This is a genomic window from Nostoc sp. GT001, from assembly GCF_030382115.1.
Taxonomy (GTDB): domain Bacteria; phylum Cyanobacteriota; class Cyanobacteriia; order Cyanobacteriales; family Nostocaceae; genus Nostoc.
Map to the genome: position 1 here is coordinate 270,065 of NZ_JAUDRJ010000001.1, position 57,671 is coordinate 327,735.

Genomic DNA, 57,671 nt, shown 5'->3' on the forward strand with positions numbered 1-57,671 from the left:
ATCAGGTCGTCTGCTAGAGCCATGTCTTTGATGATTTGTGCAATCACTTCTTCTGTTGGTTGATGGGATTCAGTAGTCAGCAGTTTGATTACCGATTCAATCAGTTCGCTTTGTGGCAAGTAACAGTGGCCATCTTCAGCAGCTTCACTTAAACAGTGGATAATTCCTGCACGGTAACGAAATTCTGAATCCGGGGCAATTCCTATATTTCTCGCAATCTTGTCAGCAGTCAGAAAGCCAATACCGTAGATGTCGGCTGCCAACTGGTAAGGATTATGGGTTACTGTAGCGATCGCCTCATCCTTATATTGCTTGTAAATCTTCACAGCATAAGTGGTAGAAACGCCATGCCCTTGGAGAAACACCATAACTTCTTTAATAGCTTTTTGGGTTGACCAAGCGTTTTTGATGAGTGTGATCCGTTTTTTGGCAATACCCTGAACTTCAATCAGTCGTTCAATCTGGTTTTCGATGATGTCGAGCGTTTCTAAACCGAAGTGAGCAACGATACGCTTGGCTGTGACTGGTTCCACGCCTTTGATTAAACCACTGCCCAAATATTTCTCAATTCCGGTGAGAGTGGCTGGTTTGGTTTCTCGATAATTAACTACCTGGAACTGGGGGCCAAATTGTGGATGGTCACGCCAAAAACCAGTTAGTTGTAGAGTTTGACCTGGCTGAATATTGGCAAAGCTGCCGACAATTGTTGTCAGTTCGGTGCTACGGGGGCGGGTCAGTCTTGCCACTGTGTAACCCGATTCAGCAGAATAAAAAGTTAAACGTTCTACGACTCCGGTGATTGTTTCGTGTTGAGGAAAGGCACTTACTTGTTGAGGGGAAAGATTAGAAGGAGTGGACATTGCTTATGATTCAGATGCCGCACATCATTATAATACTGGAAATTAGTTAATTGTAGTACATAAATACTAAAGTGATTGAGTTGATATCTTTTAGAAAAATGAACTCTACTGTTAGGTAATATATCTTTTAGCTTTCTTCCGAGATATAACTTGCCTGGTCACTTTTCCTAAAACCTCAACAGTAAGCTGCTTTAATACATGACCCAAAACATTTTGGGTCACTTTTGTTGTAAAAATTCTTCTATTTTAAGTAGTAAACTTTCCGCTTCTTGGAGATGATGTGGATCTTTTTCAATGTTTTTCAGAGATTTTTTAAATTGCTTGTAAGCACTATCAAGTCTAGTTTGGATAGGGTTTTCTGAACTGGGTTTGATGACTTTTACCCGTTTCTTGATTTCAGCAAGTGAAAGATTGTTGGCGATTGCTTCCCATAACAGTTCTTGCCTAATACCAGAGTTGCTAATTTTAGCAATCTCTAGACCTTTGGTATATTCAATTTTTCCTTGGCGAATAGCTTCCAGAATTTCTTGAGGTTTTTTTAACAAGGGAAGTCTAGTTTTGACAAAAGATTCCCATGTAATTCCCCCACAAAATCCAAACACTACTTGAATCGTGTCAAACTTAGGATGCTCTAAAACGTTTTTGAGACCTGAGCGACGTTTGAGATTATCTATTTGGTACAGCAGACTTATAGCTTCTTCAACAGTCCCTTCAATCGCTAAAGAAAGGAGTTTCAAAGTGCCATCTAAATCTTCTAAGGCACTAAAATCTCGGCGATTTTTGTTTTCTGCAAGTGATGCTTTGAAAGCTTCAAGGTTGTTCCAGTTAAAAATTCTGACGGGCAATGGATCGATTTCTGCAAACTCAGAACCATGATAGCGGCGTTTTCCAGCAACAAGTTCATATTCATCAGGCAATTCAAGGCTTAGTGGACGAACCCATAATGGAGAGTGAATCCCATTTGGTTTTAGGTCATTTAGCGCCCAAGCTTTTAGTTCATCTTGGTCATAGTAGTAGCGCACAGGCTGTCCACCTGGCACAAAACTGAAAGTTAGATGAATTTTACTACGGGGTATCCATACTACTCCTGAATCCTTGCTCGATTCATTGGTAATTATCTCGCTCTCGTCCGTATCAGGAGTAAAGCTTAAAATCTGTTTTAGGTTAGCAAGTCTTTGATTGGTTCCAGCTTTGCTAGTTCCTTCCAATCTTCCCATGCTTTTTTCCCTCCTCTTTTAATTTCATAAATTGGCTTCCCCTCGGCAGATGCATGTTCGTAAACTTTCAACCGTTGAATCCCTTGTTCTAACACAGGTAAACCTTGTTCTCTAAGGGTATGAAAAGCGATTTCTCCATCTGGCTCTGACGATGGAGGTACAACAGTTAATAAAACAGAATATTTGGTTTTTGATGGAAAACTTTGAACCATCATGTTCAAAGCACTCATTGAGAGAGCAGAAGGAGTTGTAATAGCTAAAAGTAAATCACATCCGTCAACTAGCTCTTTAATTTCAGCTGAACTTGGTCGCGCAGGGGTGTCAATGACAATAAAATCAAACTTCTCTTTTGCCATTACTCGATTAGCTGTATTTTCTGTAGCCACTTGAAAGGGTAAGTAGCCGCGAGATCCCCAAACGGATGCTGAACGATTAGGATCGTAATCAATGAGCAAAACTTTATATCCTTTCTGTGCGAACAGGCAAGCCAGACACACTGCTGAGGTAGTTTTGCCCACACCCCCTTTAAAAGCAGTCAGTGTTACAAATTTGGTCGCCAAAATTCTGTTTCCGTTACTTGTGAATGAAAAGATTCTACCTTGCTCTAGTGGAGTTGTTTACTTAATTAGAGATTTTATAGATATTTGTGCTGCTGACCCAAAACGTTTTGGGTCAACAGCACAAATACTACACCCAAAATCCAACAACTCAAGCCAAAAGCCTGAACTTGTTGCTTACCGACCAGTAGAGCAACCCTCAGTTACACTTCAGGCAGACCCAACTCCCAGTGATGAGTCGCCATCACTAGAGCAGCAAGCCCAAACGGTGCCTCCTTTCACGTCAAAGAGGAATGTTTCTGAGAAACCGCAACATTTAGAAAAAGGCAAAGCCAAACGTATCTCCCCTGACAAGAAAAAATCTAATTCACTGCAACAGCCCCAATTCACACTTCGAGAAGATGAAAAAGAGTTAGCACCAGAACGCTGTCAATATATCCAATTTATGGACTGCGACAAGCCAGTGGGACGCGTGATATTCGAGTGTTGGCAATGTCAACAGGGAATAATTAACGAGTTTACTGGGGAACTATTAATGGGAGAATATTTTGGCCGTCCTTCACTTATTCAGGTGAAAGTCCAATGCCCCAGCTGTGAGCAAACAGCGATTAGGCTGCAAGCAAGGGAAGTGCTTAAGGGCAACAGCGATACCTTCACCTTGGCAGTGATGATGGCACATAACCTCTTCAAGATTGATTGGTGAAAGATATTTACGATTGATAATGCAAAAGTTGAAAATTTTACCCTCAATAATAACTGCACTAACGGCGCTCACGCTTAATAGTTGTAGCACCGCTAAAACTGAACAGTATGAAGCTACCGCACTCACCAGTTACACCTGGCAAGTCAAGTATGCTAATGATCTAACTAGTCAACCACGACCCCGCATTGAAACCTTTGCTACTACTTCGGTGCTGAATCGAAATGGAGTAAAACCATCGGGAGAAGTAATTGGCCCAGATGACAAAGGGCTATGGTGGCCTACTGTACCGCCACGACCAAGTGTTGATGAAGTTGAACAACGCAAAAAATCTCAATCCGAGGCAGGCAAACCTGAATTGGTGAAGAATGTAAAGTACAAATTGACTTATGGAGTGGGTAATTCTCAGCAGACACTGCCTACTAATTATGATGTTTATCGACAAGTAGTAAAAGCTTACCCCCAAAAAACTCCTTTGGAATTGACTTTGGGTGTGAATGATAATTCAGTTGAGAAAGCTGAACCTGTCAGCAAGTAGTGACCCTAAGTTACGTATTCAGCAAGAAGTTAGAGTGAAAGACTGAATTGCTTTTCAACTGCCAGTGTTGAACTTACAAGTCCTCCCGACAATCTCAAGTCTTACAATCTCTTGAAAAGTGACCAATTTATTGTAAGTAAATTCCAAGTGGATCAGGGTAGAGCTACATCTTGCGGGAAAGTAAATTGGTAATAAAAAGAATAAATCAAAGAGTCAACGANNNTCTAATTTAATTTCTGCTGCNATGATNAAAAAGATTTCAAAAATTCCTATTGGGGGCTATATGGGGGCTATATATACCCCAACAATAGCTTGGGACTTTGGGTACATTTTGACCCCTATATAGGGTATATATAGGTGCTAAGTAGGGTATATTTGACTGATTAGCATTTTGTACCCCATTTAGCCCCCAAGGGGTTATGATAAGCTCTTGAGTTAGGAAAATAAGGATGAAGTTATTTTATTCTTCTTTCTCTTGCTCTTGAAGATCACTGGAACAGATAATTTTCACTTTCTTAAAGTTTATTACTTGGAGCAGATGTCAAACATTCACACCTTGCAAAAAATTTTTCCTGCGGGTTTCGATAACGGTTATGGAAGCCTCAAACTTTTAGTCGAAGGGTTTGAAGTAGTTCGTGTCCCCAGCTATATAACTAATGCCGAGATGGAAGATGTGCCAGGGCGTGTAGTTTTCAACGGTACTGCTTACACAGTTGGAGAGTCAGCTTACCGGACAGGGAATTATTTTGACCGCAACACAGACAATAATGAAAACAAAGTCAACAACGCATTATTAACTTTATTGGGTGCATTGGCACATCTACCACACCGTAAGGCTTGGCACTTAAAATTAGTCGTCAGCTTACATGATGTTGGTCTGGCTGAAGAATTGCAAAAAGTACTAAACGGAGAATATCAGCCAATACTTGCTGGCAAACAATCAGACGTGAAGATCGAAGTGCTGAAAGTTGTACTAGAAGGGATGGGTGCATTGTTTGGGCATCCACTACCGAAAAAATTAACCATTTTAGACTTTGGCAATGGAACAACCCTGTATTCTCGTTACAACCGGGGTCAACGAGAAGTTCACACCGCCTACCCCATCGGTGTGGAAGTTCTCATCGATGATATCTCCCAAAAAATGAAACATCTAAATGGAGGAAAAATTGGGGATGCTTCCAAGATCCGATTTTGTCTGGAAATGGGGCATACCCGATACAGCCGTGATATCGATATCAAAGATATATACAGCGCTTGTTTGAAAGATTGGTATGAAAAATACTTGAAGAAAGCGGTGAATCTCACACTGGATGCCAAGCACCAGGGGGATGAAATCTGGGCGATTGGTGGAGGCTGCCTCTTACCTGGATTTAAGAAGCTGTTGGAGAAAAACGGGTTTAAAATCCTGGACAATCCGGTAGAAGCCAATGTCTCTGGGCTTTTAGAGATGGCAAAAGCCATCAACAGCAAGAATCCTGCAACATCTATTAAGTGAATATAACTATGGCAGATAAAAAAGACTTAGCACCAGAAAAAGTTCGCCTCAAAGATAATTACCGAGAGCGCATATTTGCAGAATCGCAAAAACTAGATAAAAGTTACCTGGACACGCTTTACTTTATAGTTGATTGCTATTTTGTTTTCATCAAGGCTGGATTACCCGCACAACTTTTAGCTTCTACAGCCATTAATATTGAAGATAACCAACTCACCTCTTGGACTCCAACTCCATTTCCAGAGGAGAAAGAAGAAGATTATGGTGGGGAAACATTCAGCCTTGATTTTGATTTGTAACCGTCAAAGGAAGTTGTTAATTACTCCCGGTTCGCCCATTTTTTAATGAGTTAGGAAAAGTAGATAGTCAAAAGTATACCGAAGGACATATTCCCCAAAAGATTAGATTAGGTAAATCTCTCTTATGTTTGAAACAAGCTATTCGTGCCTATAGAGATGAGTATTTAACTGAACGAGGATTTGCTCGACTTAAAGGCTTTCCTTTATCTTTAACTCCAATTTATTTGCAGCGTGAAGATCATATTACAGGATTAATTCGCCTACTTTCAATTGGGTTGCGTGTTTTGACCCTTTTAGAGTTTCAGGTTCGTCGCAATCTGGAGCAAAATAAGGAAAAGCTAACTGGACTTTATATTGGTAATCCTAAACGAGAAACTGCACGTCCTACTGCTGAGATACTTCTTGCTGCATTTAAGGAGATTACCCTCTTCTTAATTGAGGTTAAAAACGAAGTTTATGCTCATTTGACTGCCCTTTCACGCTTACAGCAACGTATTCTTGTTTTACTTGGGTTCCCAACTACTATTTACACTCAACTTGGTGGTCAATCTTTTACTCCTGAGTAGCCTTTCTTCTAACTCCCGAAAAAATGGGCGAACCGGGAGTGAATAAGAAGAATAATTTTTAATTAATTCTGGGTACAAGCCCCCACTGAATTATAGGATGGGCTTGGTACCCTTCTGCTACTGCTTCCGTCGAGAATTTACGGTCATAAACTGATGCCACTGCCCGTCGTCACCCAGCACATAGGATGTCATCACTCGATGATTATCACTCTTGAACTCGATTACATCTCTGTAACTTGCCATCTTCTCGTCGCCCGTCATTGAGGGACCGTCAGAATTAAGCGTTAGCATGTTTTCGGCCGCGTCCAATTCACCGTCGTACAACCATAGATAAGCCATCATTGACCCAACCCAGGTGCCTATATAGCGTTGTTTGTGCGGGTCATATCCCAGTGTTATTATCATTGTTGCTGCACCACCGCAGGGCATTTCGCCCTGTCCTTCACCTACAACCCAGAGTCCACCGATTGATCGCACACTTTCCGTTCCTGTTGCTCTTTCAGGCGGCTGATCTGGACTCATCATTGCCTCTGTTTCATAAGTCCACTCACCGACGAGTTTCTGTAGCCACTGATGTTCTTTTTGTGGCTCAGTATTCATTGTTGGCTCCTGTTGTGTTTTGGCTGTTTCCATTGCTTTAGCTCCTTTTGATGAATCATTGAGGAATGTAATTAGCGCGAAGCCCAACTCTGTAGGCGAAGCTGCCCCAAAGCGCTAGGAACCGCGTGAAGTGATGAAAAATCATGGATTTAGTAGTACATAAATACTATCACGGATCAACTGATTAAGATTTTTAACTGGTAGATTGACGAAAACTTTGGTAATCATGATTTCTCCTTTTGAAGGGCTTTTTCTTCCAGGTAAATTAGCAGCAAATATTTCATGGGGTTGCCTCCTTTATTTCTCGTTGTTGCTTCCTTTTGTTAGTAAGTCGAACGGTGCTGGCTCAAATCGACACCTCGCCAAAAATTTTAATCATTTAGTACGATCAGGGTATACCTCCTTTGTTTCCCTTCTTTGGTAAGTCGAACGGTGCTAACTCAAATCGACACCTTGCCAAAAAATTTTTTGTCCAAGGTGGGTCAAAACAAATAGNGGTGGTTTACCAGCACCCCATTCACCAAAACAAGGAGCCAACACTGCAATTTGTCTGGCTACTGATGCTCCACGCAATATNAAGAAGAAATTTTTGNNNGATCGTAAAGTAATTTCTTTTTAGATGTAAATTGTCGTTATAGTTTTTNNNCTTCAAAAAGCACATCTTCTACGGCTTGAAAAACCCCACCTCCANGAGACGTACNNNATAATGGATTTATTTGATCAGCATCTTGCAAAAATAACTGATGAATCAGCACCTCTGGCGGCTCGGATGCGTCCACGAACACTTGATGAATTTATTGGTCAAGACCATATTATTGGGCAAGGAAGGCTACTGCGGCGTGCTATTAATTTAGATCAACTGTCTTCCTTAATCTTTTCTGAGCCACCAGGGACTGGCAAAACTACTTTAGCCCGTGTTATTGCCAACAGCACCCGCGCTCACTTTATTCCTATCAATGCCGTACTCTCAGGAGTCAAAGAAATTCGAGCGGCAATTGAAATAGCCCAACAACAGCGTAAGTTCCATAATCAACGAACTATTCTTTTTGTCGATGAAGTCCATCGTTTTAACAAGTCTCAGCAAGATGCTCTATTGCCTTGGGTAGAGAATGGTACAATCATTCTCATTGGTGCTACTACCGAAAATCCTTTTTTTGAAGTCAATAAGGCACTTGTCAGCCGTTCGCGGATTTTTCAACTTCAGCAATTAACTGATGAAGATTTATACAAAATTGTTGAGCAAACACTCTTCGATTCGGAACGCGGTTATGGCAACTTAATAGTACAAATTGACACAGATGCCTTAGCTCATCTAGTTAATGTTGCCAATGGTGATGCTCGTTCGTTATTGAATGCTTTGCAACTGGCTGTAGAGACTACACCCCCTGATGCTACAGGTGTTATTCATATTCCCCTAGCAGTAGCGGAAGAATCAATTCAACAACGTGCTGTTTTATACGATAAAGAAGGGGATGTCCATTTTGATACCATCAGTGCTTTTATTAAGAGCTTACGAGGTTCTGACCCAGATGCAGCACTCTATTGGCTGGCCAAAATGGTTTATGCTAGTGAAGACCCGCGCTTCATCTTCCGTCGGATGTTAATTCTTGCCAGTGAAGATGTCGGATTGGCTGATCCACAAGCAATTGTCGTTACAAATGCCTGTGCCGAAGCTTTTGACCGCGTGGGAATGCCAGAAGGACGTTATCATTTAGCACAGGCAGTACTTTATTTAGCGACTGCACCAAAATCCAATAGCATTATGGGCTTTTTTGATGCTTTCGCCGCAGTAGAAAATGAAAATGTTGCAGAAGTCCCTACTCACCTTAAAGATGCCAATCGGGATAAAAAAGGTTTTGGGCATGGGGCTGGTTATCTCTATCCTCACGCTTACCGAGATCATTGGGTAGAACAGCAATATTTACCCAAGAGCTTGCAAGGTCAATTGTTTTATCAACCATCAACCCAAGGTTATGAACATCAAATCGCAACACAAGTGGCACGTCGTCGAGAAGCTCAACTTGCCGCAATAGTCGAAGGTATTGGTGTTGCACCAATGGAAGTCATGACTTATGGAACTGTTGACCGAGCAGATGAGCGCTGGTTGCAACGTACACTTTCTCAAGTCAGTACACAATTAGCATCTGTGCGCGATCGCATTTTCACTTTCGCCCAATTACAACGTTATCACTTAGTATTGGATCTAAATGCCGCCACTGGTTTACTTACTTGGGAAGCAATCCGGCAAGTTCCTGAAGGCGGGGTTTATGCCTGTGTTCGCAATAGCTCTGATGCCAATGCTTTAATAGAACTTGCTGCGGCACTTCCTGAAACAATGCGACCAATAGTTTTTACTGCATCTGTTGCACAGATACCTGCGATGCTGGCATCTCTTGCACCAAATGTACAGTTTGACTCTATTATCGGGCGCAATGTACTAGCCTCAGAATCGGATAAGGGACTTGCTGCTCAAATTTTAACTCAATTGCTCCCGCACTCAGTCAAGCTTATTTTAGCTGAGACAGTACCTCGTCATACCCAAAGGTTTTACCGCTTACTGCCCAGCCAAAATTTAGATGCCCAATTGTATAAGCGATTAGTTTTAGCAGAAGAAGCTATTTATACAGATGTCTCTGACCCCATGCTTAACTGGGACGCTGATGATTTGCGTCACGCTTTTGCCTCAAATGGGCACTGCGTACAAGTAGGTCTTGAGCAGTATTTGACACCTATGCACATCTCTGATAATTTTATCAAGCGTTTATTTACTGCTAATCCTAATCGACCAAGTTATGCAGATCGTCTAGCTGCAAATTTGACAAGTGAGGAAATAAATATTATTAAAAATTTATTTTTTCGTTACTTACTCAACCAATCCGTTAATTGGTCAAGCACTGTGGCATTTTTAAATATTAGCGGATGAACATAATAGGCTATCAAATCACAGTCATTTATAATTATGAGTTTAAGGATGCAATTACTCGGAAGTACGTCTTGATAAAAACGGATCACTGAAGCTAAGGTAACATTTTTCCTTGACTTCGCTTTATTTGTAGATGAGTATGAACTGTTCAAAAGGATTTTACAGAACTATGCCAATTAAAAAACACATTAATCTGAATGTTGGAAGTTTCCTTAATCCCACAGATAAAAAGATAGTTGTCAATTTAGCTAGTGAAGATATTTTAATTTTAATCACCCAAGAGTTAAAAACCCGTTACTCGCCAGAAACTCAAAAACAAGCCCTTGAGGGAAGTTCTGAGCTATTACCTGATTTCGTATTACAAGAATTATTAAAACGCCAAGAGCAGGTAATAAACGTTAACCCAGATACCTTAGTACTCGTTAACTGCAACATTACAGAAACAGAGGTCGATGATTTGGAATTTAATTTGACTGTCGAAGCATATTTTGTAATTGGGGATGCAAATGGTCAAAATCATTTTCGGGCTAATAGGATCGGACTTTGGTCAAATATATGGGGTGATGAAGAAAAACTTTTTGATTTAGAAGATGAACTTGGCGAGCAATTCTGGACTAATTATCAAATCCAGTTGCTCTTTGATGAAAAAAATCAGCAAACAATTGAATTAAAAGTATCACAAACAGATGACTATGAAGCAAGATTACAATTTTACCCATCTTTTCAAAAGTTTTTACCATCCATAGTTCCCTTTACGGATAATGACTTTTAAAATCCGCGATTAAACCAGAATACGCCTAGCAATTATAGCAGTCCAAGATGTGTCTTTTTTCGCATTCCCTAAGTAATGCGACAGTTCTATTTTAAATTTTAAACTTACATACGTGTTTCATGCCTCGAAAAACTACAGTTCCATCGCAATCAATTCAAGTAACTCCGCTAGCTCTGTCTCAATTACATATCCGCTTAGAGTTTCTAGAAAAACAACATCAATCACTACTCAAACAGATTAAGAAAAAGCGCACAGAACTGAAGAACTTTGTCGAACAGATGCGTTCTTTTGGTGCGGAATTTCTTACTAAAGCTACTCCACTATTCCAAAGAATGGCTGAGTTAGATCGGGAAATCCATACTCTGTTTGATGAAATTTTTACTACTAGAAAGCTTGGTAAACAAACCCTCAAAAAGATAGAAGCAGTTTACTGGAATCTACAGGTGGCAGGAGTCATCAGTGTAAACCCCAATAGTAAACATTTAGATACAGAGTTAGACAACCCGTTTGATAATGAAGATGAAAATGCAACTAGAGATTTTTCAGAGGAAACTACTTCAAAACACTACCAAAATTGGCAATCACAACAGCTTATAGAATCTCCCTCCGTAGCTAGAACAGATGAGCAAAGAAAAATTCGTCAAACATTTCTGAAGTTGGCTGAAATCTTTCACCCTGACAAAGCTAGAGACAGCGAAACACAGAAATATCATACAGAAATCATGAAAGAAATCAATAAAGCTTACCAAGATGGGGATTTAGCAAGACTTCTTGAAATTGAGCGAAGTCAACAAGCGGGAGAAATTATTGATCGCAATAGCGAAGATGATTTAACTCGACGATGCCGAACTCTAGAACAACAAAATCAAATTCTCCTCGCTCAATACGAAAAGTTAAAGCAGGAACTGCGTTTGACAAAAAATACTCCCGAAGGAACGATGGTTGCTGATTCTCGAAAAGCTACTAAAAAAGGCATTGACCCTATGACTGATATGGTAGAAACAATTGACAGTCAAATTAGCGTTATTTCTGATATTCGAGATTTTGTTCAAGGCTTTAAAGAAAAGAAAATCACTATTCAAGATTTTCTTGATGGCCCAGTTTCTTTGCGCTCCACAGACGAGTCAATTATGGAAGATATTCTTGAGCAAATGTTGTCAGAGTTAATGAAATAGTAAATTAATTATTATTGAATAATATTTGAAAATCCTAACGTAACAGGATTATTCAAAAACTCCTGCTCTTTCAATAATAAACCATTCATGATATAAAACTGCTAAAAAAATNTCCTCTACCTTCAAGCGATCGCATACCGCCATAAATCCAGAGAAAAAAGGATCATCTTCATAGGTAGTATCAGACAGAAAAACAGTTACAGAGTTGTTATCTATACTCCAGATACACCGAATTATGGTGATATTAGGATGATGTGATTTATCTACAGGTAATAATATCGGGCATCCTTGAACTGACAAAAATTCTGGCTGTTCATCAGATTCCTCGCCCCGTGGAAACCCCTTTCTTTAGATATGGGGGTAGGGGGCAGGCGATTTTAATCGCCGTGTAACTTAACTTATTTCAAAACGCATAACTATACCCGTCCTTTTTGTGAATGGCTAAACAATATTTATGGCTAATGCCTTGAATTAACCCGTTCTTGGTAGAAATATTAAAACTGCCAGTACTTCTAACTGCTACTCTCCCAATATATTCACCAACTTTTTTTCCCGTGGTGACAATAGCTTTGATAATGTCTCCAGTTTGGAAACCTTTGACAAACTTAAATCTAGGTACATAACGAGACGGAAAGCCGTATTTATCAGTACGGCACGATTGTCTAGAACCATGCCCATTAGATGTAATGAATAGTGGCTTAACTCCTTTTATATTTAAAATTGGAGTTGAAACACCCACTGCTGCCGCATCAATCCAGTGTGATTTCTCTAAATTTTGTTGGCTACGATTAAATTTAGTTAAACCTCCTGAGCCTGTTTCTACTGATAAGCCTGTTCCTTTTAAAACCTCCAGTAATGCAAATCTAGTCGTATTAACTGCTGCTGCATCTGCTAATGGTCTTTTAGCTTGTTTCAAGATTTTCTCTAACCTAGCGGGATCTTTCTTGAGGAAGTCTTTAATGTCTTTTGCTAACGTGGCAAAACTAACTAGAGCAAAAACTTAAACGTAGTAAATTCATTATTATTGAAAAGTTTGGTTTACCTATTTACGCGTATTTCAATCATGAAAAATCTACTCTAGCAAGTTTTACCAATCTAGGTTTAATTTTATAGATAAATCACAGATTTATAATCAAAAGCCAAATATTATACATTACTGTATTGCCACAATAATTAAACGCTTCAAAAGGCTATTTTAGGATAAATCTATCTTTGTATGTCTATTTGTTGTGTTTGAGATTTAGCTAGTATTTTATCAATTTGACTATTCGCATCCTCAAAAGTTTGCAATATCTGTGGAGTTACTTTATTAGTCTGCACCTTGCCAGATTGTAAGTTTAAAATTATCTCCCCATTTTTCTGCGAAATAGTTAAATCCCTCTGCTGGGTATTGAAAGCCAAGTCATAAATCTTTCCCAAAACTTGAGTACCATTTTCATTAGACTTACCCCAGACCATGCCAATCCTTTGAGCAATTTGAGTCAGCCGACTGATTCTTTCAAGCTCAAATGTATCTTGATTCATTACTGTCAACGCTTCGGCTGATAATTGCTCACCAGCTTTAAACCCATTAGCCACTTCCACAATGCGTTTTTTGTAATTTTCCGACTTCCCTAACTTATCTGCGGCATTATACCAATTTCTCAAGTTATCAATAGTAACTGATTGAGGTTGGACTTCTTGGTTGGGTATGGCTTTGTTTTGTGGTTGAGGAAACGGGATTATAAAACCCTCCACATAATCCCCCAAGGGTTCAAGATGTAGTCCCCAGACTTGCCCTTTGCTGGTGAATAATTCTGGTAATGCTTTGGGTGAGTGCTTTTCCATGTCAGCCCATTGCTGTTGATAAACAGGGTCAGCAATCATATCAGGTGTGATTTGATACTGCTTACCGACTCGAAAGGCGACTTGTTTATCAATGCCTGTCGCCAGAGCAATATCGCCTTCCTTAAACCCATACTGTTTGTAAGGTTGATAAGCTCTAGTGGTGTGAGTTCGACCATATCCTCTCATCGCATCAATGCAAGTATCCACGGGTAAAAGATTGGTGTCACCATGCATCATTAAAGGGTAGTTCATCGGAATCGGTTTGCCTTTGATGACAGGAGAGGCGACGGCGAGATTTTGAACCTCTTGGTTGGGGTGGAATTGAGCGCTTTGTTGAGGCGGGGACAATGCTGATTGAGATGGAGGTTTCAAAAACTGTGGTCGTGTGGCGAGGGAATTAACTCTTTGTTGATAGTCACTATCCGATTCAATAATTGACCCAAATTTCTTGGTCATGTTCTCCAAAGTTTTGGAGGGAATTGAACTGCTGACTAAGTGAAATACTGCTAGACCTTTTTTAGTTTCCCTGATAACATCTTCTGTTGGTACTTGCTGCCATTCAACTTTTTGAGCAGTTAACCATTTAGTCACAGTATCAGCTTTCTGGTTGTCAACAGCCAAGCCCATGACTCCAAGTTTTTTGTTTGATTCTGTCGAAAATAAAAAAGTAGGACGCTCTTTAATATGATGTAGATTTTTCGCACTACTCTCAATCATCTCTTGTTGTTCAGAATTAACTGATTGAGTCCCAAAAGCCTGAAATTCCTTCGTCCATTTCTGGGGATATTCAACGGTATTACGGTCAATTTGAGCGCAAATAACAGAGAAATTACTTTGAATAATAGCGGGCGCAGGTGTAAGTTGTCCAGTTTTGAGTAGTCCAAGCTGTCTGAGCGCGTCTTTGTCTTTTTTGAAGTGCAATACTCCCAGTGGTTCAGCATTCAAAAATATGGCATCTCTAGTTTTAGAAGCTGAGGTTTCGATAGTCAGTTTTCGGTAATCTTGATCATTGAATGTCTGACCAAAAAAATCATAAAAGTTAATTTTATTAATTTTCAGGAGATTCCCATTAGGAGACTCACCTAGCACAAAAGCTTGATCTCCAGTTTCGGAGATAGAAGTAAGTTTTAACTTTAGAGGATTACCATTTTTAAGATAATTAACTTCTTTCAACTGTTGGACAGAATCGCTGTCTAACTCACCCAAAGTTTTGCCATCAAGTTTGATTTTTACTGTTTTGTCAGCCATCGGCACAGTGCCAAATTCTAAGTTGACCGATTCGGCATTAAAAACAAGTCCTGCATAAGAGAAGTTCTTGAGTTCACGAATAGTAATTTCAATCGGCTCGTTTCCTGGCAGTCCAATAGTTGCTTTGGCAGTAGCAGGTTCTACCCCAACCATACAAGAGAGCGCTTTCGTTCCAATGGGAAGCTGTGCAGTTCTGGTTTCGAGCATGGCGAATTCCTTATATTCGCCGTCACTATCCTGGACAAACATTAGCCTGGAAACGTGGCGTTCATGCCCCGGTGGGTGGTGACTAGCTCTAATTTCTATCGGGTGTTTTTCGGTAGGATTCCAGTCTCGACCCAAAAATTGATTTGCTTCATTATTCAGTGTGACTAACTTCGGTTCGGTAAATTGCAATTTATCTAAGCGAGAGATAATCTCATTGGGGAAAGCAGCGAAAGCAAAATTGGAGACTTTTTTAGCGTAAGCCTGGGGGTTTGCGTTTTCTTTTCTTGCAACTTCGAGTTCATCCTGGCGGGATGCACAGATGTTCCAAGCGGCGGCAGCAGATGCAAATTTTTCTGACTCTGGGATAGAAGCGTAAAATGCGAGAGCCGCCTCCTGTGCCTTGTCGAAAAGTAATTTAGTTTGGCTTCTAGTAAGTTCTGGTTTTAGTTCTAGGAGTTTAGCTCCCTGCATGGCCATCCCCACCTTGAGGTTGTGGTCAGTCACAGATTGTTGGCTAACTGTCCCCAGGTTGCGGTAAGCGGGTTTTCCATCTTTCCCAACCTCGCCATCTATCTGTGCAACTGCTAGTAATTTGTGGGGGCGTTCTTTAGTTCGCCATTTCTCTGGTATTTCGTCTAGGCGAATGTTCAACGTTTGGGCTTTCCAAATCAGAGGATGTTCGTAATGGGTGAGATTGGTAATTTCGAGTTTCACCCCCTGTGGAGTTTGGATGATTGCTGATGGCCCTTTCTCGGTTTCCCGCCGTCGCTCCATACGTACCGCAGCGTTGAATTTCTGATCAAACTCGTATTTGGCGGCGATCGCTGCAAATTTTTGCTGTGGTGTAAATTCTACTCCTTTGAACAAGTCTTTAAACTGAACGATGGGGCGCGATTCTAACTGTGATTCTTGGAAATATTTATTGGTTTGGCTAATCAATAATTCTACTGGTGAGTAGCCCTTTGGTGTTATCCCCGTGTTTAAATAAACTGAACGCGACTTTTTATCTTTAATATAATTAACATCACGATACAAGTAGCGACTATTTTCCCTGATTTTATCCATCTCAGGTTTTTTAGCACTTTTGAATAAATCAACCGCTATTTGGTTTTGATAACATCCTTCTTCAATCATGCTCCGGTACATTTGACGGTTAATGTCCATTGCTTTCTGGATCATTTCGGGAGTTCTTTGAGAATGAGCAATTTCAACAACCCCTTGCATATAAGGCTTGTATTCTTCTCGAATTAACTTTGGATCTTTCTGGCGTTCTTGCTCAAACAGGGTTTCGTAATGGTTAGAAACTTGGTCTAGATAATTTGATTTCTGCTCAAAAGTACCGTAAGTCTTTAGTACCTCAATTTCTGATTCTAATGCCTCCAGTGCTGTCACTTGATTGTTGATTATGCCCACGCTGATGCTATCGCTCATGTGGATAGCGATTTTTTCAAAAGGGGGCTGGGTTCCATCTTCCAAATAAAATGATTGTTTTTTGAGCTTAACGGTGGGGGAATAGGCGTTTTGGGGAAGATTTCTTCGCTCTGCCTCTGCTGTCAGATTAGGATATAAGCTGGCTCTTGCTACACCAATGCAGTCACCATCGTAGTCTCGTGCTTGGCGTTCTGATTCGGTTTCTGCTGGGTCGATAAAATCAACATCAATCCCTTGCGCTTCTAACTCTGTAATTCTGGCTTGTATGCGCTTGTGGTCTTCGTCATTAACTACAATTATGCCTTCTAAGGGTTCACCATCTGGCCCTAACTGATCCTTAACATATTTATTATTAGAAACACACAAACCATTAGAGTTGAGAAAAGGAGAACGGAAGTTAAGAAATTTTTCTTGCTCATCAAGCCAAGAGACACAAATTTCACCATTTTTGAGTTCCTTGGAAGGAATAATCATCCCTCGGTCAAAAGTAAGCGTTTTCCCAACAGCAATATCTCGCCACTCACTTTGTACAAACCGACTTAATTCCTGTTTGACCTTCTCAGTCTCTAATAACTGCTGATGCCCTAGTAAATCGGCTTTAATGAGTTTGTACATGAACAAGTCATCTTTAGCACTCTCATCACCCAACTCCTGATCTACATCTAAGTCATCATTTGTTCCTAAGTTTTTAATATCTGTTTCTTGATTGATAATGTCTGATGTTTTTAATTTATTTTGGTTCAATGATTCTTTACGTTTTTCATATCTTTCACAATAGTAAGCAGCAACAATTCTTGGGTCATCTTCAATAGAGGCTAATCTTTGAGCTTGTACCTCTAGTTCTTCGGCAAAATCTTTAATTCCTTGGGGGAAAGATGCCAGCAGTTGGGAGATAGACATCTGACCTTGTTGAGATTGTGCTTTTTCGGCTAACCAAATATTTTGCTGATATAATCCTGGTTGAATTTGAGGTTTAGTGGGGCCTTCTGGTCTATCCTTATCTGTTCCCTTAAAACTACTTACGGGGAGAATTATATCGATTTTTGGTTCATTGTTCGGGTCTGTATACTTTATATCATCTAGTTTGTATGGTCGGAGTGTTCCTTTGCCAAAACGATATTTAGTAGTATCCTCTCCAACTCCATCCACCCAACCAAATCGATGCTGAATTACACGATAGCTTTTATCTGTTTGGGATTCCCTTAAGGTTAACTTGTCAAAAAGTTGTGTTGAAATCTGCCCATAACAATCGCCAACTAATTTATATGCCAAATCATTCGATAATATCCCTCCATTTTCACCCATGTTATCAGTAGAATCATCTACTACCAAAATATTTAGCTTTTCGTAAATCGCATTTTTACAAGCCCCAAGAAAGATAGAACCATAAGCACCCCGGTCTTTACTATCTGGACAAATTTTTTGAATTGTTTCTAAGCATTCTTTATCTCCATAAAGTAAACGAGTTTTTGAAGACAGTAATAAAATTTGTCCATCTGGATGATTTTTTAATTCTTCGGCAGTGCTGTATTCATCTGAGTGTCCAAATGAAAATTTTTTATCAGGAAAGTAAAATTCTATTAAAGTATTACTGAGCTTTTCAGTTAAAATAGTTTTACGCTCATCTGTATAAATCCATTGATTGAGCCTGGGATCAAAATGTTTAATTTCCAGAGTCATGATTTTAAGAAGTTAGTGAAACTTGGTTAATATCTTGAGAGGTTTGTATGTCAAGAATTAAACGTTGGATAAATATGCATAAGGAAGAATTCAATGCAGATGGAAGTTTAAAAGATGAAGCTCGACAAGAAATGTTATCTCTTGGCGAACATCCAGGAGCAATTGATAGTTATGCTCGTAGGTTAAAAGCAACATACGATGAGTGGAAGCACCTGGATGAGACTGATCCAGAGCCGTGGCCAATCTACACAGCCTACGATTTCTTCACTGAACAAGAAAAAAAAGAATTTAACCCAGATGGTTCTCTCAGACCTGAATATGTAGAATATGCTCGTCAAATTGGCATCAGTGAAAGTGCCCTGGAACAGCTTGAGTGGCGCAAGAAAATCGAGGTTGATGATTACAACAAAGTGTCTGCTAAATACGCAGAAAAGGGTATTAATTTTGGTGCATGGCAGATGAGAGGGAGGATTGAAGATAGCAGAACATACGTCCAACGTCGTCAGCAGATGGAACAAGACCTGCGTAACTTTGAGGATGTTGACAGTTTGCCTTTTGACAAGGACACAGCATATTAAGCGGGAGCTATGCAGAGCGAGTGATAATATAAGCTGAAAGCATTATCAAACAACGCTCTCAGCTTTTTAACGGCATCCTTTTACATCTGCAACTGCTCCCCTTGTACTGAGCGTAGCCTCTCCAAGAGTTGTATTACGACTGGGTGAAAAAGCGGATTGTTTGGTTAATTAGCTTGCCGTTCTATAGCTGGAGGGATTACCCCACGCGATCGCACAACTGATTTGTTGGAAGCGGCGGCAAGGAACGCAAACATTCCTAAAATAGCAAAGGACGTAATAATCACTTGCTGTACGGATGCAAAGACCGACTTTTCTTTCTCTTTTTGGACAGTAATGCGATTGAGATTCTGTTGAAATGACGAGAAATACAAATAATTCAACACTTTCTCACACAAGGCAGGGTCTTCACCTATTTGTACTTTCTGGCACAGGAGAATTTCTAGATGCTCTTGGCGGCGATCGCTTGTAGATAAATCGCGCTCGTCCCACAGTTTTACTTGGGTTGTATCTAAAGGTCTATCAATACCTAATAGAGTCATAAATATGGCCTCATTTAATTGTTGAGTTAGTTGAGGGAACAGGTGTAATTGATAGGTCAATTACACCCTACTGTGTTTTTTGAAAAATGGAACTTATATCTAACTTAAGAAGTTTAAATATGCTTTTTAAAAAGAACTAGCAACTTGAGTACTGAAAAATTCAGAACTCAGGTTGCTAGTAAAGTTTGAGAATGTATGCTATATTTCCCAGTCCAAATCTTCTGTTGGAGATGGAGATAAAACCTGTGCCTTGGGTGATGGTTGGGGTGTATCCGGCTCTAGTGGGTTCGTCCCATCCTGAAATATTTCCTCAGCCAAAGTCCGTCCATCACCATCAATGTCGCTTGTGAGAAAATACTCTAAAACTTGCGGTGTAGCACCATCAATTGCTGCTTGTGCTAGTAGGGATTTAATGAATTGGGGAGATGCTTCACTATCAGCTAGTACCTTCAAAGTTTGCTCGGCATCTTGGATGGTCATTTTGGAGATATCTCTAACTCCAACTTCGTCCCAGACATCCCCGAAATACTGTCTATATTGCTGATTGAAGTCTTGCTCTTGGGCAAATCGTGATAATTCTTGTACTTGCAAATGTGTCGTTTCAGCCATATCAATTTGCTAATGTTAATTGTTCGCGTTTATTGTTTAAGCCAACCATCTTGAGCAATTGTTGATTAAGCAAAGGGAAACACCATTCAAAGCCAAACCCTTGCATTTGTTAGCTTTGGCGATGTTAGACAGAATATCTGTCTAACATCAGACAGCAGTTGTCGTACAAATGCAAACTAATCTAAATCCCAAGACTTGTAGTGATATAACCGTTCCTTTGCCAAATCTCCATGTCTGGTTTAGAACTCTTGAATGGTTGAACATAATAATCAGGAACTAGGGGTTTGTCTTGGCGGTCATAGCTCAATTCATGATCCAAAAACTTGATATGGCTAATATGGGATGCCCAAGCATCGGCTATCCTATCACCTAATCCCATTGTGTCTAAATATTTAGGTAGTTCCATTCCGCCATTCCAACAAATGGGGATGCCTTCACCATCAAAATGTTCGGTTAGCTCTTGGCGTACAAAGGATGCTGTCCCACCACAAACTAAGATTTCATCCATTTGAGCAATATTTCTCAACCAGCGCCATAAAGCACGGCAGTACTCTTTGCGAACTATCGGTAAAATCCGACAAAACAACTCTACATCAGCATTGATTTCTTCGATTCTGGTTTTGCGTGATAGAAACCGCAGTGCATCAAAATTGTTATTCGTGGTTTCGGCTAAAGCTGAAATTAGGCGTAAGTCATCTTTTGATAAACCTACAGCAGTACGTTCTACAAACTGATGCACCACCCAATTCATCCCTAAATCTGTAGATTCAGCTTTTATTGCATTCCCCTTGTGCGACAAAATAAAACTGGCATTACGATAGCCTAACATCAGCATTCCTATACTCTTTTGGAAATAGTTTATGTTGACGTTGCGACTGCGATATGCCATGATACCCGCCCCTTCTGGACTGACATCAAAGCTACGCAGTTTTGCTTTTAACCTCCCTGTTGGCGTGATTATTCCTGTTTTTAAGTTCTGTGCTAGTTTTGCTCTGAGCGTTTGCCCATCCGACGCTTCTCCCACTGGCAACAACAAATGTACATATAGCTCTATATCTGGGTTTTTCACTCCCAGCCGCCGAATTGCCAACCATAACATAGCTGCTACTTTCGGTAAGGCATATTGATACTTTAAATCTCTAATAGCTGATGTCCCCGCGAACATACTTTTGGCTAATGCTCCCAGGACATAGTATTCTGACCCAATTCCTATCCACACCGTCGTATCTTGTACGAGTTGATTTGACAAATATTCTATTGACTCTACCCCTAAATCCGCTATTTCTGGTTCCATTGCTAAAACTATTGGAACCCCATCTGGATAAATCTGTGCTATCCCCTTCTGAAAACTTGTCCCTAAATCAATCGTTATCGCAACTTTTGTGTAGTCTTTAGAATTATTCTTTTTATTCATCTTCAGCCCCCCTCAAGGTTTGTCCCAGCCAAACATCCGCTTAATGTCGGTCATCTCTTGATAGTTTTGCGAGTCAAGAAATTCATCGTCATCGTCATCTTCATGGTCTTCATCTTCCTCATCAGTAGAACTTATTTGTCCATTTCCCGAAGTAATCCCTAAGACAGATAGACTATCTGATGCCACTATGTTTGATGCTTGCATTGATATATTTGATGTCACCACTAGTAGGTCTGGTGCTATCCCGCAAGTTCTCCGAATCATACTAATTTGTGCTTCTAGTTGACTAATTGCCCAAATGCCAATCTGTCTTAATTCTTCTCCCCTCAGCCCCGAAGAAAACAAGGCTAGAGGTAGCCAGTGTTTTTTTAGTGTCGATGTAATTGTTTCCGAATAATCTTCCTTCAAATTTAAAGGCTTTGACCTCAAGTAATCAATTACTTCTGCATCTGCACTGTCACTCGGTCTTCTAAATGACACTACTCTATATCTAGAATCATTCATTTTTTTTGACTAAAATTCTGATTAGCGTAACGCGCTTTCTTAAAATTATTACACTAATTTTTATCGCCCAGTTTTTTTCTTTTTATTTTGATACTGCATAACTTAACTAAATTTAATATTTTTGCTTCTGAAATTTATATTGTCTGCCTAAATAAAGTATTTACTTAATAATGAATGCACATACAACAACGCATCTTTTCTTCTAATCCTTCACTTAGACCCTCAAATTTTTTTATCCCTACTAATTTACCGGGGTTTTATTTGCTTTTACGTGGTCAAAATGTATTACTAATCACAGTTATAAATAGCAGACATTTTGCACCTAAAATCCCTATTTATATACAAAATGTCTGCTATTTTGCACCGCTTATACACGCATTTAACTGCTATAGCTGTCATCAAATGTTCATAATTAGGTACAAAATGTCTGCTATTTTGCACATCGCTTTTTTAAAAAATTGCCCTCTAGCACTTACTCCAAAAAGCTTTGAGGCGATTTGTCCAGTTTTTTGTATTCTCAATAGGCTTGAAATTATTGAGAATATGTACTACAAAAGTATTGTTTTTGTACTTCAAAAAACAGTTTTTTTTCTGTTTGTGCTACGAAAAACTACTAAAAATTACAATTTAGCGCTGATTAACTTCGAGGGACTGCTAAAAAATTCCGTTGTCAACCATTTTATTCTTGAGTAATTCTCGAAAAATTCTGTGAGCAGTCCATTAATTCTCATTAATCAAGCCTTATTGATAGTTAAACAGCCCGAAAGCCTTGCTATTGCGTAGTTTTTTAGTCCAAATCACAGAAAGCCGGATGTTACCTACTTAGGCTGAAATTGTGTCAAGAGTGACTAAGCTACTAAGGGAATCTTGGGGATAGCGGGAGAATTGCCTGTGGAATGCCTCAGAACTGCTGTAGGTGGCTTAAGATAGTCGTACTTACTACGGTTTTTTACCCATTTTCGTATTTGAGCGATTTGGCTGGAAAAGTGACGTAAAATCGAGAAAAAACAGCAATAATTTGAGTAATATTTGTTTCTCAGTCAGTCAGCCCAAAAACTTGTATTTCCAAATTTTAGCGTAAAGAAAAAATGGCATACGCGATCGCGCGATTAAAAAAATTAAAGCGGGGTAACATATCAGGGAGTGCATCTCACACTGCACGAGAAAGAGAAACCCCTAATGCAGATCCCACTCAAAAAAATATTCGGTTCATCGGTAGCCTCGCCCCAGAAGAACGACTAGAGGATTTAGTCTTAGCTAAGATAGGGGACTCGGAGCAGAAGCGGAAGATTCGCACTGATGCGGTGTACTGCGTGGAGTTACTGTTGAGTGCATCGCCCAGTTATTTCCGTCCCGACTGCCCCACCCAAGCTGGTTACTATGAACCCCAAAAGTTGGATAACTGGCTAGAAGCGACTCACCAGTGGTTAGCGGATGAATATGGCAATCGCATTGTCCGCGCCGAGTTACACCTGGACGAAGCCACCCCCCATATTCACGCTTACTTTGTCCCCCTTGATGATCAAGGACAGCTACGGTGCAATCATTTCTTTGACGGGCGGCAGAAAATCCAACAATTTCAAGATTCTTACTACCAGACAATGCGGTTAATTGGGTTGGAGCGCGGTATTAAAGGAAGCAGAGCAAAGCACCAGGACATCAAAGATTTTTACCGCATAGTGGAGGAGGGGCGGGATTTAGAAGTTGATGAGCTAAGTGCAGAACATCTTTTAGCCAAAGCTGCCGACCGAGACAGAGCGAATCAACGTAAGGAAGAGATGGAAGCTACAGCCAAAGCTCTCTCACTTGAGAATGACCAATTACGGCGGCGGATAGAGCAATTGGAGCAAGATAATCAATCAATAAAAAAAGTTACCGAATGGTCAACTGATTTAGCTTTGGATGATGTTGCTTGGGAGTTGGGACTGTGGCGTAAAGGGAATGAATGGGTAGGAGGAAACCACATCATTAATATAGATGCCTCTCAATTTACTGACTTTAGCAATGGTTCTTCGTTAGGGGGTAACAGTGCTATTGATTTAGTCAAGCATGTTAATCAATGCAACCAAACAACTGCGATCGCATGGCTGGGGGAAAGATTTGGTGAAGTCGGCGCAAAACGTGCTGCGATCGCTCATGCTCAAAAAGTTACGGCTCTTATTATCCAAACTCAACCAGCACCCCAATTCACCCCACCTGTTGAGGATAAAGCTAATTGGTCAGGTGTTGAACATTACCTAACTCAGAAACGAGGCATACCCTCTGATTGCGTACAAATGTTACATAACCAAGGACTAGTTTATGCCGACTCAAAAGCAAATGTAGTGTTTGTGATGCGGGATCTCAACGGAAAGACCAAAGGGGCTTTCTTAGAAGGGACAGCTAATAAATTCTCTGGTTATGAGTTAGGTACTGTTCGCCGTGATAGCTGGTTTTACTTTACTTTGGGGAAAAAGCCTAGCGAACAAACTAGTACTGTCGTGCTGTCTTTTTCTCCCATTGATGCCATTTCAGTAGCCATGCTGGAATATCAAGTTAAAGGAATACCAGAAACAATACCTCTGCCAATTTACGAGGGTTCAACGCCAGTGGAAACGGGATGAATACGTCCTAAAGAAGTAAGCTTGGCAAAAATCTGGGTTAATAAAATAGGCTCAGGGATTTCGGGAAGCATTTTTAACATTTCACGAACATATCGAAAACCACGATGGTAAGCCTTAAGGTCAATAATGCCAGAACCGGGATTGAGTTGCTGGAAATCAGCGAGAAGATGGTGGGATAAATTGACCATAAAAAATGCTAAATTAGAAGCATTAGTCACGGCAGTTTGGCTCAGGTTCATAAAATCTTCCAATCCCCAAAACTGCTTGGCATCCCTAAAATTAAACTCGATTTGGAAACGGAGTTTGTAATAGTCGATAATTTTTTCAAATGACAGAGTTAGGTCGCTAGAAAAAATAATTACATGGCTGCAAGCATTAGTTTTAAGATTGGTTTTGACCAAAATCACTACATTGAGAGCTTGGGCAAATTCTTTGTGAATAAGAGTGGCTTGATAAATATCAGTTTGAATATCATCCTCAATAGCACTTTTACATAAGTATTTGTCAGGTATATTACGATAGTCTAGCTTATCACCGTATTTACGACGAGAGCGCTTACTGGAGTCAGGATTTTCATAAGGGAAGTATAATGCTGAATCATGGCGCAATTTGGAAATTATCTGCAAGTTGACAAGACGTGCCATCTGCAAAGCATTGTTGTTACCAAAATGACCATCTACTACCAAGTAGGTGAGGGAAATAGAGTTAGCTAATAACTTGAATAGTGAACCAATCATTTTCTGAATTAGTATTAATTCAGATGTTAATATCACTTCCTTTTTATTTTTGTTTTTACTTCCTTTTGGTCGTCCACGCCCACGCTTTTCTTTTTTGTTTGGTTTTTCGATTGTCGAGGTACTTTTTGTTTGAGTATCTTTCTTTATTACCTGTTCTATCTGAATCGGAAACGAGTGCCTCTGTTCAACACTCACTAATGATAATACAAAGAAAGATAATCCTGATATCGGTTTATTGGCTAGGCTAGAAAAGAATCTATCTAATCCATAAGTCTTTTTACCCGATTTACTGACTACAACTTCATCTCCTGCAAGCAAATATACCTCATTCGCACGGAACAAATGCTTGCGGAAAAATAGCCAAAACAATGTAGCCCAAGGTATTACTGTATGAAAAAACCGCAACATCGTCCGATAACTACCACCAATGCCTGCCCAACGGGAAATTCCCAACATCGTGACTCGTCCGCTCATCGCTAACATAGCCAGGATTATCTGGTTCAATTGCCGCATCGTCGTAGCGTTTATCTGCGGTAGCAAGCATTGTAGCAGTGATAAGATATCGGACATGGGCTGATTGTAGTTTTTGAGTTGTCGTTGTGAGAGACAATAACTCTACTACATCGGCCCTCTCTCCTCATCCTCTTATTTTGGCTAAGGTATTGGTATATTGAAGGTCATCTTTTAAAGTAGAGCTGAAAAATCGTACCCAAATCTCATGAAAGTGAGATTGTAATAAGCAAAAAGCTATATTTGATTGGAAAGCAAAAACTACAATTTTTTCGTTATAAACCACACCTTTTGGTAGAAATGTAAATGCGTAGGCATTGCTTATACGAGAAATAACTAATACACGTTCAAGTGGAGCGATCGCTTTAAATAATTCTCCCCTCAGTCGTTCAAATTGCCACCAAGCAGATGTAGAATGCTTACCTCGCTTCCCTTTAACCTTTGCCTTTACAATCTCCATTAAATCAGGATACTGCTGTGCTTCATCTTCGCTCATCTCCCCAAAATTGATCACATAGCGACGATGTTCGTGTGTCGGGCTGCTATTTACCTCTTCACCACCAATATAAGGAAAAATTCTTTCAGCATTTTTTGCATCTTTCTCAATCAAGCGGTGCATTTCTGCAATGGGTGTCGCCTCTAGATTGCTATCATCAAACGTAAAACCCATACCTAAAACATAGCTTCCAATAAAGCTTTTATCAGCATTTGCTAATAACACCGCCGGATTTTCATTTCCCCCTGCATGAAACAGAAATGCAGAAATTAGGGTAACTTCTCGCCCATTAAGAGTTGATTTTAATTTTTGACTCGATTGGAAATCAATCGCGTTTGCATCTACATTTTTCAATTGATTAATCATATCGTTTGCATCCACACCCGCCCGGAAATCAATTTCCGGGCTAACAGCAAAAGTCGGTTGAAACCGACTAGAATTTTCTTCCCCATTTTTCTCAGTCCTCTTCAGAGGACTTTTGCTATGAGACAGGGAATTCCATTCCCTGGCGGACTTGTTAGCTAATTGACAGTATTGTTTCCAAATATTAACTACACTCACAACTACTGCTGCAAGTCCAGGCCACTTCAAGCGCTTTTGAGCATTATAAATTGTGCCTTTATTCTGACAAATCCAACGCAGTCCGGTACTACGAGTATCACCTTGAGCAATAGTATTTGTAGCAATTAGCCCAAACGTTCCACCTTCTCGCAATATCTCAAAAGCACGACGGAAGAAAAACGCCACAATATCAGAATTCCCATGAGACTCTGGGTATACTTCCTTTAACCAATCTTGATAACCGGGTGCATGAGCATTAATTGTTGTATTCTTCCCCGCAAACGGGGGATTCCCAATAATCGCATCAAACCCCGAATTATCCCTATCAAAAACCTCTGGAAACTCAATATCCCAGTTAAACGGAATAATCCCCTTTTCCCCACTCCGCAACCTGCTAGCAATTTCCTCCAAACCCTCAGTATCAGCTTGGTGATATCGCCATCTCTTCACCAATTCTGCAATCTCAGCTTCTCTCTCCTCTCGCTGCTTCTTATTACTTCCCTCAAAAAATGCAGCAATTCTTACATCCCCCGTTAACCTCGCTTGCTGCAATTCTTGCTCTACCTTATATAGATAATCCCGCTTTTGGTCATCATCAGCATCACTGCGGGTATCCAACGCCTGAATTTCCGCCCGATAAGAACGCGCACGGTCAAGTTGCTCTTTCAAATATACAAATAGCGGTAAATCGTCAGTTGCATCCTTCCCAAAAGACCCAATCTGCTCTTTCTTCAACCCTACCAGCGAATCCCCACACTTGAGCGCATGGTCAAGAAATGTAAACGGTAAATCCTTCGCCAGCGTCACCAGCCATAAAGATAACTTCGCCAAATTCACCGCAAACGGGTTTTTATCCACACCATATAAACACCGTTGCGCCACCAAGCGACGCGCAATTAATAAAGGTTCTTCTTTGCCATAATTGCTAATTGTCGCATTCTGGTTGCGATCGCGATTAATTATCGTATTCTGATTGCGATCGTTATTCATTATCGCATTCTGGTTGCGATCGCGATTAATTATCGTATTCTGATTGCGATCGTTATTCATTATCGCATTCTGGTTGCGATCGCGATTAATTGTCGCATTCTGGTTGCGATCGCTATGAATTATCGTATTCTGGTTGCGATCGCTAATTCCCATACGGGTATTGTTTTCCTCGCGTTCCCACGCTTCCACCACCTTCTCAGCCAATTGACGACAGGTTTCTACCAAAAACGCACCAGAACCCATCGCCAAATCACAAACTTTCAGCGATAAAATCTGTTCCGCAGTCGGTTTTTCTCCCAACGCTTCCAACACCGGACGCAGCGTTGTTTCCACAATCGGTTTAGTGAGTGACCTGGGCGTATAATGCGAACCAGAACGCCTGCGTTCTTCCCCTGGCTGCAAGTACAGCGAACCCACAGGCAACAAATTAGGTGTTTGCCGTGATACCTTGCGACCTAGTGCAATCACTACATCTTCTAACGTCTGCGCCGCCTTCAGTTCCTTGAGGACATTTCCTGACACCTCACAATTTGCCCATTCCTTCAGTAACTTCTGACGGTCAGCNNNCTTTGCTGCCAAAATCGCCGTCACATCTACTACCACCGTCGTAGAAACCTTTGACCCCTTGGGCTTGCTGTAAACTCCAATACTCGGACTTTCTGCCCGTTCCACAGCAAAACCCATTATGCCTTCATACACCGAGCCAATTTGCTCCACATCTAATGCCCGATAAGACAGGCGCTCCCCTTCTAAAATTAGTAGCTTTTCTAACAAACGATACACCACACCATCGGGAATTCGCGGAGGCTCGATTGGTTGACCCTTGACAAACTTACTACCGCGTGAGCGACCTTCCAAAAACGCATACTCATCCGGGTCAAAAAGCTGACCATGCCGTGCTGGTAAATACTCTGGTGTTTGTCCGCCGCCGTCATAAACCAAGCGAAACAAACTCAACAGCCACACCCACGCCCCATAACGCTGATCCATCGTATCGGGGTAATTCCCCACGTCTTCTCGTAGCCGTTCATACAATCCAGATACAGAATAGTTACGCTGGTAAACATCGTCTGGTGGCATTAACCCCTCGTCCTCAGCGTAGAGCAAAAACACCAGTCGCATCAGTGTAGTGATTAATCCACCATAAATGTGTTGCGGATTTGTGGCAGCAATTTCACTTAACAGCTTACCATCAACTGCCGCATCCGCCATCTGAAACCCACGCAGCAGTTCCCACAAAGCATCTAGTACTTGGTTAGCCAAGGTTGTAGAAACTTCTGCTTGGTACTTACGGCTATCTTCCAACAAATTTTGTAACCGACGGCCTGTAGTAGCACTAAACACGCGAAATGCCGACAGCAGCATTTCCATCGCCCCCAAAATCAGCCGTCCAGACACCTCACACATCGCCTGTACTGGAAAAGTCAAATGTCCAGAAGACTCGCCCCGTGGCGCATACACTAAACGCAGCAACCCACCATTACACAACAAACCTATGGGTATTTGCGTCTCCCGCAACAACCGCTCAAATTTAGCTTGGGGGCTAGCGTGCCAACCACTGCTAGACTTAGTTAATTCTGGTGCGACTACATCCAAGTCAGTACCAGAAGAAATTATTTGCACCAAAATCTGCGGCTTGTCGCTATCCGGGTCAGGCACAATATAGGTAGGCGCAAGAATTTCGCTGTAATCAGTTAAAGCTATCTCGTATTCTAGTGATGGTTTAACAAGGTCACTATCAGCCCAGCTTAATACATTTACCACAAAAGCCGGAAAATCAGCAATATAGCCATCCTCATCAACCGCAGCCAGCAATGATTGTTGCAAATCTACAATATTGCGGTTGACCACCGCCTGCGCCTTCACCAACGCCGGGGGAGATACTACCAACCCTACAGGCTGGAGAAAACCCAACCACTCTTTATGTCTGGTGATTTCTGGGTCAATCGCCATTGTTTCTCCTTTGCGTTTTCTGAGCCTGGTACGGTTTGTTTACTTTATCTGATAACATCAAAATCTGCTAATGCACACGATATTGGTGCGATGCGAACAAAAGTAAAACTAATTCGCGGTCAAGATAGCATGGCCGTGGAAGCAGATTTAGTCGAATTAGTGCAAAAGCACGTCAATGATTATGCCTCCGCGTGGAAAGAACAATTAAGATTGTACGGACAAGAAGATAAATTTTGGGACTGGGAGTTTAAACTTCAGTTCGTTATTGGCAGACAACCAAACCGCGAAGGCTATGCAATTGAGTACGAAGGCGAAACTCAAGGGTTAATGCTGATTGAAACTAAAATGCACGGTTCGCGTATCAGTGAGGGAAAACGTCTGGTATACCTTGATGGAATTGCTTCTGCGCCTTGGAACCGGGAATTTATTCAACGCCCTCCAAAATTAAAAGGTGTTGGTACTGCACTCTTAGCTTTTGCCAGAAACCGCAGTATAGAACTAGGTTACGAGGGTAGAGTTGGGTTGCATTCGCTACCAGGAGCAGAAGAATTTTATGATAATCAAGGGATGATTGATTTGGGAGAGGATGAAGATTACGAAGACCTAGTTTATTTTGAGTATGGAGTTCGTCGTTCTTCTGAATAGGTAGCGAGGTTAAGTTAATGAGTCAGGAAGAACCTAATTACAATCAAAGCGCCTTTAATCAAGAAAACGCAGTAAATCCGATAGATTTATTGTTTGATGAAGAATGGTTGCGAAAAGCTGTTGAAGCTGAGGATAAAGTCGGTGGTAACATTGGTGCCGGATTAGATTGGGGTTCTGGGTTTGGCGACCTAATGCTTAATCTCGAACTTTTGGGACGTTTAACAACATTACGTATTTCTCTTAATCGAGAAGTGCGCTTGCTGCTGAATAACTGGAATTTAGGAACGGTTACAAAAATTGCCATAAAAACTGCAAGAGAGAAATTACTTCAAAGATTAAGATTAGCTACACCAGAAGTCAAAGAACACATACTCGTTGTTTTGGGAACAGATGAACTTTATGGCGAAGAGTTTATCTCTAATCGAGAGATACTACGCGAATTGCTTGCGGTGTTGTTGAAACAAGAAGATTGGGAAACTATTGCAGCAGTTGCAGCAGATTCGTTAAAAGAGCGAATTATGCATCAAGTTTCTGTTGAAAAAATTTCAGCATAAGTCATAGATTTAAGAATCAATTACTGCAAATTAACAACTAACCGCTAACTGGATACAAATAAACTATACCTACAGGTTCAACCCGTACCGCCTTCACTTCATAAATTGCTTCAATTCGCGCGGGTTCGCGCACCAACTCTTCAGCTAGCATATTTAGTCGCTTATCCCAATGGCGACGGTCTGCTTCTAACTGACGCAACTCTTCTTCAGCGAATAACGAAAGCTGTAGGGGTTGTTCGGTTTCTTGTTTAGTTTTGAGAATGCGATCGCGTTGTTCCTCTAAAATCTTCTTCATTTCCTCAGCTTCCTTTTGTCCCCGTGCTGTCAGCTTTTTCTTGGCGCGTTCAGCTAGCACCTCTGCACGTTTATGCAAATGTGGTGTCAACTCTCCCACATCCTCAGATGTAGCTTGACATAAGCGTTGTCTAACTAATGAAGGAACCTCTCGCAACCGGGGAGAAGCCAAAGAATTTTCCAGTAAAGCTAAAACATCATCCTTTTGTCCTTCTGGTAAAGCTTGTAACTTTTTACGCCCTCTAGTTACTGGGTCTGACCATTCCGCAGCCACAGCAATTACTTCATCATGTAATCTAGTGGCGCGATCGCCATATAAAGATAAGCGTCCTAAAATTAACACTTTAGGTAAAGGTTCATCCGTGAGACAGACGCAAGCACGAGTTAATTCATGGTGTGTAAAACCTTGCGATAAAAAGCGTCCCAATAACCGCTGCACTACCCGGTGTTCCAAATGCAAGTGAACTACATCACCATCCAACGTACCAGGATCACGGAAAATTACCGGACGAATAGGAGCCTCCCGTCGCCATTCCCAAGGTTTTTGACCGTGTTTTCGCGGTATTCTTAAGGTATCAAGAGTAGTAGCCCAGGTGGGATCTGCTCCCAAGCGTTGGTCGAGAGATGGTACTATCCAACGCGCAGTAGTAGGGTCATTAGCCGCCTCATTAGCATCCACAGGTGCGAGCGAACTTACTCCCAAAATTTCCAAAGAAGCGGAAATAGCATCTCGAAAATGGCGATCATCCAGTCCCAACCAGTTCTGCGAACTTTTGAGCATTTCTTGAAGTTGTGCGACTTGGTTAACCAATTGCTCTTTTTGAAGTCTAATTTCCTCCAATTCTTCATCAACTACTTGGGAGAAAGCGTTGGCTTGAGTCTCAGACTGGTCTACTTTTTTAATCACCTCAGCAATTGAATTTGCTTCTTCATGGCGAATACCCCCTTCCAGCAATCTTGATAAATTCTTCTCTACCACTGGGGAAAGGCTACCCAGTTCTTTTTGTATGGTTGCCGTCTTTTTAATTAAGATATCTAGTACCCGGTCTTCGGCTCGCTGTGGCAATGCAAAATAGTAACAGCGAACAATAGGCGATCGTTGCAGTTTTCTGTCAATCCGCCCGTTGCGCTGTTCCATGCGGCTAGGGTTCCACGGTACGTCAAAGTGAAACAGGTCAGCGCAGTTATTTTGTAGGTTTACCCCCTCCCGGGCTGCATCGGTAGCAATGAGGATACGCAGAGGATGGCGAGATGGGTCGGTATTAAAAGCGAATTTGGGCGTTGCATAATGGCGGTATGAATTGAGGTAAAACTGGATGGAATGTCCGCGTTGTGGGTCGTCTCATATCCGTAAGAACGGAAATAAAAGAGGTAAACAGAATCACATTTGCTGTAATTGCGATCGCCAATTTATTGATCGGTACGAACCACCTCAAGGATACAGTGATGAAGTGAAACGGGAATGCCTGAAAATGTACGTTAATGGTATGGGATTTCGTGGCATTGAACGGGTCAAAGGTGTGCATCACACGACATTGATTACTTGGGTAAAACTTGTAGGAGAACTGCTACCTGATGTTTATGATCCAGAGACAATTCCAGAAGTTGGCGAACTCGATGAACTAGAAACGTTCGTCGGCTCAAAAAAAACAAAGTTTGGCTTTGGACAGCAGTGAACCACTTCACACAAGGTATTTTAGCGTGGGTTTTGGGCGACCATAGCGCCGAAACTTTTCGACCGTTATGGGATATTGTAGGTACTTGGCAGTGCTATTTCTATGTCACGGATGGATGGTTGGTCTATCCAGGCTTTATTCCAGAGGGCGACCAGATTGTGAGCAAGACTTACATGACACGAGTTGAGGGGGAAAACACCCGGTTGCGCCACTATCTCGCTCGATTGCATCGAAAAACGCTATGTTATTCCAAATCAGCACAAATGCTGAAATACTCGATTCGATTGCTACTTCACTATCTCAAGTTTTGGGATGTTCCAGTTTCAGTATGATTCATACCGCCATTATGCAACGCCCGAATTTGATTGCTTCTCGACGTTCTTCGCCCATACCACCGTGAAATACATCGATGCGTTGATGTTCACGGTCTGAGCCTGCAATCAACGCTTCTAATTGCTGTTGGAGGTAGCGTTTTGTATCTATATATTCAGTAAATATAATTACTCGGCAGTCATTCCAAGTAGCCCCTGCCTCGCCCAAATTGGGACAAAGATTGCTGCGAATCCAATTTTCTAGTTCTTTGATGCGGGGGTCTGGTTGATAACGTGCCGCATTTGCAGTCTCCGACATTTCTTCTAGTAATTCTAGTTCGCGGGCTGTAAGCGCAGAGGTTGTAGGTTGACTACTTGCTGCCATCATCTGAGCATCTTCTTCCTCCTGCACTTCCATTTCATCAAGTTCAGCGCGGTCATCATCAGCCCCTGGGGGTTCCCAAAGTAGGGGTAAATTACGTGACAATTTAGCTGTGTTAGGAGTAGAAGTAGCTTGCTTTTCAATTGCAGTACGATGCACCTTTAAAGTTCTGGCAAATGCTTCGATAGAGGAGAGTAGGCGTTTTTGCAAAGAGGTGACAACAAGCATCGCTGACTTCTGAGTAGATTTGGATGTATTTTTTAGGCGCTCCTCACGTAGTTGGCGATATTCTTGTAACAATCGAGACAGCTTTAACTCTGGGGCATTTGCAGGTAGGCCATCAATAACTATGGGGATAACTTGGCGATTAGGAAAATCTTCTCCTATTTCCCGTAGGTCGCGTTTTAATCGCCTTACCATCACAGTATCAAGTAGTTTTGGGTTGCGAACGGGTACGCCTCGACAAAACCGTTGTGGGTCAAGGATTTCTAGTAATGCGGCAAAGCTGTTAGAGTGGCCGTTGTGAGGAGTGGCAGACAGAAACAGCTTATGCTCAAAGCGAGGTGCTAAGTTACGAACAGTTTGTGTCAATTGAGAATCAACAGCATATTTGGCACCACTTGCTGGGGCAGCGTTATGAGCCTCATCAAGTATCAGCATCGATGCAGCAGAAAAATCACCCAACCAATCACGTAATGGTGCAGCATAAGTTTCATCTCGGAGTAGCGCATGAGAAATAATAAAGCGGTTGTGCGTTGTCCAAGGGTTAATTCCATAGCCGCGTTCTTGGCGACGAGAGGCGACAAACTCTCGGTCAAAAATCATAAAAGTGAGTCCAAATCGGCTCTCCATTTCATCCCGCCATTGTCGTACCACCGATGGCGGACAGGAAATGACAACGCGCCTCACTTTTTGGCGCATCAACATTTCGCGGAGGATCAGCCCAGCTTCAATGGTTTTGCCCAAACCAACATCATCGGCAATAAACAGAGCTACTCTAGGCATCAGTAAGGCTTTACGTAGTGGCTCTAGCTGATAAGCTTTCACCTCAATCCCGGCCCTGTAAGGTGCCTGAAATAATTTTGGGTCTATGGAAGTGACGCAGTTCCAACGCAGTGTGTGCAGGTAGGTAGAAAACAGCCGTGCATCGTCAAATCCTCGGCTGGCAACTAAATCCCAATTCGTTGCACCTATGTACTGAGCATCGACTTCTCTCTCCCACAAAACTTCCAGGGGGTCTCCTAGTGCATCGTCATCTAGACACGAAAGGCGAACTAAGGTGTCTTCCTCAGCAGACGGGCCAAGAACTACATCTTCTACAAGATACTGTCGGGAGCGTACTCGAACGATTTGTCCGGCTTCAAGGTTTATTGCTGGCATATTGTCCTGAATAAGTACAATGGCACTTTGAATTTTGTCATCCGAAAGGCATTGTTGCCATAGCATACACACCTAAAGTACCGGACTTTATATCCAATTGATAAATTCCTCAGCAAGGGACTCCTATTTTCCATAGATTTGCTGTATCTTACTTATTCCGTGCAATTATTAACACCCAATTTATCCCAATTTTGCTGTCATCCAAATTTTCAGCCAATGCCTTTGGGGAGCAGTGAATGAAAACATTAACAAGATAGATTATGAAGATCATCAAAAAATCCGACAAGCTGACTCTGAAGAAAATGATGGAAATCCAACACGCTGAAGACCAAAATCTTCAAGCTGATACCGTCAATTCTTCAGCCCCTGTAGTTGATGAGCATCCAGCAGCAATTCTTCTTCCAAGAGAACCTGACTATATTCCATTCCTTGACAATCCTCCAGTACAGTCTGTTGGCAACTCTGGCTGGCAGATTTCNATTTGGCGGGATATCCGGGTGGATGATTTTTGTGGGTGATACTCCTGATAAATATAGGCAAAAAACAATACATTTCTCTTGTGGGGTACGTACTGTCACAAACAGGAGTTGCTCTTTGGTAAAGAAGCCTACCAAATAATCAACGCTAGCATTAAAGTTGAGTGCGTAGACGTTTAGGCGGCAAGGCGATAGACATTGCAATGGCTCAATGGGTAAACGAAAGAGAAAACATCAGAAGACATCCTTCCCTTGGATGGTAGAAGAAGAAAATCTGTTCATTGCAAAGACTGGTAACGAAATAGTTACAGATGCTGGATGGGAGAAAATTTCATTTGAAGAAGCGAGAAAACTATTTAGTCCCGAAACATTTCAAGAATGGTACGAACTGTTCCTAGAAAATACAGATATTTCGGAAATACTTTCAGAATCTAACCTAGATATAGATTTAGATGATGAATCAGCAATAGATAACTTTTTACAAAAGAGCAACTGGACACCAAAACAAGTTAATTTAGTTGTAGCGAAGGCTATCTATAAAAATCATGCCTGGGTGAGAGCATTGCTGATTTCTACACCTGATGTTGAAGAACCCTACTTTCAAAATTATGAAATGGAGGCAATTCGTTTAGGAGTCCAATTGCGGAAATACATCAAAGAAGATATTCCAGTAATTAATGACTGCAAAGATGCTGTCAGACATTTACATGGAAGATATGCCCTCATTGGCTGGCAACCAAGAAATTGTGTGACAGCAGCTCACAACCTAAAAATATCTCAAGCAACTAAGGTTTACAGTGAACTTCTCTGGGATGAAGATTGGGAAGATGAAGAAGACTGTTCAGGAGATTAACAGCTTTGATGATATCGTTGAAGTGACTAGGCTTTTGCTAGACAATGATTGCCTCTAAAAGCGATCGCAGCGCTGCAATTGGTAGAAGCTGGAAAAATTAACCTGGATGTCCTGGATGTCTCTGTAAAACAATATCTACCAGACTTCACTCTGGCTGATACCCAAACGGCTGATCAGATCACGAATCATTGTGAGGTCTGATTGAGACTTGCAAGTGCAGCTGCGATTCGCCCAGATGCCTTTGGTCGTTTGTACATTCGTTCCATGTAGTCCACCAGCGTGGGGAAAGTGGCGAGTAGCTGAACTTCGTTCGCCCAATCCAGTGTGTAAGCAAGCACAAAATCAGCCACTGTGACGTGTTCACCCACTACAAACTGCCGATCCAACAGATGGTTCTCTAAAACGACAGCCATACTGGTGAAGTCTTGCCGAGCGAGAGGTATTTCAGCAGGCAATCTCAACTCTTCTGGGTATATAAACGTGTGGCGAGCGATACGCCATAGCGGCTGTTCCAATTCGGTGGCAGTAAAGAGGAGCCAACGATAAAGCTGTGCTCGCAGAAGCAAGTCTGTAGGTACCAAGTTAGATTCTGGGTACTTCTCACCGAGGTACAAAGCAATGGCTACGGATTCAGTAATGATATGTTCGCCATCGATGAGTACAGGGAGCTTGCCAGTGGGATTAATGGTGAGAAAATCGGGTGTACGGTGTTCACCTGCCCGCATGTTGATGGAGATTGCTTCAAATTCCACCCCAAGTTCCTGGAGAACCCAGCGAACTCGAATTGATCGCGTGGGAGCAAATTCATAGAGTTTCATCTAACACCCCCAGGAGACTCCCGCCACAACGCAGTTTGGCGGCGAGAGGAATGGGGACGAGCGAGAAGTTTCACCCCTGAGACGAATTGTCGCTTTGCGACATTAGGCGACGGGGTGAACGACGAGTGAGTAATTAAACTTTGGTGCATGGGGGTTTGTACGTATTTCACAAATTTAATGGTAAAATGTGAGGTATGGAAAAAGCCTACCGCTACCGTTTTTACCCAACCACCGAGCAAGAACAGATATTGCGCCGGACAATTGGTTGTGTGCGGTTGGTTTTCAACAAAGCTTTGGCTTCCCGAACTGAGGCTTGGTACGAGAGACAGCAGAAAGTTGATTATGTTCAGTCTTCTGCTATGTTGACTTCTTGGAAAAAACTTGATGACCTCCAATTTCTGAATGAGGTTAGCTGTGTACCACTGCAACAAGGTCTGAGACATCTGCAAACGGCTTTCACTAACTTTTTTGCTGGTAGAGCAAGATACCCCAACTTCAAAAAGAAGCAAAGTGGTGGCAGCGCGGAATTTACCAAGTCTGCTTTCCGGTGGAAAGATGGACAAGTTTACTTGGCTAAATGCTCTCAAAGTTTGCCAATTAAATGGTCTAGGCAGCTTCCCGAAGGATGTGAACCTAGCACCATCACAGTTAGACTTGAACCTTCTGGACGCTGGTTTGTTAGTTTGCGGATTGAGGATCTGACCGACCAAGCCATGCAACCAGTTGATAGTGCTGTAGGCTTGGATGTTGGCATTAGTAGCCTTGTCACCCTGAGTACGGGTGAAAAGATTGCGAATCCAAAAGCGTTTGACAAGCACTATCAAAAGTTGAGGAAAGTCCAAAAGTCTTTGAGTCGCAAACAAAAAACTTCTCGCAATCGTGATAAAGCTAGACTCAAAGTTGCTCGGATTCAAGCTAAAATTTCTGACGGACGTAAAGACCATCTGCATAAACTGACAATCCGACTGATTCGTGAAAACCAAACGATAGTAGTTGAGGATTTGGCAGTTAAAAACATGGTCAAAAATCCCAAACTTGCCCGTGTTATTAGTGATGCTGCATGGGGCGAGATGGTGAGGCAACTGGAATATAAAGCCAAGTGGTACGGTCGAACCTTGGTGAAGATTGACCGATGGTTTCCCAGTTCTAAACGCTGTGGTAACTGTGGACATATCGTTGATAAATTGCCGTTGAGTATCAGAGAGTGGGATTGTCCAAACTGCGGAACACACCACGACCGTGATATCAACGCCAGCCGGAATATCTTGAGGCAGTGCGGTCTTGGGGTTTCCCCAAGTGGAGCAACTGCCGTGGCGGTGGGACACACCGTTGCAGTCTGTGGAGCGAACATAAGACCTGATAGGCATAAGTCTAAAGGGCAGTTGCGAAAATCCAGTAATGGAAAGAAACAGAAACCCAAATCGTGAGTTTTGGGAATCTCCCGCTACACCGCAAGGTTAGCGGGAGAGGATGTCAAGAATCAACCTCAGTGATGTGCAAATATCTTTCATCTTCTTATATGAATGGGTGTGCTCATGTTTCGATGAGTTCGCTTTCTTTGTGTTCCATTGGTTGTTCTGTTGTGGTTCACACTCCTGCTCCTTCCCTTTGGGCCTCAACTGGATGGGTTGCTTCGGGTTCCATGTAAATCAGTTCCCAAATGTGACCATCTAAATCCTGAAATCCATGCGCGTACATAAATCCGTGGTCTTGAGGTTCGTTGTAGGTTGTGCCACCAGCAGCAACGGCTTCACGAACCAGCCGATCCACTTTTTCTCGGCTCTCAACTGATAAGCACGTCAACACTTCGGTACTTTTTGTGGCATCGCAAATCGGGTTTGGCGTGAATGTTTTGAATTTCTCATGCCTCAAAAGCATCACAAAGATGGTTTCGGACACAATCATGCAGGTGGCCGTTTCATCGGTAAATTGGGGGTTGAACTGAAAGCCAAGTTTTGTGAAAAACTCGATGGATTGCTGGAGATATTTGACGGGTAGGTTGACGAAAATTTGAGTACTAATGGTTTCTCCTGGTGTAGTTAGTTGTTGGTCAGTGGTCAATGGCTATTTACAAAGGACAAAGGACGAATGGCACGCTTGTTAAGGGCAAAGCCATGATATAGATGCCTTTTGAGTGTGGGGAGTGTGGGGAGAGGGGGAGTGTGGGGAGTGTGGGGAGCGTGGGGGGTAAGATTTCTTCCCCATCCTCCCACACCTCCCACACCTCCCACACCTCCACACCCTGCCCTGACCAGGTTTCAGCTTTTCAAGCGTGCCATTCGGCTCAGATGGTTTGTTCGCAGTTGATCATCCACGGTGTCCCAAACTGATCGGTCAACATGGCAAAGCGCGATGACCAGAACGTTTGCGCGATCGCCATCTTCACCTTGCCGTTTTCTGCTAGAGCGTGAAAAAGCCGTTCTGCCTCAGCGATTTGGGGAACGCTAATTTGTATGTAGAAACCTTGCGGGGTTTCAAAGTATCCTGGTGGGCAGTCAGATCCCATCAGGAGGCGATCATCTAGTTCAAGGCAAGCGTGCATGATTTTGTCCTGCCATTCCGGTGAGACATTTTCTGCGGAAGGTGCTTCTTTGTGTGTCATCATCATAGTCATCTTGCCACCCAGACATTGTTCATAGAACTTGAACGCTGCCTCACAGTTGCCATTGAACATCAGGTAAGAATTAAGTTTCATTGATTTCTCCTTTTGTAATCGATTCTGCGTTTTGATGAGCGGATCGTTCGCATATAAACATCATTTGCGCGGTTGTTGATGACGTTACTCTTGCTGCTGCGTTTCAAGTTGAGCGCGAATGCGGTCTTCCTGCTCCCTTAAGGCGGGTGTCAGGACTTCACCAAAATCCTCTGCCTCGAATACGGGACGAATCTCAATCTCGGAGTCTCCTGGCATAGGGTTAGGGCAGCGCTTGACCCAAGCAACTGCCTCTTCCATTGAGTTCACCTGCCACAGCCAGTACCCTGCCACTAGCTCTGGCGCTGGAGTGAAAGGTCCTTGGGTGACGGTGCGATCGGTTCCTGAAAAGTGAACTCGCACCCCTTTTGAGCTAGGATGCAACCCCTCAGCGGCGAGCAAGATACCTGCGGTGGCTAATTCTTCGTTGTACTGCCCCATTTCAGTTAAAAGCTGTTCGCTCGGCATGACCCCAGTTTCGGAGTCTTGGGTTGCTTTGACAAAGACCATGACTTTCATTGTGAAATCTCCTGTTGAATGGTTTTGAGTTAGATTGCGAGGGGTTAGGTGTGCTGAGTTGCGCTTTGCGCAACTCCGAAGGAACCGCTAATCAGCAGCGACACGCTTGAGTTCATCAATCTCGATCTTCTTCATTTGCAGCATGGTAGTGGTCACGTTTTGAGAGGTTGCCGCGTCGGGGTGGTTGAGTAACTCAATCAGAATGCGAGGAATAATTTGCCAGGAGACGCCGTATTTGTCTTTGAGCCAGCCGCATTGCTGTGCGGTTTCATCCCCATCGGCAGACAATTTTTGCCAGTAATCGTCCACGTCCGCCTGGGTATCGCAAAAGATTTGGAAGGAAATCGCCTCGTTAAATTTGAAGGTCGGACCACCGTTGAGTGCTGTGAACGGCTGACCATCAAGTTCAAAGCTGACAGTCATGACGGCTCCGGCTGGTTTTCCGTGAATTTCCTGTCCAGCGTCTCCATATCGACTGACGTGGACAATTTTGGAATTGCGAAAAATCGACGTATAAAACTGAGCGGCGGCTTCGGCTTGATCGTCAAACCATAAACAGGGAGTGATTTTGGAATTGTTTTGCATGAGGGTTCTCCTTGAGTTCAAGCGGTTAAGGACGGTCAACAAGAAGGGTGTGGGGTGTGGGGTGTGGGGTGTGGGGTGTGGGGTGTAGGGTGTAGGGTGTAGGGTGTAGGGAAGACTGCATTGGTCCGGGCTTGAACCCCCACCAATGNNNTCGTCTNNNCTCATACGGGGCTTGTAACCAAGAGTTTGTTGGGGCTAAATATTCACTACANCCCCACACCCCACACCCTATACCCCGCCCCAACGGGGCTTGGTCAGGGCTGTGCTGGTAGTCCCACAACTTCGATGACAGGACGGATTTCGACGGTGCCGACTTTTGCACCTGGGATGCGGGTGGCGATCGCAATGGCTTCATCCAAATCCTGAGCATTAACGAGGAAGAATCCACCCAATTGTTCGCGGGTTTCGGCAAATGGTCCATCGGTCACGAGTGATTTGCCTTCACGGACTTGGACACTAGTTGCGGTTGCAACAGGATGGAGCGGAGCCGTCGCCAGAAATTGTCCTTGAGTATGCAAGTCCTGGGCGAGTTGGGCAGATTCCCCATAGCAATGCTCCCGCTCGGTGTCGCTCATGGCGTTTTCGTCCATATAAATCAGCAGCAAATATTTCATTCGGTTGCCTCCTTTGTGATTAAGTCGAACGGGAATTGTCCAAATCGACACCTGAGTGCAAAAATTTTGTCTAGTACAATTGAACTTTATCAAGGAAGGCAGGAGGCAGAGGGCAGGAGGCAGGAGGCAGGAGGCAGGAGGAAAACTGNCCCGACGCTCGCGGACTCGCTTGCCAGCCGGCGCTATCTGCCTCTTGCCGCGACCATTCTCTAGAAGGGTTTAAGACAAGAACTCCNAAATTGAAAATTTGGTGGCTCTTTTTCAAGAGGGGTTTGAATCCCCAACTGAGGTAAAACCTTCTGCCTTCTGCCTCCTGTCTCCTGCCTCCTTCAACTCCCTTTATCAGTTAGTCGAACGGCAATTGCTCAAATCGACACCTTGCCCAAAATTCTTTATGTCTTTTTGTCAAAGGTATGGCTTCAATCCCAAAAACAGATGTGGCTCAAGCAATTGCTGCCCTTTATCGAACTGAATGGGGGCGCATTGTCGCTATTCTGATTCGGCTGGTCGGAGATTTTGATGTAGCTGAAGAAGCTGCACAGGCAGCATTTACAGCGGCAGTGAATCAGTGGGAAAGCGACGGTATTCCCGATCGCCCCCGTGCCTGGATTATCCGAACTGCCCGGTACAAGGCGATCGATCGCCTCCGACGACGCACGAAACTGACCGAAAAACTGGAGTGGTATGCGGCATCTGGCTTAATTCCATCCACTGAAGAACCAACCTATGACAGTGATGAAATTGGAGACGATCGCCTGCGATTAATCTTTACCTGCTGTCACCCAGCACTGGCAACGGAAACTCAAGTAGCATTGACCCTGCGAATGTTGGGTGGACTGGAAACCGACGAAATTGCCCGCGCCTTTCTTATACCGACTGCAACAATGGCACAGCGGTTAGTTCGTGCTAAACGCAAAATTCGAGACGCAGGCATTCCTTACAAAGTACCTGAGACGACTGATCTCGCTCCCCGGATAGAGGCAGTCCTGACAGTCATCTATCTCATCTTCAACGAAGGCTATGCCGCAACCAAAGGAGATGCGCTCGTGCGGGCTGACCTGTGCATCAAAGCGATTCGCTTGGGGCAACTGGTGCGGCAATTGCTGGCACCCCAACCCCCATCTGAAGTCACAGCACTGGTGGCGCTGATGTTATTGCACGATTCGCGGCGCAATGCGCGTCTAGATGAGGCAGGCGATTTGATTTTGCTAGAAGATCAGGATCGCAGTCGTTGGAACCATCTACAGATTGCTGAGGCGTTACCTCTGGTAGAGGAAGCGTTGCTCTTTGGAACCGGAGTGTATGCCCTGCAAGCGGCGATCGCCGCCCTCCATTGTCAGGCAACCCGCGCCGAAGAAACAGACTGGGCGCAGATCGTGCGGCTCTATGAGGTGTTGGAACGCTTGCAGCCCTCACCCATTGTGGCCTTGAACCGAGCAGTGGCGATCGCAATGGCAGACAGTCCTCAAGCCGCATTTGGACTGATTGATCGCCTTGCTCCAGAACTGGACAGGTATCATCTCTTTCATGCCACCCGTGCAGATTTATTCCGGCGTGTTGGAGCATTAGAGGAAGCGACTCAGAGCTATACACGGGCACTAGAATTAGTGACAAATGACAGTGAGCGTCGTTTTCTGGAACGTCGGTTGCGCGAAGTTCAACCTAACATTCAGTCCGGCTAAGGGTTTACAACAGTTTAAAGCGCCAGGCATCCATGATGCCGTTGAAAAAGAAATGAAAAATCTTCTAACAGGGTGAACTTGTAACTTAACAAAAGGCAAAAGAAGACAAGTCGGCTTAGTACTTTAGTACTGTTATAATCCAATCGTTTCATCAAGTTGTGTTAGGGTGCAGCAAATCACCGATCGGCTCTCTGGCACATCCACATCCACCTCAACTGATAGAGGATTCCGACATGGATAACAATCCCAGCATTCTCTCGCATGTTTCGATTGGTACTAATGATTTTGAACGAGCGATCGCCTTCTATGATGCTGTGTTGCCAACATTGGGCTGTAAGCGATTTATGGAGCATCCGGGGGCGATCGCCTATGGCAAACAGTATCCCGAATTTTGGGTGGGAACTCCCTTCGACGGGCAACCTGCAACGGTTGGCAATGGAACTCACATTGGTTTTATTGCTCCTACAAAAGAAGCAGTCCACGCCTTCTATGAGGCAGCATTAGCGGCAGGAGGCAGCTTCAATGGTGCCCCTGGTGGCAGACCCGACTATAGTGAGCCGTATTACGGCTGCTTTGTGCGCGATCCAGATGGACACAAAATAGAAGCCGCCTTCTGGGATGAGCAGCTTGAGCAGCAACTCAACCAGAACAATGGTTGACCAGAGAATGACTCATTTTTAGAGGCAAGATAACACTATGGAATTCCATCGAGGTCGCCTGATTGACCATGTTCATCTACGGGTTGCTGATGTTGCTGCCAGCAAACGGTTTTACCGGGCAGTGTTGCGAAATAAATGTACTCCCGGCTCCTGCTTATCGCCCCACTAATTCTGTTAAAATCGCGTCTTCCAGCACGTAAATTTTGAGGCAGTGCCATGTGTGCAAAGGGATTTGGGCAATCTCAACCTACTAAAATCGATAAACTTATTGAATCTGCGGTGCGTTATTGCCACAAGCGACACCCAGAAGCCTTAGACAGCATCTTTGATTATCTACCTGTCAACCTCAACCAACGAGTAGTAACGGGTATTTTGGCAGCATTGCAGAAAGATATTGACACTTTGAGTTGGTTTTGCGGTTACATGGCATCAGAAATCAACCGCAGTCAGGACAACCAAAAGCCTCATCATCCCATTGCGGAACTTAGCAAAACTCTGATTAAATCGGGGATGAAACCTTTTACTGATTTTATGCCTTACCCAGGTTGCCGCATCGTTATACTCAATTCGGAAAAATTTGAATCATTGCCAGAGTCAGTTCAAGATGTGGTGCAGCAGGCTTTTGACATCAAGGAAAGTACTGGGAAAGAGGCACAAAGGATAAATGATGCCTTACTGCAAGAGTTGGTGGTTCAGGAATAAAAAATTGAATAACAGGAATTGTGGTAAGAGCGCCAGCCATATCGCTCTTCATTAAAGCGAACGCGAGTAGCGTCTCGTAGAGACGAAAAAAGAGCGATGCCTCCGGCGGGCGGGTACGCCATCGCACCTACAAATGATTAACTGTGATGCATAAGTTGTTAGATTATTTCAGTTAAATATATATATACAATAACCAACACAGAATCACCTATGAAACTCGCTAATTCCCTCAATTTGGCAAATTTTGTTGGTTCTATTTTACTACCTAGAATCGCTAACAATCAAACAGCTACTTCTAACAAGAGTGAAATATCAATTACTTTACCCAGTAATCCCATAAATATCAATTCTCTGCAACCCTTTGATACTGCTGTTATTGCTTATCACATGATGGGTCTTGGCAACTTTGAATAAAGCATAGTTTCAGTACAGCCTTTGAAAAGCTACTTTACCTCTCCAACCTTGGAGGGGTTTTTAACTGGTGCATTAATTCTTAAAATCAACATTATATTACTCCAGAAGATAGAGACATCTTAGAAAAGTTAAAGCACACTAGTAAGAGCAACTTTAACTATTCAGTAATGGTGTAGCAATGTGGCTAAAATATGGTGTAAATGAAGAAGGTATCTTGATATGTATTGAAGATATCAATAGGGGGAAGACTTCACTTAAGTGTCCTTACTGTAATAGCAGTCTAACTGCTAAAAAAGGCAAGGTGAAAGAGCATCATTTTGCTCATAATGAAGAAACCTGCCGCCCCATAGCTAACCGAGAATTCCCTACTCTGCCACTCTATGACAATTTCAACGTTCAATTATCTGGCAAGGATTTGGCACAGTTAAAGCTGCTTTGGCAGGAGTACGGAGCCAAAAATTACCCTATTAGTTCCTACTTAATTACTTCTGGTTTACTCAAAGCAGGAGTGTTAAGAAAAAACCTATACTTAACCCCAACAGAATATGAATTTAGTGATTTGGGTAAAATTCCCGTTGGAGCGCTAGACTTTGCGCGGTTCAATGATGTCCAGGAGCCACTATTACTTAAAAAACTGCTGAAGCTAGAGCTAGCTTTTAAACACGCCGAGTACAAAAATGCTCCAGATTTAGCATATCGATTTACTGATTTCAAGCTGTATCGCGCTCAACTTCAACGTATTCTATCCTGTACACTATATTTTTTAGAAATACAAACTAATATTAGCACTTTGTACAAGATAGGAGTAACCCAAAGACCCGTTATCAAGCGAGTGGCAGAAGTAAAAATAGATTTACTTGCTCATTATTCGAGTGCTGCTATTAAAGTATTAGGAACTTGGGAACATAGGGGAAATATTGAATTATATTTCAAACACCGTTATCAAAGCTTTAATCATCCCATAGGGAGTTTAACTGAGTACTATAAATTTAATGCTGAGGATACCGAAATGGTACTGCGTGACCTACAACAAATGCAACCTAAAATACTATCTCAAGATGAAATAGATATTTTTGAGGAGAATTATAGCTGGGAGCAAATTGCTGTGTAGTATTCTCATAATCCCGTAGGAAAATATAATTAATTACCAAATAAAAATAATTATTTTATTGCTATATCTCTAAATACTCTACCACTGATGATAAGGCGACTGCCAACTCTTGATACAGCAGTATTTACCGAGGAGCGATGGCGTAACCGCCCAGCGTAGCTGATCGCAGTGGTCAAGTGCATTACTTGAGACTATGCACTCATAGATTCAGAAGCCAGCAAACCCGACATCTCCAATACTCGCTGTGACCAAGTAGACGCAACAGATGCAATATCCGTAATTTCCATTGATTTGTCCCAAACATTGATCCAGTTTTGTAATAAGTCTTGGAGTTGATTTAATTCAACATTATTTATTTCACTTTTTTGTTGTATTAAAGACACGTACAACAAACTTTCTGACAACAATATTGGAGCTAATTCATGAATTGCACTCTTTTGTGACCAAGAGTTAAGGCGTGCCAAACTAGCTGCCAATTCTCCTAATTGTTGCGCGTGGGGTTGACGTAAAAAACTCGCTTCAATTGCACTCCAGTTAGGCATTACAATCCTCCTAGCAATTGCTTGGTAATTTGGCTAACTTGTTCTCGAATTTGGTTAGACTGTATTATCATACTACGGTTATTCTGGCTTGGGCGAATGTTGATGATTGACTCAAACACGATTTCTTGAGTCAAAGGAGACCAATCCACACCCCAAATATCTCGTTGTCTGCTACCGTCTTTGAGTAACTCTTGTTCGCATTCGTAATGGCGAACGCCACCACCTGCAAGAATTTTGCGTTCGATGTCTACTGCTATTTTAATGAATACATCCCAAGTTTTCACCATTTCGTCTATTTCTTCACGACTAGCAGGCTCACGGATTATTAAAATCAATTGAATTTAGTCCCAAGTAGCAATCAACAAGATCATTCCATCAATACCTCTGCCAATTTACGAGGGTTCAACGCCAGTGGAAACGGGATGAATACGTCCTAAAGAAGTAAGCTTGGCAAAAATCTGGGTTAATAAAATAGGCTCAGGGATTTCGGGAAGCATTTTTAACATTTCACGAACATATCGAAAACCACGATGGTAAGCCTTAAGGTCAATAATGCCAGAACCGGGATTGAGTTGCTGGAAATCAGCGAGAAGATGGTGGGATAAATTGACCATAAAAAATGCTAAATTAGAAGCATTAGTCACGGCAGTTTGGCTCAGGTTCATAAAATCTTCCAATCCCCAAAACTGCTTGGCATCCCTAAAATTAAACTCGATTTGGAAACGGAGTTTGTAATAGTCGATAATTTTTTCAAATGACAGAGTTAGGTCGCTAGAAAAAATAATTACATGGCTGCAAGCATTAGTTTTAAGATTGGTTTTGACCAAAATCACTACATTGAGAGCTTGGGCAAATTCTTTGTGAATAAGAGTGGCTTGATAAATATCAGTTTGAATATCATCCTCAATAGCACTTTTACATAAGTATTTGTCAGGTATATTACGATAGTCTAGCTTATCACCGTATTTACGACGAGAGCGCTTACTGGAGTCAGGATTTTCATAAGGGAAGTATAATGCTGAATCATGGCGCAATTTGGAAATTATCTGCAAGTTGACAAGACGTGCCATCTGCAAAGCATTGTTGTTACCAAAATGACCATCTACTACCAAGTAGGTGAGGGAAATAGAGTTAGCTAATAACTTGAATAGTGAACCAATCATTTTCTGAATTAGTATTAATTCAGATGTTAATATCACTTCCTTTTTATTTTTGTTTTTACTTCCTTTTGGTCGTCCACGCCCACGCTTTTCTTTTTTGTTTGGTTTTTCGATTGTCGAGGTACTTTTTGTTTGAGTATCTTTCTTTATTACCTGTTCTATCTGAATCGGAAACGAGTGCCTCTGTTCAACACTCACTAATGATAATACAAAGAAAGATAATCCTGATATCGGTTTATTGGCTAGGCTAGAAAAGAATCTATCTAATCCATAAGTCTTTTTACCCGATTTACTGACTACAACTTCATCTCCTGCAAGCAAATATACCTCATTCGCACGGAACAAATGCTTGCGGAAAAATAGCCAAAACAATGTAGCCCAAGGTATTACTGTATGAAAAAACCGCAACATCGTCCGATAACTACCACCAATGCCTGCCCAACGGGAAATTCCCAACATCGTGACTCGTCCGCTCATCGCTAACATAGCCAGGATTATCTGGTTCAATTGCCGCATCGTCGTAGCGTTTATCTGCGGTAGCAAGCATTGTAGCAGTGATAAGATATCGGACATGGGCTGATTGTAGTTTTTGAGTTGTCGTTGTGAGAGACAATAACTCTACTACATCGGCCCTCTCTCCTCATCCTCTTATTTTGGCTAAGGTATTGAGAAAACAGAACAGTTTACATGGCAGTAGATGACACTTCAACTTTACCTGTTGAAAGATTACGTAATGTAACTCATGTACAGGTAGCTTTTAGTCAATCAACTGCGGCACGGGCTGTTAAAGAACTATTGCCACACTCGACTCAACTCAAGTGCGAAAGTCGGGATTGGAATACGCAGTTAATCAATTTCTCCCATCAATTGCAACAACGTTATTCACAACAAAAACACGAGGAATTAGAGCTATAGTTGCAAAAAAGTCAAGCTACTCTAGTACCGATTTTTTCAGTACCAAAGTAGCTAGTAAAGAGTTTTAGCTATCAATAATATTGGGGTGAAATTTAACTAAAGCCCTAATGAATAATGAGTTAATTAAACAAATATTTGGATTAATTAAGCTTAACAATAAGCTGATTGCTGTCGAGTCTCCATTGCAAGAGAGGGTCAGGCTGCTCATCAATCTAGCTAGTGAATGCCAGCAATACAACATTAACTGTTACCTGTGGACGCTGGAGGATGATGCGCTACACCACTTATCCAGTAATGAGGGAGGATTAAGTTTACAAAGAGTTGACCAGTATCAGGCGATCGCCAAAAGCAGGCGCGAACATTACTTTGAAATTCTCCGATTCTGGAAAACTACCGATTTACAAGGGATTCTCATACTAGAGGGCATATTCCCCTGGCTGGGAGAGTCTACCACTGACCCCGATTTCTTTCTGACTTCCGAGTGGATTAAGTCTGCCCTCATTAACCTGAAGCTGTGCAATCACTCTTGCAACAAGACAGCGATTCTCTTAGGGTCAAACGCCACTGTGTCATCTGACATTGCCCCCGAAGTTCCTACCATTGTGCAACAACTGCCAGCTATAGAGGAAATAAGTAGTTACTTAGCTCAAGTATTACCTGATTACAGCCGCAGCGATATTCATGCGACAGCGATCACTGAGCTTAGGGATCTACTTGGCAGACATTGGCTATGGAATTAGACAGGCGATTGCAAATCATGAAATTACACCGCATGAGTTAGTAGAAAAACTGTCCGCTTACAAAATCGAACTGTTTAAGCGAATTTATAATATTCAATTTCTCCAACCTCCAAGCACACCCATTGGTGGTTTAGAACTGATCCAGCAAGCGTTTAAAACTTATAAGCGCCTTCTATCCTCATTGGCTAAAGCTTACAATCTTCGTTTACCCAAGGGGATTTTACTAATCGGTCCACCGGGAACAGGAAAATCTTACTCGGCTAAAGCAAGTTCTGCACAATTGGGGCTACCTCTGATTATTTTGGAGTGGGGTAGTTTCCGCAGTTACGGTAATTTGGCTGAGTACAAGCTAAAGAACTTACTCGCACTGGTAGATCGAATCAACCGTGTAATCTTATACCTCGATGATTTTGATAAGGGATTCGCTGGGGATGACGATTTATCAAAACGACTAGCGGGAATGCTTTTAACCTGGATGCAAGAACGTACTAGTGAGGTTTTAATTATCGCTTCGGCTAACAATATTCAATGGCTACCACCAGAGCTAACCAGAAGTGGACGCTTTGACGAGATTTTTAAGGTGGATCTCCCAAATTACGGCGAACGCCACTCAATTTTCAAGATCCATCTCGCTAAATTCGATGCTCGTTTTCGTAACGGGGGCGATGGGTACAGCGAAGAAGAATGGAAAAGGTTACTCAAAGCCACGCAGCGATGTGTCGGGGCGGAGATTCAAGCCATTGTTGAACGTGCCGCCGTCTCTACTTTCTGTCAAATGTTCGGCGACGATGTTTCTCCCCTTCAAGAACTACCACCACTAGGAATTACATTATCGGCATTGCTGGCTGCAAGGCAGAGTATGAATCCTCTGGCCATCCGCGAAGCTGACCGAGTTGAAAGTATGCGTAACATTGCGGCTTTACATGGCCTTCCATCTAGCCCGATTGATTCATCTATATATAGTCTCGGCAATGTTGATATTTTTGGTGAAACATGAAAACTTTAAAAATTAATTCCGAAAAGCATTTATACGTTGCTGCCTTCAAGTTACTGAACATACTAGGCCTCCTAGCTGGAGTATCAATTATCGTTGGCACTGTGGCGCTCGATTACGTCCAAACTCGTCCCCAGGATTTACCAGTTACGCACATTCTCACCAAAGGCGGTCGCACATTTAACTTGGAAGCCGCTTCTACACCAGAGCAATTAGAGAAAGGGCTGAAATTTCGCTCATCCTTAAACGGCGAGCGCGGAATGTTATTCAATTTGGGAGGAGAAATTTATAATGTGCCTTTTTGGATGTACAAGGTAAATTTTCCTTTAGACATCTTTTATCTTAAGGACAATGTGGTGACAACTGCGGTTTACAATGCCCAACCGTGTTACAAAACCCCTTGCCCCATCTACAAAGGGAAAGTTGCCAATCAAGTGCTAGAGCTAGTAAAAGGCGCTGCCAATATCAAGGTTGGCGATCGGCTTAACATCCAACCCTTATCAGTTTTGCCTAAGAATAATATTGGTATTTATAGCGGCAATTCTTTGAGAACCAAAAATAATCGCTAGTAATTGTATAACGTATTTTTGAAAAATCAAGAAACCATAGTACTGAAAAAAACAGTACCTAAATAGCTTCGTGTGTTGAATCAAATATGGCAATCTATTTATGGGAAGAGTATGGACATATTGGGAATTTGATCATCCTTTGGGTAACACGGTGCGAGTAATCTCTACCCCACTAGGGTTAGAGATATTTGCCGAAGATGTGTTCAACGTCGTTGCAGCAGAATTAAATAACGAAAAAATAGTACTGATGAATATTCACAGTCAAGAACGTTATGTAGTTATTGAAGAAGAGGTAGTAAAAATAAAAACTTTAAATTTTACAGCCATCAATACCTTAAAGACGATTGTAAAAGCGGACTTGATTAATAAATTTGTGCATTGGGTACGTATTACAATCCGACCGATATTTCAAAAACAGTACTTTTAAAAATTTAGTCAATACCAAAAGGAAGAAGAATGATGATTATTAAGATAGCCAACGATAATAACCGAAATACTGGCAACAATCTGGCAGATCAACCCTTTACTAATACACAGTTTAACAATATAGCACCCAACAATGCGATAGAAGAAAACACTAGTAATACAGATCCCGATAGCACAGCAACAGATCCTGATAGCCCAGTGCCCGACAATATAGCACTTAACAATGTGACAGAAGAAAAGACTAGTAATACAGATCCCGACAGCCCAGTGCCCGACAATATAGCACTTAACAATGCGATAGAAGAAAAGGCTAGTAATACAGATCCCGACAGCCCAGTGCCCGACAATATAGCACTTAACAATGTGACAGAAAAAAAGACTAGTAATACACAGTCTAATAATCCAGTATCCGAAAAGGATAATAAAAATAATCCAGAACAACTAAGAAGATTAGTAATGGTGACAGGAGATAAAGGAGGTGTTGGTAAGTCAACTTTTGCCAGAGGTTTAGCGCAAACTTACATAGATAACGCAGTAAAATTTGTCGGGTTAGACGCGGATAATTCTAATCCACACTTGATCAGATTTTATGAAAAAGCTGCAAACATTCATCGTTTAGATATATCTAACTCAGATAAATTAGACGAATTTGTAGATAATTTAAAAGAATTAGTCTATCCCAAATCAAAAGAATCTGGGAAAAATCAAGAGGAAAAATCTTTGATACTACTAGAAACGCCATCACAATTTCTGCCAACTTTAAAAATTTTAATAACCGAGATGGGGTTTTTAGATGTAGTAAATAATAAATGTAAAATGCGGGTGACGATAGTAGTAGTTATTAGCACAATAATTGATTGTATAACTCAACTACTAGAACTATATAGTTTTTGCGGTGATCGCGTTGATTATGTAATAGTAAAAAATTCGTTTTACGGAGAGGCGGAACAATTTGCTTTTTATGATAGTTCCGAAGAAATAAAAGTAATTGAACAGCAAGTAAAAGCAACAGGGCATGATTTCACAAGTATAAATATGCCAAAACTAGCGAAAAAATCCTACGATTATTTAGATGTGAAAAATTTGACATTTAGACAAGGACTTGAACAAGATGAATATCCCTCTGTATTTGGTAGAGTCTTAAGCTGGCTGAACAATTTTAAAGGGCAAATAAAGCCAAAAAAAGATTTATTTGGCATAGAGAAGATTTTATCTGAATAGGAATAAAGATGTCAAAAAGAATGATTATAACTGTAGGAGATGCGCGGGTGGGTAAGTCTACAGTTATCAAGCTATTGCTAGAAATGTTTGCCCAACAAGGAAAACGGATAAAGGTTTATAACCAAGAATCATTCTCTGTATTTCAAGCTTATGAACATATAGCAACCATTAAGAAGTTTAATTTATCAAATGACGATGCTGATGCAATAGCAGATGACTTAAATCATCCTGAGTTAGATGTGATAATTGTTGATATGCCCGGACAAGATATTGAAAAAGTAATTCAATATATCGAGAGTGCTAGCTTATTTGAGGTTGTAGTAAAATTTGGTTGGAATTTAACATTTCTTCAACCTATTTCTCACAGGGAAGACTGTATATATTACTTAAATGCAATCATCCAGAACGCGACTAATAACGCTAACTACGTGGTTGTGAAAAATTACCATTTTGCGCCAGAGTTTAGAGAATATGAGGAGAAGATACGGAAAAAGCTGTTAATAATAGGGGGTACAGAAGTAGAATTAGCGGCTCTACACCGGAATCATTATCAAGGGATGGAAAAGACTGGTAAACCATATTCAGAAGTTTGCCAGGATCTATCAATGATTTTATTTTGGAGAAGCTTCATTTTTCAGTGGATTAAAAAGTTTCGTCATTCAGTGATGAATAACAATTTGGCTATTAAATATCTAGGGCTTGATTGATGACAAAAATTAGGGTGTTGGGTATTGCCTGAGTGTGTTTAAGACAATTAAATTTTAGTTGCGTCAAGGAGTTGAACATTTTCTTGATTCCCCAATACCAGCAACCCCAATACCAGCAACCCTCTCATCCAGTTGTATCAAGGGTTTCTGCTTAACAAGCGTGCCATTCACCCTACACCCAACCCCCTACTTTATGACACTACAAGACACATTACAAGGTTATTCCCCATCAGAACAAAAACGCATAGTTGAAGGGGCATATCAACTAGGAATTACACCAGACGATCCAGTTTTTAGGATGATGGCGACACTGGGCAGGTATGAAGAAACGATCATAGACCTCCAGGCAAGAATGGAGGCAATGATAGAAGCGTGGGCAGCACTGATAGACCAAAAACTGGATAAGACAAGCAAACAAGCCGAGTCAATGCATTATACAGTTGTGTCAAATGCTGTACGTGATGAGATCAAAAAAATCAAGCCCACCAGCACAGGCATGAAAGTGCAGGCAGGCTGGGGATTGGGGACAGTATCTCTTGTGTGTGGATTAGTAGCGGCTGGCAGTACCTTGCTGGGTTCGCTGACCACATGGAATCTGGTGCAAAATATAGGAACGAATCAGTCAGTAGTAGTCTCACGTAACGAGATAAAGATTCTCCAGTGGGCAAAATCCCAAGAGGGTAAACAAATGTATCAAATTATCTTGAAGAATCAAGCAGCAATTGAAGCCTGTCAAACACAACGCAGTAAAACCCAAGGCTATTGTTTAATTCAAGTAAGTAAGTAGCTAACCTACTTTCAGGTAATCTTGTTCGATGTACCCAAGTTTACTAGCTTCAATCAGAGCATTGACGCGATCCTTGACATCTAACTTCGCAAAAATCTTGTTAATATGACCTTTAACGGTACTTTCAGTAATAAATAACCGCTCGGCAATCAGCTTATTAGAAGAACCATCTGCCATCAAAGAGATAATTTGCATTTCAGTGGCACTAAGATGATCTTGGTAAGTCTTACCCTTAATTTTCTGCTGGAAGAAGAAATTATTTCGGCTAATATCAGGGTCAAAAAAAGACTTGTTATCGTAGAATGTGGTTTTAATTGCTTCTAAAATCAGAGGAACATTATTCTTTTTGAGAATGTAAGAATCAGCGCTAACATTTAAAGCTGATTGAACAGTGCCTTGAGAAGAATGGGAAGAAAGAACAACAATTTTAGTCTTGCTATTCACTTTGACCTCTTTGATCACTTCTAGCCCCGATATGTCAGGTAAACCAATATCCACCAAAATCACATCGGGATTTAATTCCTTAACTAAATTAATCCCTTCAATACCAGTACGAGCAACGCCGACCATTTCCATATCTGGTTGTTGATTGATAGCAGTAGTGATCCCCAACCTAATGAGTTCTTCATCCTCAATGAGCGTTAATCGAATCATAGATCACTTCGATTATAAGATGACTCAATATTTATAGCATAGTTGTTGGTGTTAAGCCTTTTACTTTTCATGTCTGTAATATAAAATAAAAATAATCAAAAATCTTTCCAGATAAATGAAATAAACTTTAGTACTAAAGTTGGATTGGATAATTTCTTTTTATAACTAAAATAAAAGTATTCTCAAATCTTGTAGACATAATTAGTATTTATTCATAAAAGTAGCCAAAATAACCATCTGTCGTTGGAAACATAGTTATGCAACAGGAAGTTTTAAGCAAACAGTTGGATTTATCAGCCTTACTCCATGATGTGTCGAATTCTTTTAAAGGGGCATCGTTGATTGTAAATCAGTTAATTGATGGCGCTTATGGATACTCTTTAGAAGAAATCAGACCATTTCTGATAGCCCTACGAGATACTAATGATCGGGGTATGAGCTTGGTTGAAGCTAACAGAGTCTCTCAAGAAGCTAAACCAGTAACAGTAGCTCAGTTTGATATGTTGAGTTTTTTACAAACAACTTATTCCCTATTCAAGCCAATAGCGCAGTATCATTCCTTGAATCTCCACTACGAAACTCAATCATCATACAAGCATGGAACGCAAGTACGGGGTGATAGCATAAGTATTGACAGAATGCTGTGTAATTTTGTGACAAATGCTATTAAGTACACTCTTGCCGGAGATATCTTTTTAAGGCTGCTCAATCAAGAAGATGATTTAGCGATCGAAATTGAAGATACTAGCTGTGGAATTGCCGCAGAACAACTATCAAATATATTTATCCCATTATGGCGAGCGCCAAATAGCAATTTATTACATCAATCAGGGATGGGATTAGGACTGTACATCGCCTTATGTGTGGCTCATGCTCATGGTTTGAAGATAAGCGTAAACTCGGTAGCCAAACAAGGAACCAAATTCACCATTATATTTCCTTACAAAGATGACGGGGTTTATGGGGTTGATGGTAGGATGTTGCCCAAATCGCAGAGGTTACAAGATGCGTTACCTATATGATGTGAAACTTTGGGACAGGATCGAAACAGGAGTGGAATTTCTAATTTTTGTGGCTTTGATGATAGCGGCAATTATCAAACTGGGATACAACGATTTTCTACAAGCATTGTTTTACATAGTATTAGCTGTCATCATCTCACCCTGGTCACAATTCGAGCGGGTGACTAAGCGATATGTCTTAGTAAGTGCTTACATTCTTGGGTTGTTTGTCGGGTATTTTAGTTAGTCTAACTCTGGCCCGTCGGGAGATTGCTCCTTTTGCTGTTGCTGTTGCTGTTGCACTCTTGTATCAAAGTTGATCAGCTTTTGTATTTCTTGTGGTGAAAGGTGATTGTGTATGACCTTGTATTCTTCCTCTTCTTCTACTTTATAAGCACTAAAAGCCGATTGATTATCACTTTTGCGCCAAACAGTCAGACGCTGCATACCTTCTCTCATCAACAAATTTAATTGATAAGCCATACCTTCATAGACCCGACCGCCAATAGTATCTTGTCCCTTTGTAACGATAATATTCATTAGTGCAGGAATAAGAGATTTTTTCGCAACCTCATCATTTTCACTCTCAACCGATTTTGACTGTTGGCTATCAACAAAAGGCAGTTTGCGCCCTTTAGTTTCTAATATCTGCTGCAAGAATGTCTTTTTCTTTTCATTGATCAAATCTTCAACTCTTGTTGACTTATCTATATCAGGTGTTTCCTCGGATTTATTTAAACCAAATTTTTGGGCGTACTCTTGGTAGTATTTTTCCTTAAGGGATTGCCTGTAATCTTCAATACTTTGAGCATTTTGCGTAAGAGATAAAGTATTTCTCACCTCACCAATAATATTTTCGCGCTCTGTAGCGTCTAGTGTGGGGGTTATTGACGGTGAGGGTGGGTATTTCTCCATCATCAGCGCCAGTCTGTAGGCCAATTGGTTGTCAGAAAAGCCACTGTTGCGGTTGATGATAGTGATGGTTTGTGCCACTGAGCTAGATTGCATAGGTATTACAATTCTAATTCCTCTGAATTAGTAGTAGGTTGTTGTGGAGTGTGAGATTTCTGGGAATGTACTTCAACCTTGGGCGTATAGGTATTGTTAATAATCTGGCTACGAGTATTGAGCAAATCCTGAATAATATCACTCAAAGGAGGGAGTGAGATGTTCGTTTGCCCAATGTTCTGCTGCTCGAATTGACTTTGAAGGAGAATTTTCTGGTAAAGTTCACGTTGCTCTCCAATAGTCAGCTTGCCAGTTTTTGAAAGTTTCTCCCGTAAAGGGTTGTTGTACTGATTGGCAACACTAGACCAAGTTTTATTCGTTTCTAAATCGTGCCAATGAGAGGCGATGTCAGGATGGAGAGACACGGGTGTATCACGCTTTGGGTCAGAAGAAAACTGTGGCTGTGCTTCTTTTTGAACCTGCGATCGCAAATCATTAACAATATAAGCTAATGGTGGAAGCACAATATCAGTACGCCGAAAGTGATTGATTTCACTCCAAGCCTGATTTTGAATCTGCTGGTAAAGTTCACGCTGTTCACCAACAGTTAATTTTCCAGTTTCCTGAATTTTAGATTGAAATTCTAAATGTCCTTGCGCTACAGTCTCATGACAAAAACCATCTTTTTCTAACTGCTCCCAATATTGTTTCAAAACTGGATGTAGTGGTAGCACAGCGTTATCTAAGTTAGAAGAAAAATTGGGCCGTTTTGTTGGTTGTGATGGTGTTGTGCTGTTAGGTGTTGGTGTAGTTGAGTGTGATACAGCATTCTGTTGTTTTGGAGAATTAGAGCTTACTCCTTGTGGGTTTGATTGTGTCTTGCGATCTGGTACGTTGGGCGTAGATTGAGTAGATTGGTGTGACTGCTCCTCGTCTAAATTACGGGTAATTTCGGGATGAATGGGCAAGTCGATGTCACGGGTGTCTGTCGGGTCGCCAAATAATGCTTTGTAATTAATATGCAGCTTTTGAGCCAATAGTCTTAACTTCT

51 protein-coding genes and 8 pseudogenes (2 of these 59 running past the window's edge) are annotated in these 57,671 nt (G+C 41.8%); 31 read left to right on the forward strand and 28 right to left on the reverse strand.

Going from position 1 to position 57,671, the window contains the following annotated elements:
• The 3 genes from recD2 to QUD05_RS01265 all read right to left on the reverse strand — a co-directional run.
• Nucleotides 1–860: the start of an SF1B family DNA helicase RecD2 gene (gene recD2, locus QUD05_RS01255; RefSeq protein ID WP_289794329.1), read on the reverse strand. Its footprint begins 1,387 nt before the window's first position; 860 of the gene's 2,247 nt are visible here — the first part of the coding sequence; the start codon lies at nt 858–860; its stop codon lies beyond the left edge, outside the window.
• A gap of 218 nt (nt 861–1,078) precedes the next feature.
• Nucleotides 1,079–2,077: a ParB/RepB/Spo0J family partition protein gene (locus QUD05_RS01260; protein WP_289794330.1), complete on the reverse strand. Its 999-nt coding sequence runs from the start codon at nt 2,075–2,077 to the stop codon at nt 1,079–1,081.
• The gene (locus QUD05_RS01265; protein ID WP_354666107.1) at nt 2,020–2,595 is read right to left on the reverse strand and encodes a ParA family protein; all 576 of its coding nucleotides are present in this window, start codon (nt 2,593–2,595) and stop codon (nt 2,020–2,022) included. Before QUD05_RS01265 ends, QUD05_RS01260 begins: the two co-directional genes overlap by 58 nt.
• Between QUD05_RS01265 and QUD05_RS01270 the strand changes: the two genes are divergently transcribed.
• The 5 genes and pseudogenes from QUD05_RS01270 to QUD05_RS01290 all read left to right on the forward strand — a co-directional run.
• A complete protein-coding gene (locus QUD05_RS01270) occupies nt 2,525–3,337 on the forward strand; it encodes a hypothetical protein (protein WP_289794564.1) in 813 nt (270 codons plus the stop codon). The two genes, QUD05_RS01265 and QUD05_RS01270, sit on opposite strands and share 71 nt — an antisense overlap.
• Before the next feature lie 19 nt (nt 3,338–3,356).
• Nucleotides 3,357–3,872 carry a hypothetical protein gene (locus QUD05_RS01275; protein ID WP_289794331.1) on the forward strand — a complete coding sequence of 172 codons (516 nt, stop codon included), beginning with the start codon at nt 3,357–3,359 and terminating at the stop codon, nt 3,870–3,872.
• A gap of 538 nt (nt 3,873–4,410) precedes the next feature.
• Nucleotides 4,411–5,367, forward strand: coding sequence for a ParM/StbA family protein (locus QUD05_RS01280; RefSeq protein WP_289794332.1), 957 nt, complete (start codon nt 4,411–4,413; stop codon nt 5,365–5,367).
• A gap of 8 nt (nt 5,368–5,375) precedes the next feature.
• A complete protein-coding gene (locus QUD05_RS01285; protein WP_289794333.1) occupies nt 5,376–5,666 on the forward strand; it encodes a hypothetical protein in 291 nt (96 codons plus the stop codon).
• 122 nt (nt 5,667–5,788) lie between these two features.
• Nucleotides 5,789–6,232, forward strand: a pseudogene (locus QUD05_RS01290) (IS1634 family transposase); the annotation flags it as partial.
• 117 nt (nt 6,233–6,349) lie between these two features.
• Here QUD05_RS01290 and QUD05_RS01295 read toward each other — a convergent pair.
• Complete coding sequence (locus tag QUD05_RS01295; RefSeq protein WP_289794335.1) at nt 6,350–6,865, reverse strand: DUF1579 domain-containing protein; 516 nt, start codon at nt 6,863–6,865, stop codon at nt 6,350–6,352.
• Between the two features lie 673 nt (nt 6,866–7,538).
• Here QUD05_RS01295 and QUD05_RS01300 point away from each other — a divergent pair.
• The 3 genes from QUD05_RS01300 to QUD05_RS01310 all read left to right on the forward strand — a co-directional run bounded on the left by QUD05_RS01300 (nt 7,539) and on the right by QUD05_RS01310 (nt 11,702).
• The gene (locus QUD05_RS01300) at nt 7,539–9,755 is read left to right on the forward strand and encodes an AAA family ATPase (protein ID WP_289794336.1); all 2,217 of its coding nucleotides are present in this window, start codon (nt 7,539–7,541) and stop codon (nt 9,753–9,755) included.
• A 169-nt stretch (nt 9,756–9,924) separates the two neighbouring features.
• Nucleotides 9,925–10,527, forward strand: a complete 603-nt coding sequence (locus tag QUD05_RS01305; protein WP_289794337.1) for a hypothetical protein — start codon at nt 9,925–9,927, stop codon at nt 10,525–10,527.
• A 119-nt stretch (nt 10,528–10,646) separates the two neighbouring features.
• On the forward strand, nt 10,647–11,702 hold the full coding sequence (locus tag QUD05_RS01310) for a J domain-containing protein (protein ID WP_289794338.1): 1,056 nt from the start codon (nt 10,647–10,649) through the stop codon (nt 11,700–11,702).
• A gap of 48 nt (nt 11,703–11,750) precedes the next feature.
• Here the strand turns inward: QUD05_RS01310 and QUD05_RS01315 are convergent.
• From QUD05_RS01315 to QUD05_RS01325, 3 genes and pseudogenes are all read right to left on the reverse strand, one after another.
• Nucleotides 11,751–12,014, reverse strand: a pseudogene (locus tag QUD05_RS01315) (hypothetical protein); the annotation flags it as partial.
• A 91-nt stretch (nt 12,015–12,105) separates the two neighbouring features.
• Nucleotides 12,106–12,669 (reverse strand): annotated as a pseudogene (locus tag QUD05_RS01320) (RNA-guided endonuclease IscB); the annotation flags it as partial.
• Between the two features lie 239 nt (nt 12,670–12,908).
• Nucleotides 12,909–18,095 (reverse strand): hypothetical protein, encoded by a 5,187-nt coding sequence (locus QUD05_RS01325; protein WP_289794339.1) that lies wholly within the window; start codon nt 18,093–18,095, stop codon nt 12,909–12,911.
• A gap of 47 nt (nt 18,096–18,142) precedes the next feature.
• Between QUD05_RS01325 and QUD05_RS01330 the strand changes: the two genes are divergently transcribed.
• On the forward strand, nt 18,143–18,673 hold the full coding sequence (locus QUD05_RS01330; protein ID WP_289794340.1) for a hypothetical protein: 531 nt from the start codon (nt 18,143–18,145) through the stop codon (nt 18,671–18,673).
• A 164-nt stretch (nt 18,674–18,837) separates the two neighbouring features.
• On the opposite strand, the gene QUD05_RS01335 is transcribed toward QUD05_RS01330, so the two are convergent.
• From QUD05_RS01335 to QUD05_RS01350, 4 genes are all read right to left on the reverse strand, one after another.
• Entirely contained in the window at nt 18,838–19,212 is a 375-nt protein-coding gene (locus QUD05_RS01335) for a hypothetical protein (RefSeq protein WP_289794341.1), read from the reverse strand.
• 198 nt (nt 19,213–19,410) lie between these two features.
• Entirely contained in the window at nt 19,411–19,821 is a 411-nt protein-coding gene (locus QUD05_RS01340) for a hypothetical protein (protein ID WP_289794342.1), read from the reverse strand.
• Nucleotides 19,822–20,002: 181 nt separating this feature from the next.
• Nucleotides 20,003–21,235 carry a ParM/StbA family protein gene (locus QUD05_RS01345; protein ID WP_289794343.1) on the reverse strand — a complete coding sequence of 411 codons (1,233 nt, stop codon included), beginning with the start codon at nt 21,233–21,235 and terminating at the stop codon, nt 20,003–20,005.
• Between the two features lie 12 nt (nt 21,236–21,247).
• Entirely contained in the window at nt 21,248–21,739 is a 492-nt protein-coding gene (locus QUD05_RS01350; RefSeq protein ID WP_289794344.1) for a hypothetical protein, read from the reverse strand.
• A gap of 1,088 nt (nt 21,740–22,827) precedes the next feature.
• Between QUD05_RS01350 and mobV the strand changes: the two genes are divergently transcribed.
• A complete protein-coding gene (mobV, locus tag QUD05_RS01355; RefSeq protein WP_289794345.1) occupies nt 22,828–24,342 on the forward strand; it encodes a MobV family relaxase in 1,515 nt (504 codons plus the stop codon).
• On the opposite strand, the gene QUD05_RS01360 is transcribed toward mobV, so the two are convergent.
• The 3 genes and pseudogenes from QUD05_RS01360 to QUD05_RS34285 form a co-directional block, all read right to left on the reverse strand.
• Nucleotides 24,309–25,649, reverse strand: a complete 1,341-nt coding sequence (locus tag QUD05_RS01360) for a transposase (RefSeq protein ID WP_289794346.1) — start codon at nt 25,647–25,649, stop codon at nt 24,309–24,311. The two genes, mobV and QUD05_RS01360, sit on opposite strands and share 34 nt — an antisense overlap.
• 97 nt (nt 25,650–25,746) lie before the next feature.
• Nucleotides 25,747–27,558, reverse strand: a pseudogene (locus QUD05_RS34280) (Eco57I restriction-modification methylase domain-containing protein); the annotation flags it as partial.
• Nucleotides 27,559–27,684: 126 nt separating this feature from the next.
• A pseudogene (locus tag QUD05_RS34285) lies at nt 27,685–29,589 on the reverse strand (type IIL restriction-modification enzyme MmeI); the annotation flags it as partial.
• Between the two features lie 90 nt (nt 29,590–29,679).
• Here QUD05_RS34285 and QUD05_RS01370 point away from each other — a divergent pair.
• The gene (locus tag QUD05_RS01370; protein ID WP_289794560.1) at nt 29,680–30,234 is read left to right on the forward strand and encodes a GNAT family protein; all 555 of its coding nucleotides are present in this window, start codon (nt 29,680–29,682) and stop codon (nt 30,232–30,234) included.
• Nucleotides 30,235–30,251: 17 nt separating this feature from the next.
• Nucleotides 30,252–30,788, forward strand: a complete 537-nt coding sequence (locus QUD05_RS01375; RefSeq protein WP_289794348.1) for a hypothetical protein — start codon at nt 30,252–30,254, stop codon at nt 30,786–30,788.
• Nucleotides 30,789–30,825: 37 nt separating this feature from the next.
• On the opposite strand, the pseudogene QUD05_RS01380 reads toward QUD05_RS01375, so the two are convergent.
• A pseudogene (locus QUD05_RS01380) lies at nt 30,826–32,358 on the reverse strand (helicase-related protein); the annotation flags it as partial.
• A gap of 40 nt (nt 32,359–32,398) precedes the next feature.
• Here QUD05_RS01380 and QUD05_RS01385 point away from each other — a divergent pair.
• A protein-coding gene (locus QUD05_RS01385; RefSeq protein WP_289794349.1) for an IS1 family transposase occupies nt 32,399–33,090 on the forward strand; the annotation gives its coding sequence in 2 pieces (ribosomal slippage) (nt 32,399–32,723 and nt 32,723–33,090; 693 coding nt in all).
• A 28-nt stretch (nt 33,091–33,118) separates the two neighbouring features.
• Here QUD05_RS01385 and drmD read toward each other — a convergent pair.
• Nucleotides 33,119–34,831 (reverse strand): annotated as a pseudogene (gene drmD / locus QUD05_RS01390) (DISARM system SNF2-like helicase DrmD); the annotation flags it as partial.
• 687 nt (nt 34,832–35,518) lie between these two features.
• Here drmD and QUD05_RS01400 point away from each other — a divergent pair.
• Nucleotides 35,519–36,160, forward strand: a complete 642-nt coding sequence (locus QUD05_RS01400; protein ID WP_289794351.1) for a hypothetical protein — start codon at nt 35,519–35,521, stop codon at nt 36,158–36,160.
• Nucleotides 36,161–36,345: 185 nt separating this feature from the next.
• Here QUD05_RS01400 and QUD05_RS01405 read toward each other — a convergent pair whose 3' ends face one another.
• Nucleotides 36,346–36,978, reverse strand: coding sequence for a glutathione S-transferase family protein (locus tag QUD05_RS01405; protein ID WP_289794352.1), 633 nt, complete (start codon nt 36,976–36,978; stop codon nt 36,346–36,348).
• A 194-nt stretch (nt 36,979–37,172) separates the two neighbouring features.
• Here QUD05_RS01405 and QUD05_RS01410 point away from each other — a divergent pair, with 194 nt between their 5' ends.
• Nucleotides 37,173–38,405: an RNA-guided endonuclease InsQ/TnpB family protein gene (locus QUD05_RS01410; protein WP_289794353.1), complete on the forward strand. Its 1,233-nt coding sequence runs from the start codon at nt 37,173–37,175 to the stop codon at nt 38,403–38,405.
• Nucleotides 38,406–38,565: 160 nt separating this feature from the next.
• Here the strand turns inward: QUD05_RS01410 and QUD05_RS01415 are convergent, their stop codons facing one another.
• From QUD05_RS01415 to QUD05_RS01435, 5 genes are all read right to left on the reverse strand, one after another.
• Nucleotides 38,566–39,000, reverse strand: a complete 435-nt coding sequence (locus tag QUD05_RS01415) for a VOC family protein (protein WP_289794561.1) — start codon at nt 38,998–39,000, stop codon at nt 38,566–38,568.
• Nucleotides 39,001–39,262: 262 nt separating this feature from the next.
• Nucleotides 39,263–39,673, reverse strand: coding sequence for a VOC family protein (locus QUD05_RS01420; protein WP_289794354.1), 411 nt, complete (start codon nt 39,671–39,673; stop codon nt 39,263–39,265).
• Nucleotides 39,674–39,757: 84 nt separating this feature from the next.
• Nucleotides 39,758–40,189 carry a YciI family protein gene (locus QUD05_RS01425; RefSeq protein ID WP_289794355.1) on the reverse strand — a complete coding sequence of 144 codons (432 nt, stop codon included), beginning with the start codon at nt 40,187–40,189 and terminating at the stop codon, nt 39,758–39,760.
• 87 nt (nt 40,190–40,276) lie between these two features.
• Nucleotides 40,277–40,774: a VOC family protein gene (locus QUD05_RS01430; RefSeq protein WP_289794356.1), complete on the reverse strand. Its 498-nt coding sequence runs from the start codon at nt 40,772–40,774 to the stop codon at nt 40,277–40,279.
• Nucleotides 40,775–41,028: 254 nt separating this feature from the next.
• Complete coding sequence (locus QUD05_RS01435; RefSeq protein ID WP_289794562.1) at nt 41,029–41,388, reverse strand: YciI family protein; 360 nt, start codon at nt 41,386–41,388, stop codon at nt 41,029–41,031.
• 413 nt (nt 41,389–41,801) lie between these two features.
• On the opposite strand from QUD05_RS01435, the gene QUD05_RS01440 reads away from it, so the two are divergent.
• From QUD05_RS01440 to QUD05_RS01465, 6 genes and pseudogenes are all read left to right on the forward strand, one after another.
• A complete protein-coding gene (locus QUD05_RS01440; RefSeq protein ID WP_289794357.1) occupies nt 41,802–43,070 on the forward strand; it encodes an RNA polymerase sigma factor in 1,269 nt (422 codons plus the stop codon).
• Between the two features lie 233 nt (nt 43,071–43,303).
• Nucleotides 43,304–43,729 (forward strand): VOC family protein, encoded by a 426-nt coding sequence (locus QUD05_RS01445; RefSeq protein WP_289794358.1) that lies wholly within the window; start codon nt 43,304–43,306, stop codon nt 43,727–43,729.
• A 37-nt stretch (nt 43,730–43,766) separates the two neighbouring features.
• Nucleotides 43,767–43,856: pseudogene (locus QUD05_RS01450) on the forward strand (VOC family protein); the annotation flags it as partial.
• 89 nt (nt 43,857–43,945) lie between these two features.
• Nucleotides 43,946–44,431, forward strand: a complete 486-nt coding sequence (locus QUD05_RS01455; RefSeq protein ID WP_289794359.1) for a hypothetical protein — start codon at nt 43,946–43,948, stop codon at nt 44,429–44,431.
• 210 nt (nt 44,432–44,641) lie between these two features.
• Complete coding sequence (locus tag QUD05_RS01460) at nt 44,642–44,845, forward strand: hypothetical protein (RefSeq protein ID WP_289794360.1); 204 nt, start codon at nt 44,642–44,644, stop codon at nt 44,843–44,845.
• A 178-nt stretch (nt 44,846–45,023) separates the two neighbouring features.
• Nucleotides 45,024–45,956, forward strand: coding sequence for a GIY-YIG nuclease family protein (locus tag QUD05_RS01465; protein ID WP_289794361.1), 933 nt, complete (start codon nt 45,024–45,026; stop codon nt 45,954–45,956).
• A 191-nt stretch (nt 45,957–46,147) separates the two neighbouring features.
• Here the strand turns inward: QUD05_RS01465 and QUD05_RS01470 are convergent, their stop codons facing one another.
• The 3 genes from QUD05_RS01470 to QUD05_RS01480 are packed head-to-tail and all read right to left on the reverse strand — an operon-like array spanning nt 46,148 to nt 48,231.
• Nucleotides 46,148–46,498 carry a hypothetical protein gene (locus tag QUD05_RS01470; protein WP_289794362.1) on the reverse strand — a complete coding sequence of 117 codons (351 nt, stop codon included), beginning with the start codon at nt 46,496–46,498 and terminating at the stop codon, nt 46,148–46,150.
• Nucleotides 46,498–46,833, reverse strand: a complete 336-nt coding sequence (locus tag QUD05_RS01475) for a DUF5674 family protein (protein WP_289794363.1) — start codon at nt 46,831–46,833, stop codon at nt 46,498–46,500. Before QUD05_RS01475 ends, QUD05_RS01470 begins: the two co-directional genes overlap by 1 nt.
• A gap of 57 nt (nt 46,834–46,890) precedes the next feature.
• Nucleotides 46,891–48,231, reverse strand: a complete 1,341-nt coding sequence (locus QUD05_RS01480) for a transposase (protein ID WP_289794346.1) — start codon at nt 48,229–48,231, stop codon at nt 46,891–46,893.
• Between the two features lie 114 nt (nt 48,232–48,345).
• Here QUD05_RS01480 and QUD05_RS01485 point away from each other — a divergent pair, with 114 nt between their 5' ends.
• The 8 genes from QUD05_RS01485 (at nt 48,346) to QUD05_RS01515 (ending at nt 54,017) form a co-directional block, all read left to right on the forward strand.
• The gene (locus QUD05_RS01485) at nt 48,346–48,573 is read left to right on the forward strand and encodes a hypothetical protein (protein ID WP_289794364.1); all 228 of its coding nucleotides are present in this window, start codon (nt 48,346–48,348) and stop codon (nt 48,571–48,573) included.
• A gap of 107 nt (nt 48,574–48,680) precedes the next feature.
• Nucleotides 48,681–49,313 carry a hypothetical protein gene (locus tag QUD05_RS33895; protein WP_354666101.1) on the forward strand — a complete coding sequence of 211 codons (633 nt, stop codon included), beginning with the start codon at nt 48,681–48,683 and terminating at the stop codon, nt 49,311–49,313.
• Complete coding sequence (locus tag QUD05_RS33900) at nt 49,255–50,310, forward strand: ATP-binding protein (protein WP_354666102.1); 1,056 nt, start codon at nt 49,255–49,257, stop codon at nt 50,308–50,310. The genes QUD05_RS33895 and QUD05_RS33900 overlap by 59 nt, the downstream gene beginning before the upstream one ends.
• Nucleotides 50,307–50,876 (forward strand): DUF192 domain-containing protein, encoded by a 570-nt coding sequence (locus QUD05_RS01495; RefSeq protein WP_289794365.1) that lies wholly within the window; start codon nt 50,307–50,309, stop codon nt 50,874–50,876. Before QUD05_RS33900 ends, QUD05_RS01495 begins: the two co-directional genes overlap by 4 nt.
• Nucleotides 50,877–50,976: 100 nt before the next feature.
• The gene (locus QUD05_RS01500) at nt 50,977–51,303 is read left to right on the forward strand and encodes a hypothetical protein (protein WP_190965432.1); all 327 of its coding nucleotides are present in this window, start codon (nt 50,977–50,979) and stop codon (nt 51,301–51,303) included.
• A gap of 29 nt (nt 51,304–51,332) precedes the next feature.
• Nucleotides 51,333–52,523, forward strand: coding sequence for a nucleotide-binding protein (locus tag QUD05_RS01505; RefSeq protein ID WP_289794366.1), 1,191 nt, complete (start codon nt 51,333–51,335; stop codon nt 52,521–52,523).
• A gap of 8 nt (nt 52,524–52,531) precedes the next feature.
• Nucleotides 52,532–53,230 carry a Rab family GTPase gene (locus QUD05_RS01510; RefSeq protein ID WP_289794367.1) on the forward strand — a complete coding sequence of 233 codons (699 nt, stop codon included), beginning with the start codon at nt 52,532–52,534 and terminating at the stop codon, nt 53,228–53,230.
• 193 nt (nt 53,231–53,423) lie between these two features.
• Nucleotides 53,424–54,017, forward strand: a complete 594-nt coding sequence (locus QUD05_RS01515) for a DUF6753 family protein (RefSeq protein ID WP_289794368.1) — start codon at nt 53,424–53,426, stop codon at nt 54,015–54,017.
• Here QUD05_RS01515 and QUD05_RS01520 read toward each other — a convergent pair whose 3' ends face one another.
• Nucleotides 54,018–54,671 (reverse strand): response regulator transcription factor, encoded by a 654-nt coding sequence (locus QUD05_RS01520; RefSeq protein ID WP_289794369.1) that lies wholly within the window; start codon nt 54,669–54,671, stop codon nt 54,018–54,020.
• 257 nt (nt 54,672–54,928) lie between these two features.
• On the opposite strand from QUD05_RS01520, the gene QUD05_RS01525 reads away from it, so the two are divergent.
• Together QUD05_RS01525 and QUD05_RS01530 are read left to right on the forward strand one after the other, a co-directional pair.
• Nucleotides 54,929–55,693: a sensor histidine kinase gene (locus QUD05_RS01525; RefSeq protein WP_289794370.1), complete on the forward strand. Its 765-nt coding sequence runs from the start codon at nt 54,929–54,931 to the stop codon at nt 55,691–55,693.
• 31 nt (nt 55,694–55,724) lie between these two features.
• Nucleotides 55,725–55,919 carry a hypothetical protein gene (locus tag QUD05_RS01530; protein ID WP_289794371.1) on the forward strand — a complete coding sequence of 65 codons (195 nt, stop codon included), beginning with the start codon at nt 55,725–55,727 and terminating at the stop codon, nt 55,917–55,919.
• Here QUD05_RS01530 and QUD05_RS01535 read toward each other — a convergent pair.
• Together QUD05_RS01535 and QUD05_RS01540 are read right to left on the reverse strand one after the other, a co-directional pair.
• The gene (locus tag QUD05_RS01535) at nt 55,916–56,680 is read right to left on the reverse strand and encodes a hypothetical protein (RefSeq protein WP_289794372.1); all 765 of its coding nucleotides are present in this window, start codon (nt 56,678–56,680) and stop codon (nt 55,916–55,918) included. The genes QUD05_RS01530 and QUD05_RS01535 overlap by 4 nt on opposite strands.
• 5 nt (nt 56,681–56,685) lie before the next feature.
• Nucleotides 56,686–57,671 carry the 3' end of a DUF3854 domain-containing protein gene (locus QUD05_RS01540; protein WP_289794373.1) on the reverse strand. The gene runs 2,527 nt beyond the window's last position, so only the last 986 of its 3,513 coding nucleotides appear in the window; the start codon falls outside the window, past its right edge — the gene reads right to left on this strand; its stop codon occupies nt 56,686–56,688.

What these genes read in the sequence shown, in the direction of transcription:
- QUD05_RS01260 (WP_289794330.1), bottom strand. Translation starts at nt 2,077, where the DNA reads ATGGGAAGATTGGAAGGAACTAGCAAAGCTGGAACCAATCAAAGACTT.
- QUD05_RS01270 (WP_289794564.1), top strand. Translation starts at nt 2,525, where the DNA reads ATGAGCAAAACTTTATATCCTTTCTGTGCGAACAGGCAAGCCAGACAC.
- QUD05_RS01275 (WP_289794331.1), top strand. Translation starts at nt 3,357, where the DNA reads ATGCAAAAGTTGAAAATTTTACCCTCAATAATAACTGCACTAACGGCG.
- QUD05_RS01280 (WP_289794332.1), top strand. Translation starts at nt 4,411, where the DNA reads ATGTCAAACATTCACACCTTGCAAAAAATTTTTCCTGCGGGTTTCGAT.
- QUD05_RS01285 (WP_289794333.1), top strand. Translation starts at nt 5,376, where the DNA reads ATGGCAGATAAAAAAGACTTAGCACCAGAAAAAGTTCGCCTCAAAGAT.
- QUD05_RS01295 (WP_289794335.1), bottom strand. Translation starts at nt 6,865, where the DNA reads ATGGAAACAGCCAAAACACAACAGGAGCCAACAATGAATACTGAGCCA.
- QUD05_RS01300 (WP_289794336.1), top strand. Translation starts at nt 7,539, where the DNA reads ATGGATTTATTTGATCAGCATCTTGCAAAAATAACTGATGAATCAGCA.
- QUD05_RS01305 (WP_289794337.1), top strand. Translation starts at nt 9,925, where the DNA reads ATGCCAATTAAAAAACACATTAATCTGAATGTTGGAAGTTTCCTTAAT.
- QUD05_RS01310 (WP_289794338.1), top strand. Translation starts at nt 10,647, where the DNA reads ATGCCTCGAAAAACTACAGTTCCATCGCAATCAATTCAAGTAACTCCG.
- QUD05_RS01325 (WP_289794339.1), bottom strand. Translation starts at nt 18,095, where the DNA reads ATGACTCTGGAAATTAAACATTTTGATCCCAGGCTCAATCAATGGATT.
- QUD05_RS01330 (WP_289794340.1), top strand. Translation starts at nt 18,143, where the DNA reads ATGTCAAGAATTAAACGTTGGATAAATATGCATAAGGAAGAATTCAAT.
- QUD05_RS01335 (WP_289794341.1), bottom strand. Translation starts at nt 19,212, where the DNA reads ATGACTCTATTAGGTATTGATAGACCTTTAGATACAACCCAAGTAAAA.
- QUD05_RS01340 (WP_289794342.1), bottom strand. Translation starts at nt 19,821, where the DNA reads ATGGCTGAAACGACACATTTGCAAGTACAAGAATTATCACGATTTGCC.
- QUD05_RS01345 (WP_289794343.1), bottom strand. Translation starts at nt 21,235, where the DNA reads ATGAATAAAAAGAATAATTCTAAAGACTACACAAAAGTTGCGATAACG.
- QUD05_RS01350 (WP_289794344.1), bottom strand. Translation starts at nt 21,739, where the DNA reads ATGAATGATTCTAGATATAGAGTAGTGTCATTTAGAAGACCGAGTGAC.
- mobV (WP_289794345.1), top strand. Translation starts at nt 22,828, where the DNA reads ATGGCATACGCGATCGCGCGATTAAAAAAATTAAAGCGGGGTAACATA.
- QUD05_RS01360 (WP_289794346.1), bottom strand. Translation starts at nt 25,649, where the DNA reads ATGTCCGATATCTTATCACTGCTACAATGCTTGCTACCGCAGATAAAC.
- QUD05_RS01370 (WP_289794560.1), top strand. Translation starts at nt 29,680, where the DNA reads ATGCGAACAAAAGTAAAACTAATTCGCGGTCAAGATAGCATGGCCGTG.
- QUD05_RS01375 (WP_289794348.1), top strand. Translation starts at nt 30,252, where the DNA reads ATGAGTCAGGAAGAACCTAATTACAATCAAAGCGCCTTTAATCAAGAA.
- QUD05_RS01400 (WP_289794351.1), top strand. Translation starts at nt 35,519, where the DNA reads ATGGGTAAACGAAAGAGAAAACATCAGAAGACATCCTTCCCTTGGATG.
- QUD05_RS01405 (WP_289794352.1), bottom strand. Translation starts at nt 36,978, where the DNA reads ATGAAACTCTATGAATTTGCTCCCACGCGATCAATTCGAGTTCGCTGG.
- QUD05_RS01410 (WP_289794353.1), top strand. Translation starts at nt 37,173, where the DNA reads ATGGAAAAAGCCTACCGCTACCGTTTTTACCCAACCACCGAGCAAGAA.
- QUD05_RS01420 (WP_289794354.1), bottom strand. Translation starts at nt 39,673, where the DNA reads ATGAAACTTAATTCTTACCTGATGTTCAATGGCAACTGTGAGGCAGCG.
- QUD05_RS01425 (WP_289794355.1), bottom strand. Translation starts at nt 40,189, where the DNA reads ATGAAAGTCATGGTCTTTGTCAAAGCAACCCAAGACTCCGAAACTGGG.
- QUD05_RS01430 (WP_289794356.1), bottom strand. Translation starts at nt 40,774, where the DNA reads ATGCAAAACAATTCCAAAATCACTCCCTGTTTATGGTTTGACGATCAA.
- QUD05_RS01435 (WP_289794562.1), bottom strand. Translation starts at nt 41,388, where the DNA reads ATGAAATATTTGCTGCTGATTTATATGGACGAAAACGCCATGAGCGAC.
- QUD05_RS01440 (WP_289794357.1), top strand. Translation starts at nt 41,802, where the DNA reads ATGGCTTCAATCCCAAAAACAGATGTGGCTCAAGCAATTGCTGCCCTT.
- QUD05_RS01445 (WP_289794358.1), top strand. Translation starts at nt 43,304, where the DNA reads ATGGATAACAATCCCAGCATTCTCTCGCATGTTTCGATTGGTACTAAT.
- QUD05_RS01455 (WP_289794359.1), top strand. Translation starts at nt 43,946, where the DNA reads ATGTGTGCAAAGGGATTTGGGCAATCTCAACCTACTAAAATCGATAAA.
- QUD05_RS01460 (WP_289794360.1), top strand. Translation starts at nt 44,642, where the DNA reads ATGAAACTCGCTAATTCCCTCAATTTGGCAAATTTTGTTGGTTCTATT.
- QUD05_RS01465 (WP_289794361.1), top strand. Translation starts at nt 45,024, where the DNA reads ATGTGGCTAAAATATGGTGTAAATGAAGAAGGTATCTTGATATGTATT.
- QUD05_RS01470 (WP_289794362.1), bottom strand. Translation starts at nt 46,498, where the DNA reads ATGCCTAACTGGAGTGCAATTGAAGCGAGTTTTTTACGTCAACCCCAC.
- QUD05_RS01480 (WP_289794346.1), bottom strand. Translation starts at nt 48,231, where the DNA reads ATGTCCGATATCTTATCACTGCTACAATGCTTGCTACCGCAGATAAAC.
- QUD05_RS01485 (WP_289794364.1), top strand. Translation starts at nt 48,346, where the DNA reads ATGGCAGTAGATGACACTTCAACTTTACCTGTTGAAAGATTACGTAAT.
- QUD05_RS33895 (WP_354666101.1), top strand. Translation starts at nt 48,681, where the DNA reads ATGAATAATGAGTTAATTAAACAAATATTTGGATTAATTAAGCTTAAC.
- QUD05_RS33900 (WP_354666102.1), top strand. Translation starts at nt 49,255, where the DNA reads ATGCGACAGCGATCACTGAGCTTAGGGATCTACTTGGCAGACATTGGC.
- QUD05_RS01495 (WP_289794365.1), top strand. Translation starts at nt 50,307, where the DNA reads ATGAAAACTTTAAAAATTAATTCCGAAAAGCATTTATACGTTGCTGCC.
- QUD05_RS01500 (WP_190965432.1), top strand. Translation starts at nt 50,977, where the DNA reads ATGGGAAGAGTATGGACATATTGGGAATTTGATCATCCTTTGGGTAAC.
- QUD05_RS01505 (WP_289794366.1), top strand. Translation starts at nt 51,333, where the DNA reads ATGATGATTATTAAGATAGCCAACGATAATAACCGAAATACTGGCAAC.
- QUD05_RS01510 (WP_289794367.1), top strand. Translation starts at nt 52,532, where the DNA reads ATGTCAAAAAGAATGATTATAACTGTAGGAGATGCGCGGGTGGGTAAG.
- QUD05_RS01515 (WP_289794368.1), top strand. Translation starts at nt 53,424, where the DNA reads ATGACACTACAAGACACATTACAAGGTTATTCCCCATCAGAACAAAAA.
- QUD05_RS01520 (WP_289794369.1), bottom strand. Translation starts at nt 54,671, where the DNA reads ATGATTCGATTAACGCTCATTGAGGATGAAGAACTCATTAGGTTGGGG.
- QUD05_RS01525 (WP_289794370.1), top strand. Translation starts at nt 54,929, where the DNA reads ATGCAACAGGAAGTTTTAAGCAAACAGTTGGATTTATCAGCCTTACTC.
- QUD05_RS01535 (WP_289794372.1), bottom strand. Translation starts at nt 56,680, where the DNA reads ATGCAATCTAGCTCAGTGGCACAAACCATCACTATCATCAACCGCAAC.